Source organism: Iodobacter sp., assembly GCF_025352645.1.
Taxonomy (GTDB): domain Bacteria; phylum Pseudomonadota; class Gammaproteobacteria; order Burkholderiales; family Chitinibacteraceae; genus Iodobacter.
Map to the genome: position 1 here is coordinate 1 of NZ_JANXSO010000038.1, position 46,898 is coordinate 46,898.

Annotated in this window: 36 protein-coding genes, 1 tRNA gene and 1 pseudogene; 19 read left to right on the forward strand and 19 right to left on the reverse strand. The window is 48.8% G+C overall.

Annotation, left to right across the window (positions count from 1 at the left end; all coding sequences use genetic code 11):
* Positions 1–285: 285 nt before the first annotated feature.
* The 4 genes from rng to leuS form a co-directional block, all read right to left on the reverse strand.
* Positions 286–1,740 (reverse strand): ribonuclease G, encoded by a 1,455-nt coding sequence (rng, locus tag Q0R17_RS05040; RefSeq protein ID WP_293932709.1) that lies wholly within the window; start codon positions 1,738–1,740, stop codon positions 286–288.
* 163 nt (positions 1,741–1,903) lie between these two features.
* On the reverse strand, positions 1,904–2,902 hold the full coding sequence (gene holA, locus Q0R17_RS05045) for a DNA polymerase III subunit delta (RefSeq protein ID WP_293932710.1): 999 nt from the start codon (positions 2,900–2,902) through the stop codon (positions 1,904–1,906).
* Positions 2,903–2,925: 23 nt separating this feature from the next.
* Positions 2,926–3,414 (reverse strand): LPS assembly lipoprotein LptE, encoded by a 489-nt coding sequence (lptE, locus tag Q0R17_RS05050; protein WP_293932712.1) that lies wholly within the window; start codon positions 3,412–3,414, stop codon positions 2,926–2,928.
* A 150-nt stretch (positions 3,415–3,564) separates the two neighbouring features.
* Complete coding sequence (gene leuS / locus Q0R17_RS05055) at positions 3,565–6,240, reverse strand: leucine--tRNA ligase (RefSeq protein ID WP_293932714.1); 2,676 nt, start codon at positions 6,238–6,240, stop codon at positions 3,565–3,567.
* A gap of 82 nt (positions 6,241–6,322) precedes the next feature.
* On the opposite strand from leuS, the gene Q0R17_RS05060 reads away from it, so the two are divergent.
* Positions 6,323–7,174 carry a FecR domain-containing protein gene (locus Q0R17_RS05060; protein WP_293932716.1) on the forward strand — a complete coding sequence of 284 codons (852 nt, stop codon included), beginning with the start codon at positions 6,323–6,325 and terminating at the stop codon, positions 7,172–7,174.
* A 323-nt stretch (positions 7,175–7,497) separates the two neighbouring features.
* On the opposite strand, the gene dsbD is transcribed toward Q0R17_RS05060, so the two are convergent.
* From dsbD to Q0R17_RS05095, 7 genes are all read right to left on the reverse strand, one after another.
* Positions 7,498–9,474 carry a protein-disulfide reductase DsbD gene (dsbD, locus tag Q0R17_RS05065; protein WP_293932718.1) on the reverse strand — a complete coding sequence of 659 codons (1,977 nt, stop codon included), beginning with the start codon at positions 9,472–9,474 and terminating at the stop codon, positions 7,498–7,500.
* A gap of 136 nt (positions 9,475–9,610) precedes the next feature.
* Positions 9,611–11,608 (reverse strand): hypothetical protein, encoded by a 1,998-nt coding sequence (locus tag Q0R17_RS05070; protein WP_293932720.1) that lies wholly within the window; start codon positions 11,606–11,608, stop codon positions 9,611–9,613.
* 99 nt (positions 11,609–11,707) lie between these two features.
* Positions 11,708–13,339, reverse strand: coding sequence for a hypothetical protein (locus tag Q0R17_RS05075; protein WP_293932722.1), 1,632 nt, complete (start codon positions 13,337–13,339; stop codon positions 11,708–11,710).
* 315 nt (positions 13,340–13,654) lie between these two features.
* Complete coding sequence (locus Q0R17_RS05080) at positions 13,655–14,515, reverse strand: FAD:protein FMN transferase (protein ID WP_293932724.1); 861 nt, start codon at positions 14,513–14,515, stop codon at positions 13,655–13,657.
* Between the two features lie 161 nt (positions 14,516–14,676).
* A complete protein-coding gene (locus Q0R17_RS05085; protein WP_293932725.1) occupies positions 14,677–15,771 on the reverse strand; it encodes a DUF3570 domain-containing protein in 1,095 nt (364 codons plus the stop codon).
* 3 nt (positions 15,772–15,774) lie between these two features.
* A complete protein-coding gene (locus Q0R17_RS05090; protein WP_293932727.1) occupies positions 15,775–15,978 on the reverse strand; it encodes a DUF4266 domain-containing protein in 204 nt (67 codons plus the stop codon).
* A 1-nt stretch (position 15,979) separates the two neighbouring features.
* Complete coding sequence (locus Q0R17_RS05095; RefSeq protein WP_293932729.1) at positions 15,980–16,450, reverse strand: TlpA disulfide reductase family protein; 471 nt, start codon at positions 16,448–16,450, stop codon at positions 15,980–15,982.
* Between the two features lie 493 nt (positions 16,451–16,943).
* Between Q0R17_RS05095 and Q0R17_RS05100 the strand changes: the two genes are divergently transcribed.
* Complete coding sequence (locus Q0R17_RS05100; protein WP_293932730.1) at positions 16,944–17,498, forward strand: ANTAR domain-containing response regulator; 555 nt, start codon at positions 16,944–16,946, stop codon at positions 17,496–17,498.
* Positions 17,499–17,615: 117 nt separating this feature from the next.
* Here the strand turns inward: Q0R17_RS05100 and purL are convergent, their stop codons facing one another.
* Positions 17,616–21,566 (reverse strand): phosphoribosylformylglycinamidine synthase, encoded by a 3,951-nt coding sequence (purL, locus tag Q0R17_RS05105; RefSeq protein WP_293932732.1) that lies wholly within the window; start codon positions 21,564–21,566, stop codon positions 17,616–17,618.
* A 291-nt stretch (positions 21,567–21,857) separates the two neighbouring features.
* Positions 21,858–24,575, reverse strand: coding sequence for a TonB-dependent siderophore receptor (locus Q0R17_RS05110; RefSeq protein ID WP_293932734.1), 2,718 nt, complete (start codon positions 24,573–24,575; stop codon positions 21,858–21,860).
* Between the two features lie 325 nt (positions 24,576–24,900).
* Between Q0R17_RS05110 and Q0R17_RS05115 the strand changes: the two genes are divergently transcribed.
* Positions 24,901–27,378, forward strand: a complete 2,478-nt coding sequence (locus Q0R17_RS05115) for a family 20 glycosylhydrolase (protein WP_293932735.1) — start codon at positions 24,901–24,903, stop codon at positions 27,376–27,378.
* 78 nt (positions 27,379–27,456) lie between these two features.
* Here the strand turns inward: Q0R17_RS05115 and Q0R17_RS05120 are convergent, their stop codons facing one another.
* Together Q0R17_RS05120 and Q0R17_RS05125 are read right to left on the reverse strand one after the other, a co-directional pair.
* Positions 27,457–28,590 carry a hypothetical protein gene (locus Q0R17_RS05120; protein WP_293932737.1) on the reverse strand — a complete coding sequence of 378 codons (1,134 nt, stop codon included), beginning with the start codon at positions 28,588–28,590 and terminating at the stop codon, positions 27,457–27,459.
* 153 nt (positions 28,591–28,743) lie between these two features.
* Positions 28,744–29,337, reverse strand: coding sequence for a superoxide dismutase (locus Q0R17_RS05125; RefSeq protein WP_293932739.1), 594 nt, complete (start codon positions 29,335–29,337; stop codon positions 28,744–28,746).
* 317 nt (positions 29,338–29,654) lie between these two features.
* Between Q0R17_RS05125 and Q0R17_RS05130 the strand changes: the two genes are divergently transcribed.
* On the forward strand, positions 29,655–30,590 hold the full coding sequence (locus Q0R17_RS05130; RefSeq protein WP_293932741.1) for a CobD/CbiB family protein: 936 nt from the start codon (positions 29,655–29,657) through the stop codon (positions 30,588–30,590).
* Positions 30,591–30,622: 32 nt separating this feature from the next.
* Entirely contained in the window at positions 30,623–31,273 is a 651-nt protein-coding gene (locus Q0R17_RS05135; protein ID WP_293932742.1) for a fumarylacetoacetate hydrolase family protein, read from the forward strand.
* A gap of 147 nt (positions 31,274–31,420) precedes the next feature.
* Here the strand turns inward: Q0R17_RS05135 and tsaD are convergent, their stop codons facing one another.
* Positions 31,421–32,434, reverse strand: coding sequence for a tRNA (adenosine(37)-N6)-threonylcarbamoyltransferase complex transferase subunit TsaD (gene tsaD, locus Q0R17_RS05140; RefSeq protein ID WP_293932767.1), 1,014 nt, complete (start codon positions 32,432–32,434; stop codon positions 31,421–31,423).
* Between the two features lie 224 nt (positions 32,435–32,658).
* Between tsaD and rpsU the strand changes: the two genes are divergently transcribed.
* From rpsU to Q0R17_RS05165, 5 genes are all read left to right on the forward strand, one after another.
* Positions 32,659–32,871 (forward strand): 30S ribosomal protein S21, encoded by a 213-nt coding sequence (gene rpsU / locus Q0R17_RS05145; protein WP_046350429.1) that lies wholly within the window; start codon positions 32,659–32,661, stop codon positions 32,869–32,871.
* A 78-nt stretch (positions 32,872–32,949) separates the two neighbouring features.
* Entirely contained in the window at positions 32,950–33,390 is a 441-nt protein-coding gene (locus Q0R17_RS05150; RefSeq protein ID WP_293932746.1) for a GatB/YqeY domain-containing protein, read from the forward strand.
* Between the two features lie 123 nt (positions 33,391–33,513).
* Positions 33,514–35,430: a DNA primase gene (dnaG, locus tag Q0R17_RS05155; protein ID WP_293932747.1), complete on the forward strand. Its 1,917-nt coding sequence runs from the start codon at positions 33,514–33,516 to the stop codon at positions 35,428–35,430.
* A 213-nt stretch (positions 35,431–35,643) separates the two neighbouring features.
* Positions 35,644–37,596 (forward strand): RNA polymerase sigma factor RpoD, encoded by a 1,953-nt coding sequence (gene rpoD, locus Q0R17_RS05160; RefSeq protein ID WP_293932749.1) that lies wholly within the window; start codon positions 35,644–35,646, stop codon positions 37,594–37,596.
* Positions 37,597–37,639: 43 nt separating this feature from the next.
* Positions 37,640–37,716 (forward strand) — tRNA-Ile (locus Q0R17_RS05165).
* 47 nt (positions 37,717–37,763) lie between these two features.
* On the opposite strand, the gene Q0R17_RS05170 is transcribed toward Q0R17_RS05165, so the two are convergent.
* The gene (locus Q0R17_RS05170; RefSeq protein WP_293932750.1) at positions 37,764–38,765 is read right to left on the reverse strand and encodes a tyrosine-type recombinase/integrase; all 1,002 of its coding nucleotides are present in this window, start codon (positions 38,763–38,765) and stop codon (positions 37,764–37,766) included.
* An 8-nt stretch (positions 38,766–38,773) separates the two neighbouring features.
* Complete coding sequence (locus Q0R17_RS05175) at positions 38,774–39,298, reverse strand: hypothetical protein (RefSeq protein ID WP_293932751.1); 525 nt, start codon at positions 39,296–39,298, stop codon at positions 38,774–38,776.
* A 95-nt stretch (positions 39,299–39,393) separates the two neighbouring features.
* On the opposite strand from Q0R17_RS05175, the gene Q0R17_RS05180 reads away from it, so the two are divergent.
* From Q0R17_RS05180 to Q0R17_RS05220, 9 genes are all read left to right on the forward strand, one after another.
* Entirely contained in the window at positions 39,394–39,642 is a 249-nt protein-coding gene (locus Q0R17_RS05180; RefSeq protein ID WP_293932753.1) for a hypothetical protein, read from the forward strand.
* Between the two features lie 77 nt (positions 39,643–39,719).
* Positions 39,720–40,022, forward strand: a complete 303-nt coding sequence (locus Q0R17_RS05185; RefSeq protein ID WP_293932754.1) for a hypothetical protein — start codon at positions 39,720–39,722, stop codon at positions 40,020–40,022.
* A gap of 8 nt (positions 40,023–40,030) precedes the next feature.
* On the forward strand, positions 40,031–41,905 hold the full coding sequence (locus Q0R17_RS05190; protein ID WP_293932755.1) for a replication endonuclease: 1,875 nt from the start codon (positions 40,031–40,033) through the stop codon (positions 41,903–41,905).
* Positions 41,902–42,192, forward strand: a complete 291-nt coding sequence (locus Q0R17_RS05195) for a hypothetical protein (RefSeq protein WP_293932757.1) — start codon at positions 41,902–41,904, stop codon at positions 42,190–42,192. Before Q0R17_RS05190 ends, Q0R17_RS05195 begins: the two co-directional genes overlap by 4 nt.
* A gap of 51 nt (positions 42,193–42,243) precedes the next feature.
* On the forward strand, positions 42,244–42,462 hold the full coding sequence (locus tag Q0R17_RS05200; protein WP_293932758.1) for a hypothetical protein: 219 nt from the start codon (positions 42,244–42,246) through the stop codon (positions 42,460–42,462).
* A gap of 156 nt (positions 42,463–42,618) precedes the next feature.
* Positions 42,619–44,031 carry a hypothetical protein gene (locus Q0R17_RS05205; RefSeq protein ID WP_293932760.1) on the forward strand — a complete coding sequence of 471 codons (1,413 nt, stop codon included), beginning with the start codon at positions 42,619–42,621 and terminating at the stop codon, positions 44,029–44,031.
* Between the two features lie 4 nt (positions 44,032–44,035).
* Positions 44,036–44,329, forward strand: a complete 294-nt coding sequence (locus tag Q0R17_RS05210; RefSeq protein ID WP_293932762.1) for a DUF2523 family protein — start codon at positions 44,036–44,038, stop codon at positions 44,327–44,329.
* A 3-nt stretch (positions 44,330–44,332) separates the two neighbouring features.
* Entirely contained in the window at positions 44,333–45,394 is a 1,062-nt protein-coding gene (locus Q0R17_RS05215) for a zonular occludens toxin family protein (protein ID WP_293932764.1), read from the forward strand.
* Positions 45,391–46,623 carry a type II secretion system protein GspD gene (locus Q0R17_RS05220; RefSeq protein ID WP_293932766.1) on the forward strand — a complete coding sequence of 411 codons (1,233 nt, stop codon included), beginning with the start codon at positions 45,391–45,393 and terminating at the stop codon, positions 46,621–46,623. The genes Q0R17_RS05215 and Q0R17_RS05220 overlap by 4 nt, the downstream gene beginning before the upstream one ends.
* A 141-nt stretch (positions 46,624–46,764) precedes the next feature.
* Here Q0R17_RS05220 and Q0R17_RS05225 read toward each other — a convergent pair.
* Positions 46,765–46,898, reverse strand: a pseudogene (locus Q0R17_RS05225) (IS1595 family transposase); the annotation flags it as partial.

The window sequence follows — 46,898 nt, forward strand, 5'->3', positions numbered from 1 at the left end:
CAATGCCGAGTAAACACGCGGGGTGCACCCCAATCCTATCAACTTAAGCAATCCGCGATTCGTAGGGCGGGTGTAACCCGCGAGTCATACTGAAAAAAACGCGGGTTGCACCCGCCCTACGATGTTTCAATGCTTGCAATAGATAGATCTAAGTTGATCGCTTAAGATTTAACGATCAGCAAATTTCCCTTAAGTTGATAGGATTGGGTTGCATCCGCCCTAAGGTGATATTTGTCATCAAGAGATGGCTGTCCTAGGTGCTTTTCTAGGGCTAAAGCGGAGTGATTACACTAGCACCACATCAAATAATTCTTGGGTGTAGGCGTTTTCTACCTGTAAATAGATGGGTTTTTGGATGAAATCGGCGAGCTGGGCAAGGTTGGCTGATTCTTCATCAAGAAACATATCGATCACGCTTTGTGAGGCGAGAATGCGATATTCTTTGGCGCTAAATTGCCGCTCTTCACGCAGGATTTCGCGCAGGATTTCGTAGCAGATGGTCTGTGCAGTTTTGATCTCGCCGCGCCCTTGGCAGGTGGGGCAGGTTTGGCAGAGTACGTGCGCTAGCGATTCGCGGGTGCGTTTCCTTGTGATTTCAACTAGGCCAAGGCTGGTAAATGGGCTGATGGTTACCTTGGTTCTGTCGCGACTCATGGCTTTTTTAAGCTCGTCCATCACGGCGAGTTTGTGACCTTCGTTATCCATATCGATAAAATCGACAATAATAATACCGCCCAAATTGCGTAAGCGCAGCTGGCGGGCGATCACTTGGGTGGCTTCTAAGTTGGTTTTGAAGATGGTGTCATCAAATGAGCGGGTGCCCACAAAGCCGCCGGTATTTACATCCACCGTGGTCATGGCTTCGGTTTGATCGATGATTAAATAGCCGCCAAATTTTAGATCAACACGGCGCACCATGGCGTGCTCGATTTCTGCTTCTACGGCGAATAATTCAAACAGCGGGCGCTCGCCCACATAGTGTTTTACCCTGGGCAAAACATCAGAAACAAAGGAGGCGGCAAACTCGGTCATTTTGGCGAAGTTTTCCCGCGAATCCACAAGGACTTCTTCGGTTTCGTTGTTAACCATATCGCGCAGCACGCGCAATTGTAGTGATAAGTCTTGAAATAACAGCGATCTAGCGGGCAGGGTGACCGATTTTTGCTGGATATCGGCCCAGATTTTATCGAGGTAATTGATATCGGCGGTTAGCTCTTCATCTGTGGCGTGCTCGGCCGAGGTGCGGATGATATAGCCTTGATGTTTTGAATCAGCGAGTAGTGATTCCAGCCGCTTACGCAGTTGATTGCGTTCGCCATCTTTGTCGATACGCTGGCTAATGCCAATGTGTTTTTCTTGTGGCAAAAACACCAAAAAGCGCCCTGCGATGCTGATTTGGGTTGAGAGCCTAGCGCCCTTGCTGCCGATCGGGTCTTTGGCGACTTGCACCAGCACCGGCTGGCCTTCATGCACGATGCGCTCGATACGTTGTGGCTCATTGGGGTTTTGGCGCTGCTCGATCACATCGGCAATATGCAAAAAAGCGGCGCGTTCTAAACCAATTTCAATAAAGGCACTTTGCATGCCTGGCAATACGCGTTTGACCACGCCCAAATAAATATTGCCCACCAAGCCACGATGGGCGGATCGCTCAATATGAATATCTTGAACCACGCCATCTTCAACGGTGGCCACGCGAGTTTCTTGTGGGGTGATGTTGACGAGGATTTGCTCTTTCATTGGGAAGGCCCTGTTTTTATTTATTTGAGTATCGGCATGGGTTTTGCGTGTGTTTAATAGCTTTTCGTCTTTGGTATGGCGGTAAGGAGCACAGAGATATTTGTAGGGCGGGTGCAACCTGCGTATTTTTCAGTATCGCTTGCGGCTTGCACCCGCCCTACATTTATTTCTTTAATAGCGGTAAGCACATATTCATTAATTCATCCCAAACTTCGCCTTTGGCCACGCCCTTATTCATTTGATCGATCAGGGCGGCTTGGGCGAGGGCGGCTTTGAGCTGGGCGGCTTTGACTCGGGCAAGCGCGGGCTCGACCAGCTTTTGTTTTTCACCCCAGATGCGTAATTCTTTAAATAATTGTGCGGATGGTGTGCCACGTTGCTTACCGAGGCCAAGGCGATAGAGGGTACGGATTTCTTCCGCCAGCGACCATAGCACTAAATGTGGTGCTTCGCCTTCGGCACGTAGCCCTGCCAGCATGCGGGCAAAGCGGGTGGCGTCGCCTGCCAGTAGTGCCGCACCAAGCTGAAATACATCGTAGCGGGCCACATTGGCTACCGAGCTTTGTAGGTCTGCAAGGCTGATTTCACCTGCTGGGTGTAGCAGGGCGAGTTTTTGTATTTCTTGAAACGCCGCCAGTAAATTGCCCTCAACCCGATCGGCTAAAAATTGCAATGCCTCAGGGGCGAGTTTTTGCTGCTGGCGGGCTAGGCGCTGGGCTATCCAGTCGGGTAGCTGGCGGTGCTCGATATTTTTAGCTTCAAGTACATCGCCCTTGGCAGATAGCGCTTGAAACCATTTGCTGTTTTGGCCGGTTTTGTCCAGCCTTGGGCAGGTGACAATGGTGATGGTGTCGGGCGGTAAATTGCTGCAATAGGCTTCAATAGCCTTGCCCCCATCCGTGCCTGGTTTGCCGGTGAGGATGCGTAGCTCGATTATTTTTTTATCGGAAAAGAGCGAAAAGGAGTTGCCCTGCATTTCGAGTGAAGACCAAGCAAAGCCAGTTTCCACCGTGAGCACTTCACGTTCGATATAGCCTGCTTTTCTGGCGGAATCTCTGATTTGCTGCACGGCCTCTAGTATTAGCAGGTTTTCATCCCCGTGCAGGATATAGAGTGCGGATAGCCCCTTGCTGAGTTGGCGCGGCAAGTCGTCAGGACGCATCTTTCATCCTCAGTGCGTGTGGATCAGGGAACATTCTGTACTTTAGCTAGCGCACTGATACGGCGCAGGATTTGCTGGGCGGCATCTTGCTGCATGTCGGCAACCAGTAAAGAGGCTTCGGCGTCTTTGCCTAGGCTATTGTTTTCGTCATAGCTGTAATCACGGTTGAGCTGCAATTTGCCATTTTCAAGTAGCTTGCGCTCACCTGCTTGTACGCTATACGTAATGCGATAGAACAAGCGATATTCACTGACTCGGCCTGCGTTATTAACGGTAAGCACTTTTTGCTCGGTACTTTCATTGATGACGTTAATGACAACGGCGGGCTTATTTGCGCTGAGCGTTACGCCCGGTAAAGAAGCCAAGCTTTGCTTTAGCTGCAGGGCTACGGCGCTATCGCCTAATACACTGGCCGTCGTATATGGGAAGGTGCCAGGGCCTGTGCCGCGTAAGTGAAAGCCGCATGCGCTAATAAAGCAGATTAATATCAGAGAGCTGAAAGCTTTTAGCATAGGTTTGCCTCATTAGGGTGGGCACTTTGCCCACGCGTGGTGATTACGCTGTAGTTGTTATTACGCATAGGCAAGGCCTGCCCACTCGGTTTCTCTACCAAAGAGCCAGTGGGTGCTTATTTATTGGTAAGCACCCACTGTTGTGGCAACTTAAACCACAATACTCACTAAACGCCCAGGCACGACGATGATTTTCTTCGGTGTGCTGGTTACAAACTTCTGTACGTGCTCATGCGCCAGCGCAAGTGCTTCGATCTCTGCTTTAGGCAGATCTTTAGCCACTAAAATACTGCCGCGCAGCTTGCCGTTTACTTGAATCATTAGCTCAACTTCATCCTGCACCATGGCGGTTTTGTCCGCTACTGGCCAGTTTTGTTTCAGCAGCACGGTGCCAGGCACTAGCTCGCTCCAGATCGATTCGCAAATATGCGGCACGATAGGCGAGAGCATAATGGTGGCGGCTTCGAGTACTTCTTGTGCCAGCGCACGGCCTGTGTCATCGGCCAACTGGCCTTTCACTGCCATGGCGGAGTAAGTATTCAGCAGCTCCATGACCGCAGCAATCACGGTATTAAATTGCTGACGGCGGCTGTAGTCATCGCTCACTTTAGCAATGGCGGTATGCAAGGCAAAGCGTAGGGCTTTTTGCTCCTTAGACAAAACTTGCGCAGTAGGCGCTACTTGTCCCTCTCGCCCTTCGGGAGAGAGTAAGGAGAGAGGGGCGGTTTGCTCTCCCGTGTATTTAGCCACCACGCCCGCACTAACATGGTCAAAAGACAGCTTCCAGAAGCGTTTTAAGAAGCGATACGCGCCTTCTGCACCGGCATCCGACCATTCCAAAGATTGCTCTGGTGGGGAGGCAAACATCATAAATAGGCGGGCGGTGTCTGCGCCAAATTGCTCGATCAGCTCTTGCGGATCAACGCCGTTGTTTTTGGATTTAGACATTTTTTCAACGCCCGCCACCATCACCGGCAGGCCATCGGCCTTGCTGGTGGCAGAGATCATTTTGCCCTTGGCATCGCGCTCGATTTCTACATCAGCAAAGTTAATCCAGTCTTTGCCGCCGTTATCCATATCGCGGTAGAAGGTTTCGCACACCACCATGCCTTGGGTGAGCAGCTTTTTAAATGGCTCATCGCCAGATACCAAGCCTTCATCGCGCATTAGCTTGTGGAAGAAACGTGCGTATAACAAATGCAAAATAGCGTGCTCAATCCCGCCAATATATTGATCAACCGGCAGCCAATGATCCGATGCGGCTTTGTCTACTAGGCCGGTTTCGCATTTTGGTGAAGCGTAGCGCGCGTAGTACCACGACGATTCCACAAAGGTATCCATGGTGTCGGTTTCACGTTTGGCTGCGGCACCGCACTTAGGGCAAGTGGTTTCATAAAAACTTGGCATGCGCGCTAAAGGCGAGCCTGCGCCATCCGGAATCACATCGGTTGGCAGCACGACGGGTAGGTCTTGCTCTGGCACCGGCACATCACCACACGTTTGGCAGTGAATGATAGGAATAGGGCAGCCCCAGTAGCGTTGACGGCTAATACCCCAGTCACGCAGACGGTATTGCGTTTTGGGCGCACCGGCATTTTGCGCTGATAATTTAGCCGCCATTGCATCGTAAGCTTGTTCAAAGTTCAGGCCATCAAATTCGCCAGAATTAAACAAGATGCCGTGCTCGCCGTAGGCATCTTGCCAAGGCGCGGCCACATCACGGCCAGCCGAGGTTTCAATCACGGCGTTAATGGGCAGATTGTATTTGTGGGCAAAGGCAAAATCACGCTCGTCGTGCGCAGGCACGGCCATCACTGCGCCGGTGCCGTAGTTCATCAGCACATAGTTGGCAACCCAAACCGGCAGCAAATCGCCCGTCAGTGGGTGGCGTACTTTATGGCCGGAATCCATGCCTTTCTTTTCCATGGTTGCCATATCGGCTTCGGCCACGGAGCCGCTTTTGCATTCAGCGATAAAGGCTTGCAGAGCGCTATTATTAGCGGCTGCGCTGGCGGCCAGCGGGTGCTCGGCGGCAACGGCTACGTAAGTTGCACCCATTAGGGTATCGGGGCGGGTGGTGTAAACGGTGAGCACATCAATATCGTTGGAAGCCACTGCCAACGGGAAGGTGACATCCATACCGCGCGATTTACCAATCCAATTGCGCTGCATGGTTTTAACTTGCTCTGGCCAGCCATCTAGCTGATCCAAATCTTGCAGCAATTGCTCGGCGTAATCAGTAATTTTAAAGTAATACATCGGGATTTCGCGCTTTTCAACCACAGCGCCCGAGCGCCAGCCGCGCCCATCCACGACTTGCTCATTCGCCAGTACGGTTTGATCGACCGGATCCCAGTTCACCGAGCCATTTTTCTTGTAAATCACGCCTTTTTCAAACAGGCGGGTAAACAGCCATTGTTCCCAGCGATAGTAATCTGGCTTGCAGGTGGCGATTTCTCTGCCCCAATCTACAGCCAAGCCCAGCGATTTAAGCTGGGTCTTCATGTATTCGATATTGGAGTCAGTCCAAATGGCGGGGGCGACGTTGTTTTTCATCGCGGCGTTTTCGGCAGGTAAGCCAAAAGCGTCCCAGCCCATAGGCTGCATTACATTAAAACCATTGAGATGATGGAAGCGTGAGAGTACATCGCCTATGGTGTAGTTACGCACATGACCCATGTGCAGCTTGCCACTTGGGTAAGGGAACATGGATAGGCAGTAGTATTTAGGCTGACCGGCCTTTTCGATGGCCGCAAAAACCTGATTTTTTTCCCACTGCTGCTGGGCTGCAGCTTCGATGGTAGACGGTGTATAGAGCTCGATCATGCCTAAGAATCCAGTTGTACTTTCACAAAGCCGATGATTATATCCCGAATGTTTGTATTTCGGGCTTCATAAGGATGTTGATATGCGCTTAGCGATAATATTTGGCTTACTCCTCAGCTCTTTTGCTTATGCTGAGCCTGCTCGAGTGGAATCGGTGCAATTGCCTGCATGGTTAGAGCGGGCGGGGCAGAAAAAACCGTTGGCTCCCAATATGCTGCTGTTATCGGCGGATAAAATCATGACCGGTGCGGGGGCCAGAGTTTATTTACAGCTTCCTGAAGGCAGCCGAGTAAAGCTTGGTGAGAATGTAAACATGCAAGTCGATCAGATTAATGAGGCGGATGGCAAGAATGGCAGTGTGTTTAAGGCTGCACTAAAAATGGTGGCGGGGGCATTTAGATTTACCACCAATGCCTTAAGTAAAACGGCGCAGCGCGAAGTGAATGTGAGCGTCTCTACCGTGACTGCAGGGATTCGCGGTACGGATTTATGGGGCAAGGCCGATGTGGATAAAAACGTGGTTTGCTTGCTGGAAGGAAAAATAGCGGTAGGGGCAGAGGGCTATCCGCAGGTGGAGTTAAATGAGCCTTTAAGCTTTTACGTGGCGCCACTGCAGGGCGAGCCCTTGCCCGTGGGCGCGGTAGACCCTGAAAAACTTAAGTTATGGTCAGCAGAAACAGAAATCGAGGGGCAAAAAGGGGCGCTGATTGAAAAAGGCGGTTGGCGGATTGTGTGGGGCAAGTACGCCAAGGTGGGGCAGGCTTTAGCCTTGTTTGATCGCTTACAAGCGGCGGGTTATCCGGTGAAGATTCGCAGCGTGCGCGGCCAGCATCGTGTGCAATTAACCGGCCTTGCTACAGCCGCCGATGCACAGGCGGTGGTGAGCAAAGTACATGCAAGCCTAGCCACCCCACTTGCACACATTAGCCACTGATTGCTGCCCACGCGGCAAGGTCGCTGAATTTGCGTGGGTACAAAATTGTGCCCACCTTACTCACTGAGGTTACGCAGCAAAAACCCAAATCTTGAACCACAGAGAACACAGAGTTTCACAGAGAAAAAGGGATTAAATCCCGCCCTACACGCGTGGCTTAGCTTGATAGGATTGAGCGGTGAAAACTGGTTGTTTGCTACTTAATTGGATTTAAAACCCAATGCGTATTAAGCAGAAAATTGACTCAGTATGGCAACAAGCCGCCAGAGATCATCCCTATTTGATTGGTTTTTTCGCGGATAAATAGCCTTTGTGCATATCCCTTACTTAAGCGCTTTATCCAGCACGGCGTTAAAGGCTTCAGCATTTTGAAAGCCTATGCTGGAAAACTGCTCGGCTCCCTTGGCATTAAAGAAAATAATCCCCGGTGGGCCAAACAGTTTGAAGCGTTTTAACAGCGCTTTGTCTGCCTCGGTATTGGCGGTGACATCGGCTTGCAGCAGGCGCATTTTGCCCATTTTTGCTGCGACAGCGGCGTCAGTAAAAGTAAGCTTTTCCATTTCCTTGCACGACACGCACCAGTCGGCGTAGAAATCCAGCATGACGGGTTGATTACTGGCCGCCAGCTTGCTTTCTAAATCGGCTACGGAGCTGACGCGTTCAAACTGGACATGCGCTGTGGCGGCTTGGGCGCTTTGCAAGCCCTGCAGGGGTTGCAGTGGATCACGGCTGCCGCTGAGTGCGCCGATCAGCAAGGCCGATCCAGCCAATAAGGCAATCACGCCAAGGCCTTTACAAAAGCGTGGCCAGCCCGCTGTGTGGGGAGGCAGCGGATCAAGTGCGTGCAAAAATACCGCCGAGATAATCAGCAGCATGGCCCATGCCAGCATGGCAAATAGCGCAGGCAGCACCGGTGACACTAGCCAGATAGCCACAGCCAGCAGCAGCACACCAAATACTTTTTTGATGCCTTCCATCCAGCCGCCCGCACGTGGCAGGGCAGAGGCGGCGCAGCCAACAATAATCAAGGGCACGCCCATGCCTAGCGCCATCACAAACAGCGCCACGCCACCCAAGAGGGCATTGTGTGTTTGGGCAATATAGAGCAGCGCACCCGCTAGCGGAGCAGCAACGCAAGGCCCAACGATCAGGGCAGATAAAGCCCCCATAATCATCACACCGGTTAGCGAGCCGCCTTTTTGTTGATTGGCGCTATTAGATAATTTGCTTTGCAGGCTGGCTGGCAGTTGTAGCTCGTAAAAGCCAAACATAGAAAGCGACAGCAGTACAAACACCATGGCAAAGCTGCCCAGCACCCACGCATTTTGTAAGGCCGCAGAGAGCAGGGAGCCGGATAAGCCGGCCGCCACACCGGCAAGGGCGTAGCTGATGGCCATGCCTAGCACATAGGCGATGGATAAAATAAGCGCCCGTTTTTTACTGATTTTATCGCCGTGGCCCACAATAATGCCGGACAAAATTGGCATCATTGGAAATACGCAGGGGGTGAGCGCCAGCAGCAGGCCAAAGCCAAAAAAGCTGATCAGAATCAGCGCCAAATTCCCGCTGCCTAAGAGGCTATTGATTGAATCGGTATTGCTGGCCGCTGGGGCGGAGGCGGCTTGCGTAGCAAAGGCGGGGGCTTCACTTAGCTCGGCCAGCAGCTTGTTATTTGCTGGTTTGATATCTAGCGCGTCGCTAACTGGAGATGCAGCCGCTGCAACAGCGACGGGTGGGCTGATTGCAATAGCGGCTGGGCTGACTGTGGTGCTGGGCTTGGGGCTTGCAGCCACACTCATGGCTGCAGGTAGCTTGATATTGGCTATTTGGGTAATCGGTGGATAGCAGAGGCCCGCATCGGCGCAGCCTTGCGAGATCACGGTGAGCTTAAATGAGGAGCTAGTGGCATTTTTGATATTAACCGGTAATACCACTTGCTGGCGGTAGGTTTCTACCTTGCCAAAATTTGGGTCATCGTGGCTTAAAGAGGGTGGAAATTCGCCTATGGCTAGCTCTACACCTTGGTCGGCAGAAATCTTGACCTTGTTTTTATATAGATAGTAGCCCTCAGCAATTGCAAAGCGCACTTCCACCGTTTGATGGTCTTTTGCTTTTGCCGTCATTTTTAGCGCTTGTTCCGGCTCTAAAAAGCTGGGCTCTTCAGCAAAAGTAGTGCCTGCAAAGAGTGCGGTGCAGAGTGCCATACCAATAAGATCTGTCGTGCCAAGGCGGCGTAGCTTTTGATAGGCGTGGGCACATACCCATCCGAGCGTTTTTTGAAGATTGGTGGTGCTTAACATAAGGTCTCTTTGTTTACAGTGTAGGGTGGGCACCCGTGCCCACGCGGCGGCGCTTGCTCACGCGTGGGCACAAAAGCGTGCCCACCCTACAATTTCATGGGTGAGCAAGATACTTGATCTTGCCCACGCCGCGTTTTTAACGATATCCCGCTACGCTATAAAGCTTATCCACCACGTATTGCAGTGCGGGGATACCGGTTTCTAGTGCGCGTTTGTTTAAATAACGCTCGCTGACGGTAAAGCCTGCGCCGTAATACTGGCCGGTGATTAAGGCACCATCTTGCACCAAAATAGCTAGGTTGCGAAAGTTTGGCGCAGCTGCTGTTGCAGGATTGAGTGAGAAATCAGCCGCTGCAAAGTGGCCAGGCAGTGCTCGGTTAGGCTGGCCAGCGGTGAGGGGTTTCCATTGCAGCAGGATGATATTTGGATTGGCTGGGGATTTTTTCCAGCTTAATTCTTCGCTAATGTCACTGACATCGGCGGTGGCATAGCTGGCAACGGTGGTGGCGGCCACCCCAATCAGCGTGGCGCTGCCATCGGCTTTTAGTTGCAGCTTAAGCTTACGCGGCGCGCCGCTGGCATCTAGCTTGGCCCACGATTCAATTTGCACGCCTTCTGCTTTGAATAAATCGGCTTGGCTATTCATGGCTAGCGCATTGCAAGTGCTTTGGCCTGCAATGTTTAGGCTTTGGCGATTGGCCGCTGTGCAATCGTTAATGAGTGGATGCGCTAAAGGCCATTTATACAGTGCGTCTTTCAGCGTCAGGTCAAAAAACAAGCTTTTAGCCGCTGGGTCTTGCACCGCTTTAATGCCCCCTTTGGCGGCAATGTATTCATCCATAAAGAAGGCTCGGCAAGCGTTGAACCATTGACTAGGCGTGGTGGCCGTTGCAGGAATCACGCCGCAGGCGGTTGGCTTGGTGCTAAGCAGCGGCAGGCTGGTGTAGGCTTTTTCGCCTAGCTGAGGGCCATACCAATCATGGATTTGATAGTTATTAAACACATCCGCGCTGACTTCCATCTGGTAGCGAACGCCAGAAACTGGCATTTGATAGCTGAGCATATTGCCATCTAGTGCGGTGATGCTGCGGGCCTGTAATGCTTCTTTACCGGCAAAGAGCGCGGTATTGCCCTTGCTATCTAGCGTTAGGCTATCTGCATCTGGGTAGCTGACGCTGCTCCATACGCCTTGATTCCATTGCTCATTGATTTGCCAAAACGCCCCGTTTGCCAGCTTGATCCCACCTGAGGTGAGCTGGGTGATTTGGTTCTTGCTACGAATAAAGCCCGCATTATCGATAATGCCATTACGCAACTCTTCGCTCATTTTGTTTTGCGTATGGAAATAGCGATAGCTGTAGTTATCAAGGCTGGTGGTGATATCGGCGCTTTTTACTTTGGCGATATCCATCACAGGCGTTGTGGTCACGTTATAGCTGTTGTACCAAGCCGCTAGCACGGCTGCGGTATCGATCAGGCTGGCGGGCTTTTTATCGGCAGCGGCACGGGTAGCTAAGTAATCGCTCAGGCTTTTTAGGCGAGTATCTAAGCCCAGCACAGGCGCTGCCACATAGTCAAAATCAGCGGCCACGCTGTAATCGTCGGTTTTACCAGCGCGCAGCAAGACATTGTTTTTGTTGCTTAAGCGATTACGGCCATTACTCATTAAGCGCATATGGTAGGTGCTGCTGAGTAAGCTTAAATTGGCATTCACCTTACTGCTGCCTGCTTCGTATTCCAAAGGCATGGCGAGGGTCCAGCCCTGAGCAAAGAGCGTGTTGCTTGGGTAGCCCGCATCGCTGCTTTTAGCGCTAAGCACGGCCAGCAGGTGGGTGCCGCGTAGATCACTAGGCACTTGCAGGCTGTAGCGGCCTTGAGCGTCGCTGAGGGTTTGTGGCTCCTTGCTATCGCACAGATTATTATCATTGCTATCAAAGCAAACCTGCGCACCGCTTACATAGCCCACATTCAGTACGCGGCCTGATACCTCAATTTGTGCTTGGGTGATCGGTGTGCTGCTGCCCGCATTGATCGCAGTGTTGCTGCTGGTGGCATCGGCTTGATTATCGCCACCACCGCATGCGCTGAGCAGCAGGGTGGATATTGTTAACGCCAGTGAGTGCTGAATTTTCATTGCAAAACCTTTCAATCATTAGGGTGGGCATGTTTTTATGCCCACGCGTGATATATGTGGGCACAAAGACGTGCCCACCCTAAGCGTTTTTAGCGGCAATTATTTAATCGCCATCCCATTGAAAGACAGGCGCTGCAGTCGGTATTTTAGGTCTTGTGCGCCTTGGCTCAGTAGCAGGGCATTGCCTGCTGCGAGCGTTATGCGCTTTACCGATAAACCGGTGGCCAGATCGCTGCTGCCTAAGCTTAGATTGCCTTCAACGCTGCGCCAGTACAGGGTTTTATCGCTGGCGACAGCATAGCTATCGCCATCCATGCTCACGGCTAGGTCACGTAGCTCATCAGTAAATAGCTGGCTGCTGCGTGTGCTGCTTTGCATGGCTTTATCCAGGGCGAGCGTGGTCACTGTTTTACCGCTGGCGATTAAGAGGCGGCGCTGGCCTGCTGCAAAGCTCAGTGCGGCGACATTGCTCCAATCGCCACTTAAATGGCTAAGCACTTGGCCTTTTTGTAAATCCACAATACTGACCTGCCCATAGGCGGCAATGGCGGCAAAGCGGCCAGCTAGCGCAATGGCCTGTGCGCCGCTTAGCTTGAGTGGCAACTGGCGTATGGATTGCAGGGTTTTAGGATCAAGCTGCCATAGCGTATTGGATTGATCATCCCAAGCGACAGTTTGTCCGTCATTGGCGGCAATGAGGCTAAAGCCTTTATGCAGGCAGCGTGGGCTGAGGGCTAAGTTGCGATAGCTGGCACTGCTCAGGGCAGGATCGAGCGATACCTGAAACACGCCTTCGCTACCGCTGGTATCGCAGACACGGCTATTACTGCTTTTTGCCTTACCATTTTTGATAAGCAGCAGCGCTTCCTTGCCATCTTTGAGTAGGGCAACGCCTGCTAAGCCCTTACCTGCGGGCAGGGGCAGTGGTTTTTCTGTGGATGGTGGGCCGGTGACGGTGGACGCTGCAGAAACGGTATCGACCATCAATAGGGTAGCAATCGTTTTTTCTAAAGCGCCTCGAATCCAAGTTTCGGCAGCGCTTAAGCTGGCGTCTAGTGCGGGAATCAGATCGATTTCCTTGCTGCTGCCTGCTAGGGCCGCATCAAATAAATAGACGCGATTGCTATCGGTATTGCTCAGCACAACGCTGCCACGGCTGACTAGTTGGCGGGTTTCATCCACGCCACCTTGCCAGCTCGCTACATCGGCTGTGCTGCTGATGCTGGTTTTAGGCAGCGTTACCACTGGCTGAGCAATGCCTTGCGCCTTAATCGCGAGTGCTTGGTTTTGTAGCGCGGCAAGGGCGAGTGGATAATTGGCGATGGCTTTGGCAAAGGCTGCTTCCAGCTCGCCATTGGCAAGCTTAGCTAGGTTTTCATTCCAGCCATTACCCAGCAGCGTTTTGAGCGTGCTCTGGCCGTTGGCGGTGTTTTTGCCAGCTTCAGAAATCAGTAAGCTGAGGCGTTTGTTTTGCACATCGCGCTCTTCAAACAGCACAAACTGGCGGGTATCGGGTTTAAGCGTGCTGCTATCGGCTGAATATACGATGGCCGAATCGCCCTCATCACATTGCCAGTTTAGATTGCTGTCTAGGCAGCTGACTTGGTAACTCGTATTGATTTGGCCGCTACGGTTGGACGTGTCCCCCGGAGCATCCCCCGAATTGCCGCCCCCGCAAGCGCTTAAAGCCGCAGCAATTAAGGAAGAAAGGAGCGTGGTTTGAAAGCGCATGATTGTTCTCATTTATATATTGTCAGGGGGCTTTGAAACCCAAACCTAGAACCACGGAGTAAAAGGAGGACACAAAGCTTCACGGAGAAAGACAAAAACGAGTGAGCCCAATAAAAGAGGGTTAAAACCCAGTAGTCTTTAATGTTTTTTCCGTGAAACTCCGTGTTCTCTGTGTCCTCCGTGGTTCAATATTTGGGTTTAGTAAGTAGGTTGGGTTGAGTTCACGAAGCCCAACAATGGCGCACCTATGTACCGTTGGGCTTCGCAAGCTCAGCCCAAGCTACGGATATGTCCACAGATTTTTCAGTTTTATACTTAGCCTCCCGTCAGCGAATGCAGCTGTCCTTGCCGGTCTACCACTACGGCATGGGCTCCTGCTGGCAGGCGGGTGTGGCTGTCTACTAATAGCGAAGTGCTGTAAATACCGCTGAGTAAGGCGCTGGCTGAAACCACGCTGGCCGAGATATAAGCCGCATCGCTGGCAGCGTTAACCACATGCGATACATCTCCATCGCTCCATTGATTGCGGCGGGCGTAATGCGCGGAGGTGGTTAAGGCTTGGTTTTCTAAGTCCATACCAAACAGCAGTTGCTCGCTGGCGAGCGGATTGGGGATTGCTGCAATAAAGCGTGATCCATCAGGCTTTTTGCCGATGGCCGCCATATCCCCGCCAAAATTGATCAGCGCAGAGTGCAGCCCCGCTGCCCGTACGAGGCTGGCGGCCTCGTCAACGGCAAATTCTTTAATCACGCCACCTAAATCAAACTGGGTTTGCGGGTGATTAAATTGCAAAGTATTGCCATCAATTTGCCATGCCGTGATTCCCACATAGCTGCTGGCCTCGTGACGGATGGCATCGGCCTCGCTGCGAGATTGGGCTAGCCGCATCGCCTTGCTATAGCTGCCAACGGTGATATCAAATGCACCAGATGCACTGTGTTGTCTGACCAGCTGCAAAATGGCGAGTGATTCTTGGTCTAGCAAGATGCTTTGCTTCTCACGATTATTGATGGTATTGTTAAGCAAAGAGTCATCTGAGTGAAAGTTATAGCGCTGCACCAGCTCCGCTATGCGTGCCTCAATGGCATTCGCCAACTGCTTTGCCTGTGACTCAGAGGCGTCATAAAACATCAGCTCACACTCTGTGGTCATGGCTGCAAAACGATGTTTAATCATGGCGCTCCTCCTCTGAGATGCTTATAAAACGGTGATACATGGCGGATGGAACCCAATTTAGAGGTGTAGGGTGGGCAAGTGCCCACGCTGTGCATCCGGGGCAAAAAACTCACCCATCCTACAAAACACATGTAGGGGCACGCCATGCCGTGCCCTTAAGATCAATAACTGTAAGTTAAGCCCGTAGTCAGCGTGGTGGCTTCAAAGCCGTTGCTTTGCTTATACAGGCTGGCACTGGCATTAAAAGACCAATCGTGCGAGGCGCGGTATTGCACGCCCAGCTGATAAGTTTGGGCATTAAAATTACCCAGTCTTGCATCGTTTGAGCCTAAGCCTGTCGCTGCAAAGGTGTTTTGCGTATCACGATAGCCACGGTAAAAATCAGCGGCAGTTTGGGTGTAGGCACGCAGCCCCAGGTGGGTGCGCCATGCCTCGTTTAGATCGGCATAAACCTTGATTTCGGCGGTGTGGCCGCTGATGCCCCAGTCGTCGCTGTAAAAGCGATACCAAGCATTGCTGGTGAAGGTGGAGTTCCAGTGTTTAACCCAACGCAAAGCCAAGCCGCCGCTGCTGCGCTGATCGGGGCGCAGCTCTGATGTCAGTGTGTGCTGGTTTAATAAATCGCTACGCACAATTTTTAGGTAATGATTGCTTAAGTAGCCACTGTCTTTGCCGGTATACAGGCTTGCTTCTAGCGTACTACTGGCATCTAACACCTGATTAATTCCGACCTGAAAGTTGATAACTTTGCTGTCTTCATCCTGAGCGTTATTGGTATAGGCAGTAGCCACCGAGGTGTTTTGCATCAGCCCAAGGCCAATGGTGTAAGAGCGATTATGCAGCTCGTCGTGCCAGAGCTGGGCCTGGCCGGATAGCTCGTAGCTGCTAAAATCAGGCTCGACTGAGCGGGCAATCCCTAGCGTGTATTCATTACGTGTTTCATCACGAATTACCAAGCTGGCGGATTGCGAGTTTCTGACTTCATCCGTAACGTGGGCCTTGCCCTCTACCCATTCATTGGCATGGCCTGGCTTGGCCACCCACATTGGCGTTGCGCCAGAAATAGCGTCGTAGCCAAAATCCAGTTTCAGTGTGTAATCGGTGCCAAAGTCTTTTTCAATGGCGACTTCAGCCATTTTTACGCCGATACGATCATCTGCTTCTTGGTACTGAGTGGCTTGAAAAGAAACGCTGTTTTCTGCCACGGCCCAAGGAGCGAGCAGGGCTGCGAGTAAGGGGATGGAGTGTTTTTTCATGGATTAATTGCAGCCGCAGCCGCCTCCTCCTACACCCGTTCCGCCCTTGATGGCTTCTTTAGATGTGTAAACGTGGCTATCAATTTTTGCCAGCGCAGGCACAGGGCCGCTCGGCTTCATGGTTTCTTTGGCTAGGCGGGCTTTTTCCCAAGGCTGCACGGTGGTGCAGGCGCTTAGCATGGCGGCAGCTAAAATAATTAGGCGCATCTTAATTCCCCAGTTTTTGCAGATCGGTTTCGATGATCTGGTCAATATCGGGCATTGCACCAAAGTGAATGCTGGCTACCTTGCCGTCTTTCAATAGATAAAGTGCCGGAAAGCCTTTGGGCTTAAACAGGCGTACTAGGCTTTGGTCAATATCGTTGCTTACCCGGAAATTCAGTGCGCCCTTGGCCTGTAATTCTTTTTGAAAAGCGCTTGCGGCGGCGAGAGTATCGTCGGCGTCCACGCCCATGATTTCTACTGCTTTTTTATCGATACGGCTGTTGAGTGCCGAAATCAGCGGGATCTCTTTACGGCATGAGCTGCACCACTCAGCAAAGAAATCCACCACGGTTATTTTGCCGTGGTCTACGCCTAGCTTGTTTAGCACGGTGGGGTCGACTGAATCCCCTACTTTGTAGGCGTGGGTGCTACTGCAAATAAATGCCAGCAGCAACGATGCAAGGGTGCGAGTCATAACGGAATCCTTCCTTTCGAAGGTGAAGAATGATATTTATTCTCATTCTCTATAGCAAGAAAATATTTCATTGGCATGATCAGGTGAAATATTTATTGCAGTGCTACTTATTTAGCATGAGGGGCTTGCTAACGATGGAGGTCTGATATTTATTGGCTTGCTGCGATATTTGTGCACCGTAAACGATCACTTTATTTTGCGGTGCATCATTTTGGCGCTAACTAAAATAGTGAGTCTTTTTTACATCACATTGCGTGAATTGAAGGGTAAACTGCATAAAAAATATAAATATTACTATTTTTGTCAGTAAAAAACGTATTTATTGATTTTTTTTGTAATTATTTTGCAGCGTTTTTTGCTGAAAATAAAAGCGGTGAAAGTTTGCGTTAAGCTAGGCGCTGCTTTACCGTGTGGTGAGATTGATTTTATATCTACAGATTACGGCATGATTATTGCTAATAATTAAAACTCTATCTGCCTCGTTGAGCACATCATGCTGCGCATTCTTCTTATCAACGAAAAGCCCCAGTTTTCCACAGAAATACGCCAAGCCTTGTTGGGTGGGGCTTATCTTTTACTGGAATTAAGTGCTAGCGTGGCTGTGGTTGAGGAAGCGGCTAAGTGGCAGGCAGATTTAATCATTATTGATTGTTTTTCTCCTTCTCAAGCTCTTTTACAGCAGCTAAATCTTATCGATAAAGCAAAATTAATGTTTGCAAGCAGCAAGGATAAGAAAGTAATTAGTCATATTATAAAAATAAATGTAAATAACTATGTAATTAATGGCGCAGAAGAACTAACTGCTCAGATGGCGATAGCGATCGCACATTACACGCAAAATAAAGAATTACAGCAGCGTATCGCCCTACTTGAGCAGCAATTAGCCGATAGAAAAATCATTGATAAGGCCAAAGGTTTACTGATGGTTAAGCGGCAATTAAGTGAGGCCGATGCTTATGACACCCTGCGCCGCCAAGCTATGAAACAAGGCCTTAAGCTGGGCGAGGTGGCAAGGCAAATCCTGCTGATGGCGGATGTGCTGGGTTAGGCTCTGTTGGCGTTTTCCGCCTCAGCGCAATTGTGAATGAAACATCAACAGGCGCTAGGTTATTGGGCGAAAAAAAGCCGACCCTTATCAGGTCGGCTTTTGCTTAAGTCAAAAGTCTTAGCCAACAAACTGACGGGCATTACGGAACATACGCATCCATGCGCCGTCATCCGCCCAATCGCTTGGGTGCCATGAGTTCTGCACGGTGCGGAATACGCGTTCTGGGTGCGGCATCATAATGCTGAAGCGGCCGTCCAAGGTGGTGACACCGGCAATCCCCTGTGGGCTGCCGTTTGGATTAGCTGGGTAAGCTTCGGTGGTTTTACCGTGGCTATCCACATAGCGCATGGCAACCAGTGCCTTACTGATATCGCCTTGCTGGCTAAAGTTGGCAAAACCTTCGCCGTGTGAAATCACCACCGGCATACGGCTGCCAGCCATTTCGCTGAAGAAGAGCGATGGGGATTTAGTCAGCTCAGCCATCACCAAACGTGCTTCAAACTGCTCGCTTTGATTACGGGTGAATTTAGGCCAGTGCTCAGCGCCTGGGATAATGCCGGAGAGATTCGCCATCATTTGGCAGCCATTACACACACCTAAACCAAAGGTATCGCTTCTGCCAAAGAAGGCTTCAAACTGCGCGCGGGCTGCAGCATTAAACAGAATTGATTTAGCCCAACCTTCGCCAGCGCCCAGTACATCGCCGTAGCTAAAGCCACCGCAGGCGGCCAAGCCTTGAAAGTTTGCCAGTTGGACGCGGCCAGAAATGACATCGCTCATATGCACGTCCACGGCGGTAAAGCCAGCGCGGGTAAAGGCGGCGGCCATTTCTACGTGGCCATTTACACCCTGCTCACGCAGTACGGCGATTTTTGGGCGAATGCCGGTGGCAATAAAGGGCGCAGCGATGTCGATGTCTTGATCAAAGCTCAGCTTGGCGAATAAGCCTTTCTCATGCTTGTCGCTAAGGCGGGCGTATTCGGCATCTGCACACTCAGGGTTATCGCGCAGGCGTTGAATGCGCCAGCTGGTTTCCGACCACGCTTTGTGCAGATCAATGCGTGACTCTTCAAGCACTAAGCGGTTACGCGCTTTAATCTTGAGTTTGTCATCGTGGTTGGTATTGCCAATCACATGCAGCTCGGAGCGGATATCCACATTGGCAAAGGCGGCGATCACGCTGGCGGTATCTGAGCGTTTGACCTGCAATACCGCACCCAGCTCTTCATTAAATAACACGCCCATAACGCGTGCGTTGGCATCGCGTACCACGTCTTCCGCAGTGATTTCATCTTGCTGACGTTGACGACGACGACGCTCGATACACAGCTCATCAATTTCTAGAGTCACGCCCACATGGCTGGCAAACATCATTTCGGTGATCGTGGCAAATAGGCCGCCATCAGAACGATCGTGATAGGCCAAGAGCTTGCCTTCCGCGTTCAGCTGTTGCACGGTTTCAAAGAATGATTTGAGGTGCGAAACATTCACAATATCGGGTGCTGAATTGCCGATTTGCTTGTAAACCTGCGCCAGTGCAGAGCCGCCTAGGCGGCACTTGCCATCGCCAAGATCGATCAGAATCAGATCGGTATCTACGCCGGTTTTTAGCTCTGGAGTCAGTGTTTTACGAACATCTGTAACCGGTGCAAAGGCAGAAATCACCAAGGAAAGCGGTGCAACTACTTGCTTTGCCTTGCCCGCTTCATCCCACACGGTTTTCATGGAAAGCGAATCTTTACCTACTGGAATCGATACGCCTAGCTCGCGGCATAGCTCTAAGCCAACCGCTTCTACGGTGTCATAAAGATTAGCGTCTTCACCTGTGTGCCCTGCGGCGGCCATCCAGTTTGCCGAAAGCTTAACGTCGGATAGCTGACGAATTGGCGCAGCGGCGATATTGGTTAAGGCTTCACCCACCGCCATACGGCCAGAGGCGGGGCCAGAAATCAGCGCCAACGGGGTGCGCTCGCCCATAGACATGGCTTCGCCAAGGTAGGAATCGTAAGCCATCGCGGTAACCGCCACGTCGGCCACCGGCACTTGCCAAGGGCCAATCATCTGGTCGCGAGCAGTAAAACCGCCCACGGTGCGATCACCAATATTAATCAGGAAGGATTTATCCGCAACCGATGGCAAGCGCAATACGCGGTAAGCGGCTTCTTTTAGCTCCAAGTCAGAAGCGTCAAAAGCAATCAGCTCAGGCGTAATCCGGCTCACGTCGCGCGTCATTTTTGGTGGCTTGCCGAGTAAGACATTCATCGGCATATCAACAGGCTTGTTGTCAAAATGATCGTCAGCCAGTACCAGTTGCTTTTCGTCGGTTACACGACCAACTACGGCAAAGGGGCAGCGCTCGCGCTCGCAAATCGCTTCAAACGCTAGCAAATCTTTAGGATCAATCGCCAATACATAACGCTCTTGGCTTTCGTTCGACCAGATTTCCTTAGGCGCCATGCCTTTTTCTTCGATATTGACTTTACGCAGATTAAACACCGCGCCTTGGCCCGCATCGTTTACCAGCTCTGGGAAGGCATTAGAAATACCGCCCGCGCCTACGTCGTGAATCGATAATACCGGGTTATTTTTACCCAGCTGCCAGCAGCGATCGATTACTTCTTGGGCACGGCGTTGGATTTCTGGATTGCCGCGTTGTACCGAATCAAAATCTAGATTGGCAGCGTTGTCGCCCGTGGCCATCGAGCTGGCCGCGCTGCCGCCCATCCCAATCAGCATGCCGGGGCCGCCAATTTGGATCAGGAGCGAGCCATCTGGCAAGCCGTTTTTCTTAACGTGTAGGGCGCTGATATTGCCCAAACCACCGGCAATCATAATCGGCTTATGGTAGCCACGGCGCTCGCCGTTTAGGTCTTCTTCAAAGGTGCGGAAATAACCACAGATATTTGGGCGGCCAAATTCATTATTAAATGCCGCCGCGCCAATCGGGCCTTCGATCATGATATCCAGAGCGCTGGCAATGCGATCTGGCTTGCCGTAAGGCTCTGCTTCCCAAGGCTGCTCGGCACCCGGAATATTTAAGTTAGATACGGTAAAGCCAGCCAAGCCCGCCTTAGGCTTAGAGCCACGGCCGGTTGCGCCTTCATCGCGAATCTCACCACCCGAGCCAGTTGCGGCTCCTGCAAATGGGGAAATAGCGGTTGGGTGGTTATGCGTTTCCACCTTCATCAAAATATGGGTTTGTTCGGTGCTGAATGCGTATTCGGCGCTGCCTGCCTGTGGATAAAAGCGGCCGATTTCTGCGCCTTCAATCACCGAGGAGTTATCCGAATAAGCCACCACCGTGCCTGCTGGCGCTGCCTTATGCGTTTCGCGGATCATGCCAAACAGGCTGTAATCTTGCTTTTGGCCGTCGATAATAAAATCGGCGTTAAAAATCTTGTGGCGGCAGTGCTCAGAATTAGCCTGCGCAAACATGGTGAGCTCAACATCGCTTGGGTTACGACCTAGTTTGTTGAAGTTTTCTACCAAGTAATCAATTTCATCGTCGCTCAGTGCCAAGCCAAATTCGCTATTGGCTTTGACCAGTGCGGCTTTGCCACCACCCAAGATATCGACAGTCAGAAAAGGCTTAGGCTCAAAGTGGCGGAATAATTCATTGCCCGCTTCCAAGCTGCTAAAGACTTCTTCAGTCATTCGGTCATGAATAAGCGGCAAGAGCAGATTACGCTCGGCGTTGGATAAAGCTTCACCATTACTCTTGCTGACATAAAACACTATGCCGCGTTCGATGCGGGCAATGTTGGTCAAGCCGCAGTGCTGGGCGATATCGGTGGCTTTAGACGACCAAGGAGAAATTGTCCCCAAGCGTGGCAAGACCATAATCAAGCTGCCAGCAGTTAGCTCTGGCTTGGCTGGTTCGCCATAATGCAGAATTTTGCTGAGGATAGCCTGCTCGCCATCACTGAGCGGCGCACTGAGTTCGCAAAAGTGCCAATACTCAGCATAAATGCGGGCTGTGACGCCATGAGTGGCTAGGGCGGCGGTCAGTTTTTCGACCCGGAAAGATGAAAGCGCGGTACCGCCGCGCAATTTGAGAACGTCAGCCATGTCTTTGATCTTGTCTGGAAAGCCTCGGGAAGTCGTAATGATACCCAAAAACGACCTGATTTGCCTTGAATATCGGCGACTGATTGCTAACTATGTGGAATTTTTAGCAGGGTAGACTGACGAAGTAAAGCATTTATCTTGCTTTTACTTACTGTTAGTTTTTATTAATATTTATATATTCTGAATTAATTAATAGGCGTTAAGGCGCTCTAATCAATGAGTTTGTTTGAAATGTAACAAAGCCCAGCATTGAGACTGGGCTTTGTATATGGGCAAATGTTTGCCGTGGTTTTAGAACTTGTAGCTACCACTCATGTAGAAAGAACGCATCATTGGGTCTGTGTAACGTGGGTCGTAGCCATTTTGGTGGCCATTACCCGTACGCAAGCTCATTGGTGGTTCAGTATTTAAGATGTTTTTAACACCCGCACGAATTTCAAATGCTTTATTGATGTTGTAAGTACCTTGCCAATCCATGGTGGTGTAGCTTGGTACATCCAAGGTAATCAGCTCATTTTTACCAGTGGCTAAATTACGTACAGATGCGGTTGTATCGCCATAGCCTGAGCGGAAGCTGATAGTAAGCGCATTATTGAATGCACCTGTTTTTAGCGCTGTCGTTAGTTTGATGATATTGCGGAACGATACGGCATTGTTTTCACCAGTATGGCCTAGGCTATCTGTCCAATCGTTATCTGTACCTGCACGAGTATAGGATGAATCAATGAGATAAGTCCCGGATAAAGTGCCTGATAAGGTGCCAAAATCAAACTTGTAATTACCGTTGAAATCCCAGTCGATACCTTGAGTATGAGATTGGCCAATATTCATGGACATGCTTTTAAATGCCCAGTACATGTCGCCAGTGCCTGCTTCTGCACTAGGCGTAAATAAGCTGGCGTATTTAGCTGGATCGCTAAAAGCCAGCTCTTGGCTAACTGCCGACACTTGGTTAGTGATGGTTACATCCCAAAGATCTGCACCAAATGAGAAGTTTGATGTTGGTTCAAAGCGGAAACCAATGGTGTATTGCTCTGACTCTTCAGGTTTTAGGCTTTGATTACCGCCTTTAAGCATATCGTATGCAGAGATCGTTGCTGGTTTGCAGTATGGAGTATTAGGAAATGGACAAGTATTTGTTTGAGTTACCCCAAACGCTACCAAAGGCTGTGCAATATCCAGCATATCTGGTGCTTTAAAGCCTGTACCAATCGAGCCACGAATTAGCAAAGATTTAGTTGGCTGATAACGGGCAGACAGTTTATAGGTGCTCGCCGCCATGTCTTCGCCCATGGTGGTGCCGGTAATACCATTATCAATTTTATTGATATTGTCGTAACGCAATGCCGCGCTGACTTCTAAATCTTGCACGATAGGCATAAGTAATTCTGCAGATAGGCCATAGGTAGCACGGTGCATATCGTAAGCTGGGATATCATTAAAGGCATAAATTTTGCCGTTGGCAGATGGGGATTGCTCATAACGATAGTCTCGATAATCCGCTCCAATCCCAATGCTGGCTGCACCTCCTGGTAGAGTAAACACTTCACTAGAGGCTTTGGCATCGATGCCTTTCAGTGTGGTGGATGCGGTGCGAACTGCACCATTAAAAATAGAATTTCTAATCAGCTGCTTAGTCGCGTCAGATTGTGAGCCAATCGGGGCGAATGGATCGAAAGATCCTTTTGCTAACATATCGCGGAATTCAGTATCTTTCATATAGCCGCCAACATAACGCTCTTCCAGCTCATTGCGGGACCAGGTTAAGGCGGTATTCCAGCTCCAGCCTAGTGCTTCTCCCTCAGCACCAGCAACAAAGTGGTTAGAGTCAGTCAGCGTCTGGGTATCACGAGTGCCCCAGTCGTAGGTGCGGTAAGTAACCCCCACTTTTTTTACATCTAGATCTTGTGCTGCATTGAGGTATGGTTTGATAGATTGGGTGTAATAAGGTGATGTTTTGTCAAAATTAATCGATACAGCATTCGGTGCAATACGGGCGGTCAGGTCATAGCGTGATAGAGCTATATCGCCAAAGAACTTGAGGTTATCGTTTACTTTGAACTGAGTATTAGCAAATAAACTGTCTCGTTTTGATTCTGGATAGATTTCAATGGTATTTACAAAGTCAAAACCACATGCATCTTTAGTGGTTAAACTTGGGACGTTTAATTCACCGCAATTGCCATTTTTTTTCAGGCCAGGGTTAAAGGTTTTATTAGGATTAGTTTTTGAATCTTTGAATTGAACCGTTGCATTACCTGGAACAGATGATGGGCTGGTTTTATCAAAAATATAGTTATTACCGTTGTAGCTCACTGGCAAATAAGCGGTTTTAGCAAAGTCACGATCTTTAGCTTTGAGCGGAGTTTGTTCGTCGTGGCGGTAAGAAATCAAAGTGTTAAAGCCATCTTCATCCAGATTGCCAAAGCCGTAGGTGAGCGATGTGTTCCAAGAAGAGCCGCCGCCTGATTGCTGTGGCGCATTGTAGCTAGCATCAACTTGACCACCTTGCAGGTTTTTCTTGGTAATAAAGTTAATTACACCGGCAATCGCATCTGAGCCATAAACTGCCGAAGCGCCATCGGTAAGCACTTCGATGCGCTCAATTGCACTCATTGGGATGGCGTTTAAGTTAACACTGCTGCCCGAGCCTTGTGGGGCGACGCGACGTCCATTGAGTAAAACTAAGGTGTAAGACTGGCCAATATCGTGCAGTGAGGCAAATACGCTACCACCCGAGTTAGTGCCATTTGCCGTTGCTGCAACAGAAAAGCCTTGCATAGCAGGAATGTTTTGCAGCAATTCAGCAACGTTAGTGGCCCCTGATCGAACAATTTCTTCTCTGGATATTTGCTGAACCGGTAAAGCGCCTTCTTTAACGATGCGCTTAATGCTGGAACCCGTTACTTCAACGCGTTGTACTTTATTTGGCGAGTCTTCGGCTACTGCAAAAGATACGTAGCTGATGCTCGCTAGCGCGAGGGCTAAGGCTTTGATTGGGAATTTCATCTCTGATCCTAGGTAACGACTTTGCTTTTTTTGGAGGCGCTTGTAAGTAAGCGATTAACCAGATCGTAACAATTACCTAGTAAATATTCCCGCTTTAAATGAGGTGGCTTGTTATTTGTTGCGTCTTTATGACACTAGGAGCAATGAAATGGCGTGGAGTGCCTGCTATCGAGGGGGTTTGGGTTTGTTGTGTGCTCTATCTGGCCTTAGCAATTCCGCAATACAAGCAAAGTCCTCGCTGTTTTCGCAGGGTGAATGCTTCTAAACTCTTTGTGCGCTGTTGAGCGTGATGTTTTCAAAAAAATCATAGGGACGGGGAGACAAGATGACGCAGCCAGCCGGTGCACAATTGCAGCTAAAGTGGGAATGCCTGACTAATCATTACGAGGGAGACCATTTTTTAGCCGAGCTTACTATTACTAATCTTTCTGATGTGGCGTTAACGGGGCAAGATTGGGCGCTGTATTTTAATAGCTGCCGCAAGATTAAGCCGGAAAGTGTGCAAGGTGGTTTTTGCGTTGAGCATGTAAATGGCGATCTTTCCCGTTTTATACCTTCAGCAGAGTTTGCAGGTTTAGCTGCGGGCGAATCGGTGGTGATTCGCTATCAAGGCCTGTTGTGGGTGATTAATGAAACGGACGCTCCGCTGGGGTTTTATATTGTTTATAAAAACGAAATAGCCGAAGCGATGGGGGATCCAGAGATCGTGCCTTTTAGCCGACCAGAGCAATGTAATCGCAGCCTTAGCGATCAAGTGCCGACCATGACGGCAGCATTACGCTTTGAAGAAAATAAAGCGCTCACCCTGCTCGCAAGTCATACCGTGGGCAAGATTACCCCCACCCCCTTGGAGGCCAGCTGGGCCGCAGGTGAATTCCTGATTACGGCGCGTACTTTGATTGTGCACAGCGAGCCTTTGGCTAAAGAGGCGGCGTTTTTGCGTGCAGCGCTGAGGGATGTCAGTGGGGTAGAGCTGCAAAGAGCCAGCACTGGCGCGGGGATTACCCTAAAAATTGGCGCGATCAGCGTGGCAGAAAGTGGCGCGCCGCTAGAGGCATATCTATTAGAAATTAGCGCGGCGGGCATTGTTATTACCGGCGCTAGCCCAGCAGGGGTGATGAACGGGATTCAATCGCTGCGCCAGTTGCTACCGGTGGATAGCTACCAGAATCCACAAGCCGAGCTGGCGGTGCCATTGGGCCGAGTATTGGACGCGCCACGCTTTGCTTATCGCGGCATGCACTTGGATGTGGGCCGTAATTTTGCGAGCAAAGAAACGGTGCTGCGCTTACTTGATTGCATGGCGCTGTATAAGCTAAATAAATTTCACTTTCACCTCACCGATGACGAGGGCTGGCGCTTAGAGATTCCATCCTTGCCCGAGCTTACTGAGCTTGGCTCCTTGCGTGGCTTTAGCGTGGGCGAAAAAACCAGTTTATTGCCTAGCTTTGGCTCGGGTGCTGAAGTGGCAGGATCAGCGGGGACGGGTTTTTATACTCGGGCCGAGTTTATCGAGATCTTACAATTTGCCACGGCCCGTCATATCGAAGTGATCCCAGAAATCGACGTGCCAGGCCATGCCCGTGCTGCGATTAAGGCGATGGAGCTGCGTTATGAGCGCTTAAAAGCAGCGGGTGATTTGGCGGGGGCAGAGGAATATTTGCTGAGTGATTTCAACGATCAATCCAAGTATGAATCGGTGCAGCTCTGGCGCGACAATGTGATGTGTATTGGTCAGGAATCTTGCTACCGCTTTATTGAAACGGTGCTGGTGGATATGAAGGCGATGTTTGCTGAGGCTGGCGCACCACTCACTACCATGCACACTGGCGGGGATGAAGTGCCGCATGGCGCGTGGGAAGGCTCGCCAATCTGCCAAGCCTTTATGCAAGAGCAGGGTATGGAGTCGATTCAAGCGCTGCAAAATTACTTTTTAGCCCGTTATCGCACTATTTTGCAAAAGCATAATCTGGTGTTTGGCGGCTGGGAAGAAATTGCGCTGTCTAAGCAAGACGGCAAGCATGGCCCCAATCCTGAGTTTATTGAGGCTAAGTTCCAGACCTATATCTGGAACAATATTTGGGGCTGGGGGCAGGAAGATATTGCTTACCAATTAGCTAATGCGGGCTATCAGGTGGTGCTGTCGAACGTGACCAATCTTTACTTTGATTTGTCTTACGCCAAAGATCCGCAAGAGCCAGGCTATTACTGGGGCGGCTTTATTGAAACGCGTGGCGCTTATGAGTTTTGCCCTTTGGATATTTACACTACGGCCACGGTTGATCTATTGGGCAAGCCATTAGATGTGAGCAAAGTGGCGCAAATGCAGCGTTTAACGCCAGCAGGTAAACAAAACGTATTGGGGATTCAAGGCCAACTGTGGGGCGAAAATACCCGCAATCAAACGCGGGTTGAATATTTGGCCATGCCACGGGTGATTGCTTTGGCAGAGCGGGCTTGGGCGGTAGATCCAGCTTGGACTTCGCTTGCAAATAAAGCTGAGCGTGATGCCAAAATGGATGCCGATTGGAACCAGTTTGCCAATCGCTTAGGCCAACGTGAATTGCCCCGCCTAGATGGCTTTTTAGGTGGTTATGGCTACCGTATCCCGCTGCCGGGCGTGCAATGCACAGATGGCTTAGTCGCTTTGAATGTGTCCGCACCAGGCTTGGCTTTGCGTTATACCTTGGATGGCAGCGAGCCAACTGCCACGTCCACGCTATATACCGCCCCATTTTCTGCCAATGGGGTCGTCAAAGCCGCCGCATTTAGCCGTAGTGGGCGTAAGAGTAGAACAGTTTAATGTAGGGTGGGCGAGATTTTTGCCCACGCGTTTTTAGAGCGCGGTATGGGCGGGTTTTAAACCCGCCCTTACACCCGCCTATTTCGCCAGCGCAGCCTTTAGCAGCTCTGCTATTTGCTGAACAATCGCCGCTTCTTTATCCGCGTCATATTGCTTAATGGCTGGGGTATGAATATGGCCAACTGGGATTTTTACTCCAAGCTGATCGCGTAAACGCAGGCTGCGGTAGGAAATCTCATTGGATAAATAGCCGCCGCCCGATCCTTCTACCGACACTTCTTTTGCCAATTCGGCTAAATTCTTTGGGCAAAACTCTTTTTGGCGCAGGCTGCTGATGGTGCAGTTGTCATGCACGCTAAAGGGCTGTTGCACGGCCAACATCGCTTTGGCGGGCAGGCCAAACTCTACAAACTCGGCACCGGCCAAGGTTGATCCCTTGAGCAGGGGTAACACGGGATTTTTTAGCGTGCCGCCGGTTTTAATATTCAAATTATCCGGAAAATCAGCCGAGCGGCGCAGGCCTGGATAGCGCTCTAAATCAAAATCTTTGCGCCCCATGCTGACGGTGACGATCAAATCTACGGGCAATTTAAAATAGGGCGTAAGTAGATCTTCTACAAAACCAGCATCAAAATCGGCAAAGCGTACCGGTGCAATTGCGGTTTCAATTTGCGCCTGCTGGCCATTCACTTCTATAAATTTACCATCGAGCAGCAGCGCGGCTAGGCCAGATGGGTTGCTTTGATTAATGTTTCTATCCAGTAAAAATGGATCAAATCCCGTCAGCAGAATGCGTTTTACTCCATTGGTGTAGCGGATATCTTGAGTGCCACGGCTGCTTTGCTCAAATAGGGCTAACCAGCTATTTCGCTGCGTCGTATCAGCATCAAAGCCAATCTTGCCATCGCGGATTTGCTGAGTCATCGCGAGGCGAGCCCAGTAAAGTGGCCTATCGTCTGTGGTTTGCCGTGCTTGCTGGCGGGCATTACTCCAAAGCGCCTGCCCTGCACTGATTAACAGTGTATCGACTTCTGGGCTATTTTTTGCCGTGGCTAAGTCGCTGCCAAGTTTGCTGATTTGTGTCTCAAAAGGCGCTAGCAAATGTGGCATGGCCGACTGGGCCGCATCTAAGCGTTTTTCTTCCACACTGGCCGCAAGGCTATGGGCGCTAACAATCAGGCTAAGACAGAGGCTGGCCGCTTTTAATCTCATTTAAGTTTATCCGCTAGGGTCACTATTAAGTGCGAAAGCATAAGCTGATCGCTCATTTGATCGATATAAAAAAACGCCTAGGCTCACATACTGTTGTATGTAAGCGCCAGACGTTATTGTAGCGGCACGGCATGCCGTGCCCTTTAATCTCAATTAAGCAGCTAAGCGTGCAGCAACTACATCCCAGTCAACTAGCTTCCAGAAACCTGTTAGGTAGTTAGGGCGGCTATTGCGGTAGTCGATGTAGTAAGCGTGTTCCCACACATCACAGGTCAACAGCGCTGTGTCAGCGCTTGTTAGCGGGGTAGCTGCTGCAGAGGTGTTTACGATAGCGAGGGTGCCATCGGCTTTCTTAACTAGCCATGTCCAGCCAGAGCCAAAGTTGCCAGCAGCAGAAGTATTGAAAGCTTCTTGAAACTTAGCAAATGAGCCCCATACGCTATCAATAGCCGCAGCTAAATCACCAGTAGGAGCGCGGTCAGCAGCGTCGCTATTTGGCTTGAAACCTAGCCAGAAGAAGGTGTGGTTCCAAACTTGCGCTGCATTGTTGAATAAACCACCAGCAGGGGCTTTTTTAACGATTTCTTCAAGCGACAATGATTCGTTATCAGTGCCTTTGATTAAATTGTTTAAATTGGTGATGTAGGTTTGATGATGTTTGCCGTAGTGATAAGACAGCGTTTCTGCTGACATAAATGGAGCAAGAGCATCTTGTGCGTAAGGCAATTCAGGCAGTTTGTGTTCCATCGTGATCTCCGATTGGGTATGTTTTTGGGCGCTAAACAACTTTGATTAAATATCGGGACTATCCCCATTAATTTCAAGTTCTGAGCGGTAGCTTAATTTTTATAATGGCAGTATTTTGCCAGCTTTCTGGCAAATTAAGTCGTTAATCTGTGCTAAATGATTGCACTACCTTTGATGCTTACAGTATGTTTGCAGTTGTTTTGCGCGCAAACTAGCCTATGTGGTAGAAACACTCGGTTTTGGGGCAGGCGGCTGCCTGTGGTATCTTTCGCCGTCTACAAAAAGTTGTCGGCAAGCTCGGCTTCAGGAATTTAAAAATGACTATTCTTGCACTTATTATTGCTCTGGCGCTGGAGCAGTTCCGGCCTTTATCTAATCGTAATTTATTCACTTTGGCTTTTGTGCGCCTTGCTAATCAATTGGAGCGTGGCCTTAATGCTGGCGAATATCGAAATGGCGTAGGCGCATGGCTGGTGTTGGTGTTGCCTTTGCTCGCCATTTCGTTTGCGGTGTATACCTTGTTGTGCCGCATCAATGTGGGCTTTGCTCTGTTTTGGAGCGTGGCGATACTTTACCTCACCATGGGGTTTCGCCAGTTTAGCCATGCGTTTTCAGGTATTTCCAAGGCCTTGCAGGCGGATGATTTAGACGCTGCACGCGCTTTGCTCTCGGATTGGAATGGCCAGCATGCATCAGAAATGAGCGCCGATGAAGTGTCTAAAGTGGCCATCGAGCAAGGCTTGGCTGATTCTTATCGTTATGTGTTTGGTACGCTGTTTTGGTTTGTGGTGCTGGCGTGGTTGGTGGGGCCAGCAGGTGCGCTGCTCTACCGCGCGGCTAGTTTGTTGGCACAAAAATGGGGCCGCAGTTCAGGTCCATTTGGGCAGTTTGCCGTGACCGCGCTTGAAATTCTCGATTACTTGCCGGTACGTTTAACCGCCGCCAGCTTTGCCATTATGGGTAATTTTGAAGATGCCGTTTATTGCTGGCGCACCCAAGCTCAATCTTGGGCGGATTATATTGACGGCGTTTTATTATCGAGCGGAGCAGGGGCGATTGGTGTGCGTTTGGGCGACACTTTGCATCAAGATCACACGGTTAAATTTCGCCCTGAGCTAGGCGTTGGCGATGCCGCTACTCCCGATTACTTAGCCAGTGCCGTGGGCTTGATCTGGCGCACGGCTATTCTGTGGATTGCTATCGTACTGCTATTTAGCCTGGGGTCTTGGCTAGGAGCTGTTGCAGTTTTGTAAGCTTAGCTTGAGTTTATTCATAGGAGTCTTAAATGCCAAGCATTCAGATTGATCAAGCTGTCATAAATGTGAACAATATTTTTTGTGTGGCCCGTAATTATGTTGCGCATGCAGCGGAAATGGGCGCGAGTATTGGTACGGAGCCAGTGGTGTTTATCAAGCCTAATTCTGCCGTACGGCAATCTGGTGAAGCGCTACAACTGCCTGCTTGGTCTAAAGACGTGCACCATGAGGCCGAGCTGGTGGTGGCAATTGGCTGTGGCGGCAAGAATATTGCTGCTGAAGACGCACTACAGCATATCGCTGGTTATGCCCTAGGATTAGATTTAACCGCCCGTGATGTGCAAGCTAAGGCTAAACAAAATGGCATGCCGTGGACTTTATCTAAAGGCTTTGATGGCGCAGCCGTGCTGACTAAATTTGTACCCGCCAGCGCTATCAGCAATCCATCTGCGGTGACGTTTTCTTTTGAAATTAATGATGAGATCAAGCAAGAGGCCGACACAAAGCTGATGGTTTTTGATGTTGCTACCTTGATTGCTTGGATTTCTAGCCGGTTTACCTTGCAAGTCGGCGATTTAATTTACACCGGCACGCCAGAAGGCGTCGGCCAAATCCAATCGGGAGATCGCTTAAGACTCAGCTTGGGTGAGCTAATCGATGAGACTTTTGTGGTGGCTTGATTGACCAATATCTTGTAGGGGTGCTGCTTGCTGCGCCCTATCCAGCGAGGGCGCAGCAAGCAGCGCCCCTACAAGTTAGCTCTATTCACGTTGATCATCTCAGATAAACAACAAAAAAATGAGCAAGAAACATCATCAGGTAGATTTTTAAACCGCATCTAGGCTGGATAGATCCCAGCGTGGCTTCACTGCATAGCTTCCCGCCGCCGTTGCAAATTTCAGGCGCTGTGCGCCTGCAAATGCGATCATTGCGCCGTTGTCGGTACATAATTCGAGTGGCGGATAAAACACTTCAAAGCGGCGTTTTTTAGCGGCGGCATCTAAGCCCGCACGTAGCTGCTTATTGGCCCCAACTCCCCCCGCAATCACCAAGCGATTCATGCCGGTTTGCTTAAGCGCGGCTAAGCATTTTTTGCTAAGTACTTCCACCACCGCCTCTTGAAACGCCGCGCAAATATCGGCTTGCGTTTGCGGGTCTAGCTCGGCTTGCTTTTGAGCCAGTTGCAGTACGGCCGTTTTTAGCCCGCTAAAGCTAAAATCTAGATTACCTGAATGCAGCATGGGGCGCGGCAGGGTGAAGCGTTTTGCATCCCCTTGCTCGGCCAACTTAGATAGCGCTGGGCCACCGGGGTAGCCAAGGCCTAATAATTTAGCCGATTTATCAAAAGCCTCTCCGGCAGCATCGTCAACAGTTTCTCCTAGGATTTCGTACTGACCAATTCCACGTACGGCCATGAGCTGGGTGTGGCCACCCGACACCAATAGAGCAACAAAAGGAAACTCAGGCGCGGGCTTGGCTAGGAGCGGAGAAAGCAAATGCCCTTCTAGGTGGTGTACGGCGACTACAGGCTTGCCTAGAGAGAACGCCAGTGCATTGGCAACCGAAGCGCCTACCAGTAGCGCACCGGATAGCCCAGGCCCCGCGGTATAGGCAACGGCATCGATATCGGCCAGCGTTTTTCCTGATTCAGCCAAACAAGCCGAGGTGAGCGGCAGGGCGCGGCGAATATGATCGCGTGAGGCCAGCTCGGGCACCACGCCGCCGTATTCGGTATGCATGGCAATTTGTGAGTGGATTTGATGCGCCAGCAGCCCGCCATCGGTGTCGTAGAGCGCAATGCCGGTTTCGTCGCAGGAAGATTCAATGCCTAATACCAGCATGCCAGCGTACTCAAAAAGTGATGTAATCCGCCATCTTAACGGCCTGATGCAATTATATAAAGTGCCATTTTTAAACGCAGCCATTGGGCATCGCAGTAGGTTTACGATGGCCTGTTGATGATTGGGCTTTGACATGTGGCTCTAGTTTATGGATAATGCTACGCCTTGATTGATGTAAACGATTCTGGTCTTTTTTTGAGATCATCGTAAAACAGGATTGCTCGATGCCTAACGTACGCGTAAAAGAAAATGAACCGTTTGAAGTTGCGATGCGTCGCTTCAAGCGTGCTGTTGAAAAAACTGGTTTGTTGACAGACCTTCGCTCGCGCGAATTCTACGAAAAGCCAACGGCTGAACGTAAACGCAAGCAAGCTGCTGCTGTAAAGCGTCAGCACAAGCGCCTGCGTAGCCAAACACTGCCACCAAAGCTCTACTAAGAGTTTTACAGCAGCGCATGCCGAAAGGTCGCCTAGAGCGGCCTTTTAGCATTTCTATTTCATTCACGGAGTGAATCTATGAGCCTAAGACTGCAAATCCAGAACGATATGAAAACCGCGATGAAAGCAAAAGAAGCTGATCGCCTTGGTACAATTCGTTTGTTGCTGGCCGCCATTAAACAGCGTGAAGTGGATGAGCGTATTGAGCTGGATGATTCGGCGGTGACCGCTGTGATTGAAAAAATGCTCAAGCAGCGCAAAGACAGTATTGGGCAGTTTGAAGCGGCAAATCGCCAAGATTTGGCGGATAAAGAAAAGCAAGAAGTGGTGGTGTTGATTGAATATATGCCGCAGCAGTGTTCCACAGAAGAAATCGCAGCAGCAGTGGCGAGCGCAGTGGCTAACCATGGTAAAACCCCAGCAGCAATGGGCAAAATTATGGCGGAGCTAAAAGCTGCACTGGCAGGACGCGCCGATATGAGCGAAGTCTCTAAGCTGGTTAAAGTGGCAATGGCTTAATTGATTGGCTCTGATCTGTGCATCAGAGGTTAGAAAATCTGCATTTAATTCTTAGGCTTAGATGTAGATTTTTGGTTGGCTTTTTGTTTCTAAATGGTCCATCAGGGTTGGAAAAACAACAAGATGGCAAAAATACCTGACGATTTTATCCAAGATTTACTGAATCGCGTCGATATTGTGGACGTGGTTGAGCGTTATTTGCCGCTGAAAAAAACCGGCCAGAATTACAGCGCCTGCTGCCCTTTTCATAAAGAAAAATCACCCTCGTTTACGGTGAGCCAAACTAAGCAGTTTTATCATTGCTTTGGTTGTGGCGCGCACGGTTCGGCGGTGGGCTTTGTGATGGAGCATCAGGGTATGAGTTTTCCAGATGCAGTGCGGATGCTGGCTGAATCAGTAGGCATGCAAGTGCCAGTGAGCGACGCGCCCATCAGCGAAAAAGCCAAGGCCGCACCTGGTATTTATGACGTGCTTAAAACCGCCATGAATTATTATCGTGCCCAGCTTAAAACGGCACCGGCGGCCATTGAGTATTTGAAAAGCCGCGGGGTGGAAGGACGTATTGCTGCCCGCTTTGGGCTGGGATTTGCGCCAAGTAATGGGCAATCGCTTAAAGCCGTGTTTGCAGATTATGAGCATAATGCGGTCATTAAAGATGCAGGCTTGGTGGCGGAAGAAGAAAATACTCTGCGTCGCTATGATCGATTTCGCTCGCGGGTGTTGTTCCCAATTTTAAACCAGCGTAGCCAAGTGATTGGTTTTGGCGGCCGTATTATGGGTAATGGTGCGCCCAAGTACTTGAATTCGCCCGAAACGCCCGTATTTGAGAAGGGTAAGGAACTATATGGTTTGCCACAGGCCAGAGCTGCGATCCGTGATCGTGGCCGTGTGTTGGTGGTAGAAGGCTATATGGATGTGGTGATGCTTAATCAGCATGGTGTGGAATACGCGGTGGCCTCCCTAGGCACGGCATGCACACCAGAACATATTCGTAAGCTATTAAAGCTGGCCGATGAGGTCTATTTTTGCTTTGATGGCGATAAAGCAGGCAAGAAAGCCGCGTGGCGGGCACTAGAAAATAGTTTAGAGCAACTGGTAGACGGTAAAAAACTGGCGTTCCTATTTTTGCCAGCCGAGCACGATCCTGATTCTTACGTACAAGAATTTGGTCAACAGCGCTTTGAAGCGGCGTTATTGCAAGATTCTGTGCCACTAGCACAGTTTTTACTGAAAGAATTATCTAGTCAAGTTCAGCTGGAAAGCGAAGAAGGGCGGGCTAAATTGATAGCTTTAGCCGCGCCAATGCTCGCTCAAGTAAAAGCACCAGCCTTTGGAATGATGATTCGCAAACGCTTGGCAGAGTTATCCCGCTTAGAAATGAGCGAATTAAGCACCGTTTTGGATGGTGGCCCTGTAAGATCTGTGCCGGAATATTTGCCAACTGAAAGTTATCAAGGCGAATCGGCATCTGAGCCTTACGGGCAGCCTTGGGCGCAGCAAGTTGCTCAGCCAGAAAAACGCACTTGGCAAGCCAATTGGCAGCCTAAAAGTAAGTGGAAAGGGCGGGCGGGTGAAAAAATCCCCGCTCACCAAATGCCAAGGCCTGCACCCAGAGCCGCGCCGACTGGGCCGGTACATAAGTTGATTCAACTGGTATTGGCGCATCCAGATTTAGCACGGCGCAGTGAGCCAGTATGGCAAACATGGCCAGAAACCGAAGCGGTAGGCTTAGCACAAGAGTTGCTTGATAAAATTTGTAATTATCCATTATTGGGTAGTTTGCAACTCGTAGAGTCATGGCAAGGAATGTTTGACTACGATGTACTACATCGTTTGCGTATTTCTGGCGGGGAGTACTTTGACAAGGCTTCTGAGGCCGAGCTTGAAGAGCAGCTGGCAGCAACGCTAAAAGCGGTAGAAGTCAGTGTGATTCGCCCGATGATGCAAGAGCGCTTTTATGCTCTGACCTATAAGCAAGCGAATGGTGGACTAACAGAGGGAGAAAAACTGGAGTTTGCAGCACTCGTATCTCACCGATAAACAGCCATTGAAAACGAACGATTGTTTGCTGCGCATACAAAGCGAACCCTAGCATTACCATGGGTAATAAGGGTTCTGGGCAGATAGCCATACGCAGTACAAACAACTTGGCGTTTTGCAATAGCAGTAAGGTGGATGCACTTATGCCGAAGAGTTGTCATCAGTTTGTGATACAATCTACGGCTTTCCCGAACATACCTGAACTCGAGAGTCATGGCGGCAGATCAAGAAATCGACAAAGACGACCAAACGCAAGCTGATTTGCGTGAGGCCAATCGGCCCTCCGAGGAGAAGGCCGACCCCGAGCAACGTAAAGCGAAGTTTAAAACGCTGATCGTGCTCGGTAAAGAGCGCGGCTATCTAACCTACGCCGAGATCAACGACCACCTGCCAGATGACATGCTGGATGCCGAACAAATCGAAGGCATCATCAGCATGATCAGCAATATGGGCATTCAGGTTTACGACGAAGCGCCGGACGTTGAAGATATGCTCATGTCCGACGCGGCGCCGTCTGTGCCCGATGAAGACGCTGCTGAAGAAGCAGAAGCAGCGCTATCTTCCGTTGACGCAGAGTTTGGTCGTACTACTGACCCAGTGCGCATGTATATGCGTGAAATGGGTACGGTAGAGCTCTTAACCCGTGAAGGCGAAATTGAAATTGCCAAACGGATTGAGGACGGTCTTAAGCACATGATCCAAGCGATCTCGGCTTGCCCTACTACTGTTGCCTATATCTTAGGCTTGGTAGAAAAAGGCTTGGCTGATGAGATCCGCATTGATGATGTGATCGACGGCTTTATTGATCCTAACGCAGACGAAAACACCCCACCGCCAATCGAAGTGATTGAAGCGGAAGCCGAGGATGCTGACGAAGCGGCAGAGATCGAAGAAGAAGGCGAGGAAGACGACGGTAGCGCAGCCGCTAAAGCCAATCTTGAGCTATTAAAAACTCAAGTGCGCGAGCATTTTGACATCGTGCGTGAGCACTTCGACAAAATGATCAAAGCGCTGGCTAAAGAAGGCGCGCACGGCAAAACTTATCTGGAGCATCAGCAAGCAATTGCTGGGATCTTCCTGATTACACGCTTTGGCGCTCGCCAAGTTGAATCGCTTTGCGATCAACTACGTGGCATGGTGGATGAAATCCGCAGCTGCGAACGTGAAATCATGGATATCTGTACCGTTCGGGTAAAAATGCCGCGTGATCACTTTATCAAAACCTTCCCAGGTCGTGAAACAGATACGACATGGGTAGTGGATGAGATCAACTACGGGCATAAATACTCCGCTATTTTGGCGCGCTATCAGCACGCCATTATGGAAAAGCAACAAACTCTGGCTCAGCTGCAAGTTAATGCAATGATCCAGATTAAAGACTTAAAAGAAATCAACCGTCAGATGTCGACGGGTGAGGCTAAAGCTCGCCGTGCTAAGCGCGAAATGATTGAAGCCAACTTGCGACTGGTTATCTCGATTGCTAAGAAATACACCAATCGTGGTTTACAGTTCCTTGACTTGATTCAGGAAGGCAATATCGGCCTGATGAAAGCGGTAGATAAGTTTGAATATCGCCGTGGTTACAAATTTTCGACTTACGCAACATGGTGGATTCGCCAAGCAATTACACGCTCGATTGCCGATCAAGCCCGTACTATCCGTATTCCGGTACACATGATCGAAACAATCAACAAGATGAACCGCATCCAGCGGCAAATCTTGCAGGAAACCGGTATTGAGCCGACTCCTGATGAGCTAGCTGAACGGATGGAAATGCCGGAAGATAAAATCCGCAAAATCCTCAAGATCGCTAAAGAACCGATCTCGATGGAAACGCCGATTGGTGACGACGATGATTCCCATTTGGGCGACTTTATTGAAGACGCAAACAATCTGGCTCCTGCTGAAGCCGCTATTTACGCAGGCTTGCGTGAAGCGACTAAGGAAGTGTTAGATACACTTACACCACGTGAAGCAAAAGTTCTGCGTATGCGCTTTGGTATTGATATGAATACCGATCACACGCTGGAAGAAGTGGGTAAGCAGTTTGATGTAACGCGTGAGCGTATCCGTCAGATCGAAGCTAAGGCCTTGCGTAAGCTTCGCCACCCGACTCGTTCAGAAAGACTGAAAAGTTTTGTTGAAAGTCAGGCAAGCGAAGGTTAGAATAGCGCCTCTTTTCGAGCCCGCTCGAAAATAAAAGAATGACGGGCCTGTAGCTCAGTTGGTTAGAGCAGAGGACTCATAATCCTTTGGTCGTCGGTTCAAGTCCGACCGGGCCCACCAAAAATCAAGGACTTAGCTTCGGCTGAGTCCTTTTTTTTTGCCTACTGTCAACCAAGTGTCAACCGCGCCAGAGGATTCAGGCTGCGAACCTCTTGCAAATGCTCTGGTGACAGGTGGGCGTAGCGCATCGTCATCTTCAAATCACTGTGTCCCAGCACTCTTTGCAGCGTCAAAATGTTTCCCCCATTCATCATGAAGTGGCTCGCGAAAGTGTGCCGCAGTACGTGCGTGAGTTGCCCAGCGGGAAGAGTAAGCCCGGATCGGTCTACGGCTTCTCTAAATGCGGAATAACAGTTCACAAATAGCCGTGCTCGCCCATCCTTGGCGAGCTGCTGAAGTTCGGCCTCTAGTTCAGCTGAAATCGGGATAGTGCGGTTTCTTCCACTCTTTGTTACTGCGTATTCAATTGCCCCTTGTCGAAGCTGCGTAGGCTTGAGCCCTTCTGCTTCACTCCAACGCGCACCGGTTGCGAGGCAAATTTGACTGACTAGTAAAGTGTCGGGGTTGCTGCTTTCGGACAGAGCAGCAAAAAGCAGCTTTATCTGGTCATTAGTCAAAAATGTTAATTCTTTCTCAACAATTTTAAAGCTGCGAATTTCGGAAAGTGGATTTTCCCCACTCCAGTGATTGAGGCGCTTAAGTTCGTTGAACATGGCTCGCAAGTAGGCATGTTCACGATTGATAGCATTTGCAGATATGCCAGCTTCAAGTCGCTTTGCTCGGTAGGCAGCAAAATCATCTGCGGAAAATTGATCTGCTGTTGGGTTGCCAATGGCATTGATGAGCAAAAGTAAGCGAGATTGGGTGTTCTTACCAGCTCTTAGCTGCTGGCCATGGTTGATCCACCAAACGTCTAATAATTCCGAAAGCCTACGCGTATCGCGTTTTTTGGGCTGCCAATCGGGCTCTTGCTGGAGCTGCCCTTTCAGCCATGTTTCCCACTCTAGGGCTTCGCGTTTTGTGCCAAATGTCTTGCGGTAGCGCTTGAAGCCTCTTCCTCCGGGCTGAATATCAACGATCCAGCCGGATTCAGTTTTTTTAATAGTCATTGGTGTTCTTATTGTTCTTCGGAATCATGTTCAGTTGCGAAATTAGACTGATCCACCGTGAATTTAGATCTGCGAAGTAGGCGTGGGTCGAACCTGCTTTTTAGTTTGTCATCCTCTTCTTCTCTTTTTTCCATAAGGGAAAAAATCTCACGGCTTTCATTGTCTAAAAGCTCACTCCTCTCTTCCATAAACATCGTTTCTAAAATTTCAACTTTTCGACGTAAATATGCGTTTGCACTTTTTCGCGCAGGGTCTTGCCGAAGGTTTATTTCAAATTCGTATCCTTCGGCTGGGGAGATGTGCCCATGTTGACTATCGGTGATGCCCGTTGCTAGCCAAAGTGCAAATTGTGGCCATTGTCGTGCTATGGCTTGGATCATATCTGCGGTCGGCTGTTGTTTACCGGCCAACATGTTTTTCCACCGTTCTGAACTGATTGAAGTGCTCTCTTCGAGCAGCTTTAGGCGGCGGTGCGAAGTCGTGCAGGTGTGGATGATCTGCAACAGTCTTTCCTTTATTTCACGAGAAGACATTATTAAACCCCCTTTAGTGGTTGACATACACTATTGGTGCATGATGTACTGTGTGCACTAGTCGTGTATTTTAACCACTTTTCAAGGCTGTACATATGTCGTGCAATGATATTTCTCCTCTGGTTACGCGCCAACGCTTCTCAGAACTTTGCGGTGTCACTTTAGATACGGTGAATAAGTGGGTGGATCGCGGGTATTTACCGGTCGTTGCTATGGGACGTTGGTCATTGGTCAACATTGCTTTGATTAATGCACGCTGTTTAGAAAAAGAGTTTCAACCACTCAATGACAACATTGTAAGCCTTGATGCGCAACGTCCAGCAAGTCATGCCCGCAGCGCGTGAGCGCGAGGACATGATTTGCTGCTCGCTGCGCGGTTACGGGGACTTTGTACACATTCAAATTTAATAGGAAACAAATCATGAGCACGCCAGAAAAAACCATCGTGAATCGCACGCTCCTTGCTGGGCGGGTTAATGCAGTTCGAAAATCTGAGGATGTTGTATTCACAGAGCTGACATTGCCATCGCCTGATGCATATTCGCAACCAGCGACAGTTGAGATTCGTAGCCGAAAACGGCTTGGACAGGTTGGTGAAACAGTTGAAGTCTCTGTTGTTTGTGGCGGCTATCGTGGCAAGTCATTTTCATATCAGGACAAAGACACAGGGGAACGTTTTACACGTCGTCCCGTTATTAATTCGTTCTCGTCAATCGAGGACTAGGACTAGAAATGGCCTCGTCTTCTGATTTCTTTCACCCTGAAAAAGTTCAGCAGCGACAAGCGGCTAGTAAAGCTGCTTTTGTTGACGGTGTACTGCAAAAAGTTCACTCATCGCTGCATCCATATCTGCGCAATAAATGGCAAGAGCTGCACGATACAGTCAATGAACCAGCAGCAAACCTTTGGCTTCGACAATTTCGTGATTCGCTTAGCAGTATTCCATTTTCGCCGGATCTGGCGGCAGATGATGCTGAGTTGAAAGCGTTGGCAAAAAAGCGTGCAAATGAGATGAAAGAGATCTACGCACGTAATCGTTTGGGTTTTGCGGGTGGGGAAATCAGCGTTAGTGCAGCGCAAGGGGACATGAAGTTTTTGGCTGGGATTTGTGGAGTAAATGAGGATGAAAAATTATTTATTCGTTTAAATCCAGTCGGTCAAAACTCTGAAGAAGTAGCTGCAGAAAAAACAATTAAGTATGCATTAGATAAATATCTTGCGCCGGTTGACAGTGAAGCATTGGAGGGCGCGATTCTGCGGCTAATGGACTCTGCGTGGTGGATAAGAAAACTACGCGTTCATCAAAAGCAAGCGCTTGAGCATGAGCGAATTAAATTCGGATTTGTCGGGAAATCACAGTCGCCTTATGTTTCTTACGATGAATTAATTAGATTCGTTGCTCAACGCACCAAGAGTAAAAATACACTCGAAAATATAATTGTTGTAAACGATCTCGGCGAGGAATTTACGCTTGCTGATTTTGTTGCTCTTTCAGTTTCTAATCCAGAAATAAGGATGGCTGAATTAATGACGCGTATTGCTGGTATTGAGTCAATCGCTCAGGAATTGGGTCATTGCGGTTTGTTTATTACAGTTACATGCCCGTCGAAATTCCATGCACAGAAATTAGATTATTCTGGTACGCACTCAATTAGAAATGATAAGTATCAGGAATACACCCCTAAGCAAGCTAATGAATACTTATGTAACGTTTGGGGCCTACTCCGAACTGCATTATCAGATCACGGTATTAAGCTGTACGGCATACGGGTTGCAGAGCCGCATCATAATGGATGCCCACATTGGCATATGTTGATGTTTGTCGAACCAAAATATCGTGCGACGGTCGTGCGATTATTCCGTCGATATTTTCAGGCTATGGATAAAGATGAGCCGATGGCATGGAAGTATCGATTCAATGTAAAAGATATTGATTGGAAGCGTGGGAGCGCAGCGGGGTATTTAATCAAATATCTCTGCAAGAATATCGATGGTACAGGAATGATTGATGCCCAAGGCTTTTTAGCTGCTGATTTTGATTCTGATTTAGATGTAATTCATGCCGCAGAACGCGTGAATGCTTGGGCTAGTTGCTGGGGCATTCGTCAATTCCAGTTTATTGGTACTCCACCTGTAGGAATATGGCGTGAATTGCGCCGGATTGATGGCGAAGTTAGCGAAGAATTTACAGCGGCAGCTGATGCTGCAGATCGTGGGGATTGGGCAGAATTTACAAGAATTATGCAGGTTGATCGCAAGGTTTTACTAAAGAAAGACAATGGTCTTAATAAATATCGTGAGCCCACGGAAAAGATTAAAGGGCTTATTGATGTAGCAACAGGTGATTCAATCATTACGCGTGAACGTGAGTGGGAATTGATTTTTGTCGGTGGTTCTGTTTTTGATTTTCCTCGGACTAGTGACAATAACTATAGAAACGATCAACCCATTGAATTTAATAAGAAAAAAACTGAATCCGAAGTTGGTAGAACACATAAATTGGCAGTTGCCAATATATTAGAATTTGATCAGACGAGTTTAAAGCGCAGAAGTCGTTTAAAGCCAACTATCAATTCGATAAATCAGCAAATGGCAGGTGTCACATGAGCGCAGGCATCGTTGCAAATGTGCTGGTGTGTGCTCCCGTTGCTGTTGCACCTACACAAGTTCAGCAGCAAATTTGCCCAAAAATTGGCAGTCAGTTTTATCAGCCACGTCAAACGCAGGCGTATCTATTGGATACATCACAACAAAACAATTTTGAAGCTGCTGTCGCTCAATTTGATTATGCATATGCGTCGGGTATTTGGGCTATGTCATTTTCGACAGTCGTAAGTTTGTATTTTGTTAGTCACGGAATCGGTTTAGTTCTCGGCATAATCCGCCGTGGCTAATCGTTGTAACGAGCTGAGCGTTTTCTCAGTATTTAAATAAGGGATATAAAAATGAAATTACTTAAAAAAGCAGGATTATTAGTAATTGCCGCTGTTTTAGCTCCAATTACGTTTGCTGCTGGAACCGGTCCAGATTTGACTGCTTTAACCAGTGCTGTTGATTTCGGCACCGTTATTACCGCTTTGCTGGCAATTGCTGGAATGTTGGCGGGCGTATATATCACAATTAAAGGTGCAAAAATTGTGATTGGTATGATTAAGGGTGGTTAATACTCGTTGATATTAAAAATTGGTGCGGCGAAAGTCGCATCAATTATTTGGAGTGCTTTAAATGACAATTAATCAGCTGTGGTATTTGTTCATTTTTGCATGGGGGATTGTGTGCGCTTGGGCTGTAATCTCTGGCTTTAAAAAGGATGTTTAAAAGTGCATAAATTCCTGATTGTGTTGTTTGTCATATTTGTCTCAAAAAATGTTTTAGCAGGTCAGGCTCTTCCAGTCAGTCCAATGCAGCGGGTATTTTCTGCGGGTGTGCAAATCAAGGCAGCAAAACGGGGGTTCGCAGTCAATGATCCGAGGTACGGGGCTACTCTTAATTCTATGTCTCTTGGTGCAGCCAGTGTTGCTGGAACAACTGCTGCGGCTGTCGTGGCAGGAGCTATTACAGCCCCAGCTTGGGCTACAGTTGCGATTGCTGCTGGTGTTGGAGCTGTGGTTACTTTTGGAATTAACTTGGCGATTAATGGAGCCATAGAGTGGATTTTTTCACCCAATGAAAATGATCCGACACCAATTACGCAGAAAAGAAAGCCAAAACCAACGCCCCCTACAACTGGCGGTTTAGTTGAAGGCGGAGAATATTGGAAAACGAATAATTACATGGCTAGTGATGCCATGAGCACGATTCAGGCCGCGTTTGCTGATGCTTACAACTCAACATACTCAAAATTCAAAGATTATAATTTTTATCTGGATGGTTGCGCCGCTGATTCACCAACAACATTTAATTGCATAGTAAAACGTGTTGCGATATCTAATGGAGCAACAACTAATTATTCTAATTTTCGAGCGGGGTTTTTTTCTAGTGGCGCTCCACGAAATTGTCCGCAAGGCCAGGTATCAAATTCAACAGGCTGCATTACACCTATGAAGTTGCCTGAGAATGTTCCAAATTTACCGAATGTCCCTCCTGAAGCTATTAAATTAACTGTTCCACAAGCAATTAATAATTTATCCCCAGCAGAGTTGGAAGAAGATCTTTCACCAGAGATTATTATCCCAATTTTTGAAAAACTGTGGCGTGATGCAGCCGCTAAGCCCGGGTACGCTGGTTTGCCTTACCTTCCAAATGACCCCCTTACCGTTCCAGAACTTGTCGAGTGGAAGAATAATAATGCGGCCGACTGGCCGCAGGTACATCATTTTGTTGATCCTCAGCCAGCAGTTAATAAGCCTTGGAGCTTGCCCCCTGTTCCGTCTTCGTCTTCTTCTGCCAAAGACCCCAATACAAACCCACCTTCTTCAACAAACACCAACCCTGCTGCCGAAAATCCATTACAAAATATTGGGCCTGATCCCAATATTGGGGCACCTCGCCTGGAAGATACGCCGACTGCTCAGCAGATTTTGCAACCGCTATTTAATTTATTCCCTGATTTTCGATCTTTTGTCATGCCTTCTCATCAATCGGTATGCCCAAAGCCATCCTTTGATGCATTTGGCTCAACATATGTACTTGAGTCACATTGCAAAATTGCAGAGGAACAACGCTCAATTCTTTTGTCAGTGATGGGCGCCGTTTGGTTATTGGCTGCGGCAATAATTATTTTGAGGGCTTAATTTCATGTATGGTATTTTATTATCGGCGTTAAATACAATACTTGGCTTTGTTGTAAGATCAATTATTGTTAAGTTCGTATTATTCTTTTCTTTATTTTTTATCGTTACAGAGTTTATACAAGTTTTAATTGGGTCTGGTTTGTTGCCACATGCGAATTCAATTTCTTCTGCGCTTGGGGCCATTCCTGCATCAGTCTGGTATTTTTTGGACTTGTTCAATGTGTCGTCTGGAATACCATTAATTCTTTCTGCATACGTTACTCGCTTTATAATTCGAAGAATCCCGGTGATAGGTTGATATATGGCAATTAATGTTTATGCTGGACTGCAGGGATCTGGGAAATCATTTGAAGTTGTTTCGTCTGTGATTTTAGAAGCCATTTTAAAAGGTCGTCGAGTAGTTACTAATGTGGCAGGAATTAATGAAGATAAAATTCATGAGCATTTAGTTAATAATAAAAATGCAGAGCCAGATGAGTTGGGTAATATCATTCATGTGACTAATGAAAGAATATCTCAGCCGTGTTTTTTCCCAGATGAAGAAAAGACGGATTTAGAGTCCGTTGTTAGAGGCGGTGATTTAGTCGCAGTTGATGAAGCTTGGCGATTTTGGGGGACGGATAATGGCAAGCTAAGTCATGAACACATGCAGTTTTTTAGAATGCACCGCCATTATGTGCATGAGAAAACTGCAGTTGCATGTGATGTTGTATTGATGACCCAGGATGTTACTGGTTTACATCGGAGCGTTAAAAATGTAATTGAATTTACTTTTAGGATGCAGAAACATAAGAGTCTAGGTTTTTCAAAACGATATCGTGTTGATATTCACGAAGGATGGAAATTAAATAGCAAAACACGTATTGATAGCCGACAAAAAAGCTACGACATTAAAATATTTCCCCTTTATCAATCTTATAGCGGAGGTGCAGGGCAAGAAACGGTAATTGATAAACGCCAGAATATTTTCGGCAATAAAACGCTATGGGCATATGCGGTGTTTGTGATAATTTTTATTTCTGTATCTGGAATTTTAGCGTGGCGTTTTTTTCATCCCTCATCATCAGCAAAACCTAGTTCGCTTAATCCCCCGCTTGCTACATCCATATCTCAAGTTCCTTCTGCTGTCCCAGTTAAGGAAAAGCAGCTTTTCTCTGAAAATTGGCGCGTTGTTGGGGTATTTGAGTCTAATGGTGAACGCTGGTCTGTAGTGTCAGATAATTCAGGCCGGTTGCGGGTTGAATCACCAAGTACATTTTATTCAACTGGTATTTCTATGGTCGGTGAAATTGACGGTGAACATGTTACGCGTTTTTCTGGCGTCCCTTTAAAGGCAGCTATTCAGACCGAGGCGACAAAATGAAAAAAGTGTTTTTAATCATAATCCTGTTTTTATCGTCGGCAGTAAATTCAGCTCAATTAAAGCCTGTTAAATTCGATTTTCAACAGGTCAGTGTGGCTCAAGTCGTTGGACTCGTATATTTGCAAGCATTACATCAGCCGTATGTTATTTCGCCAGATGTGCTGCGTGATGAACGTGTTGTTTCATTTCGGTTTGAATCAGAGAAAGGGGATCTTCGCCAATTTTGGCGAGCTTTTCTTGATTCGCTGGGTATTGTCATAGAAACACGTAACGGCATTGATTTTGTATCTATTAAAAAACCAGAAACTTTATTAGTAAATCATGATGTCTTTGTTTATCGGCCAAAGTATCGGTCACTGCCATATCTCGTTGATTTGCTAAGTTCTGTTTTTCGCAACGGGGCTTTTTCTGTTCAGCGGGTTGTAAAAACACAGCTTGGTGAGCAAACACCGTCTAATCCACCACCTGCATCTGCTGCTGGCATGATTCAGAACCAGCAGTCTGACGTGCTTGTTTTTGATGGTTCGCCCGATGAAATACTGAAGTTAAAGCGGTTATTGGTAGAGGTCGATGTTGCTTCTGGTGAAGTTATGGTGAGTGGCATCATTTATGAAGTATCGACCACGAAAACAGATGGTTCTGCATTTTCATTGGCACTAAAGCTTTTGGGTGGGAAATTTTCGCTCAATTTGGGTGTAAAAACGCTTGAAAACTCGATCCAGTTTAGTAATGCCACAATTGATGCTGTTGCCTCTGCACTATCAACAGATACGCGATTTAAAATTGTCACTTCGCCAAGGCTGCGCGTCAGGTCAGGTGCAAGCTCCCGGTTAATGGTAGGGCAAGAAGTCCCTATTCTTGGAACCGTTAGTTATCCCCAAGGGAGTTCAACACCTGTTCGTTCTGTTGAATATCGAAGTTCAGGGGTGATTTTCGACTTAAATCCAACGGTACGGGAAAGCGTTATTGATCTGGATATTGCCCAGCAATTGTCTAACTTTGTAAAAACGGATAATGGTGTCAATGATAGCCCCACACTGATTAAAAGGGAGTTGCGAACATCTGTCAGCGTTCAGGATGGAGAGGTGATAGTGCTCGGTGGTTTGAGTGAGGACAAAGAAACGACGGGACAGAGTGGGCTTTCATTTTTGCCTATATTTCCGTTGTCTAAATCTGGGGATAAAGGACAGACTGAGTTTCTGCTTATTTTGAAACTTCAGAGATTGTGATATTCAGAACGCCATTATGATTTAGTGTCATTTTCTAGTTCATATATGTACGTATATCGTTCTGATTCGTATCTATAAAAATAGACCACAATTGTGGTCTATTTTTTTGCATTCTATTATCAGAGTAAATTAACTACCTGATTATGTCTCTTGCTCAGTTAATCTCCCACGCGGGCAAGGCTTAGCTATGAGTAATGCATGTAGCATTCGTGGAATTAGGGCGCACAAATCAAAACGCCGATTAAATCGATACTGCATTTCTGCCAAATAGCGAC

Excerpts from the sequence above, each read along its gene's own strand:
- Q0R17_RS05085 (WP_293932725.1), bottom strand. The coding sequence starts at position 15,771 with ATGAAAAAACACTCCATCCCCTTACTCGCAGCCCTGCTCGCTCCTTGG.
- Q0R17_RS05215 (WP_293932764.1), top strand. The coding sequence starts at position 44,333 with ATGGCAATTAATGTTTATGCTGGACTGCAGGGATCTGGGAAATCATTT.
- leuS (WP_293932714.1), bottom strand. The coding sequence starts at position 6,240 with ATGATCGAGCTCTATACACCGTCTACCATCGAAGCTGCAGCCCAGCAG.
- Q0R17_RS05150 (WP_293932746.1), top strand. The coding sequence starts at position 32,950 with ATGAGCCTAAGACTGCAAATCCAGAACGATATGAAAACCGCGATGAAA.
- Q0R17_RS05170 (WP_293932750.1), bottom strand. The coding sequence starts at position 38,765 with ATGACTATTAAAAAAACTGAATCCGGCTGGATCGTTGATATTCAGCCC.
- lptE (WP_293932712.1), bottom strand. The coding sequence starts at position 3,414 with ATGCTAAAAGCTTTCAGCTCTCTGATATTAATCTGCTTTATTAGCGCA.
- Q0R17_RS05185 (WP_293932754.1), top strand. The coding sequence starts at position 39,720 with ATGAGCACGCCAGAAAAAACCATCGTGAATCGCACGCTCCTTGCTGGG.
- Q0R17_RS05080 (WP_293932724.1), bottom strand. The coding sequence starts at position 14,515 with ATGATTAAACATCGTTTTGCAGCCATGACCACAGAGTGTGAGCTGATG.
- Q0R17_RS05190 (WP_293932755.1), top strand. The coding sequence starts at position 40,031 with ATGGCCTCGTCTTCTGATTTCTTTCACCCTGAAAAAGTTCAGCAGCGA.
- rpoD (WP_293932749.1), top strand. The coding sequence starts at position 35,644 with ATGGCGGCAGATCAAGAAATCGACAAAGACGACCAAACGCAAGCTGAT.
- purL (WP_293932732.1), bottom strand. The coding sequence starts at position 21,566 with ATGGCTGACGTTCTCAAATTGCGCGGCGGTACCGCGCTTTCATCTTTC.
- Q0R17_RS05200 (WP_293932758.1), top strand. The coding sequence starts at position 42,244 with ATGAAATTACTTAAAAAAGCAGGATTATTAGTAATTGCCGCTGTTTTA.
- Q0R17_RS05060 (WP_293932716.1), top strand. The coding sequence starts at position 6,323 with ATGCGCTTAGCGATAATATTTGGCTTACTCCTCAGCTCTTTTGCTTAT.
- dnaG (WP_293932747.1), top strand. The coding sequence starts at position 33,514 with ATGGCAAAAATACCTGACGATTTTATCCAAGATTTACTGAATCGCGTC.
- Q0R17_RS05135 (WP_293932742.1), top strand. The coding sequence starts at position 30,623 with ATGCCAAGCATTCAGATTGATCAAGCTGTCATAAATGTGAACAATATT.
- rng (WP_293932709.1), bottom strand. The coding sequence starts at position 1,740 with ATGAAAGAGCAAATCCTCGTCAACATCACCCCACAAGAAACTCGCGTG.
- Q0R17_RS05220 (WP_293932766.1), top strand. The coding sequence starts at position 45,391 with ATGAAAAAAGTGTTTTTAATCATAATCCTGTTTTTATCGTCGGCAGTA.
- Q0R17_RS05120 (WP_293932737.1), bottom strand. The coding sequence starts at position 28,590 with ATGAGATTAAAAGCGGCCAGCCTCTGTCTTAGCCTGATTGTTAGCGCC.
- Q0R17_RS05210 (WP_293932762.1), top strand. The coding sequence starts at position 44,036 with ATGTATGGTATTTTATTATCGGCGTTAAATACAATACTTGGCTTTGTT.
- dsbD (WP_293932718.1), bottom strand. The coding sequence starts at position 9,474 with ATGTTAAGCACCACCAATCTTCAAAAAACGCTCGGATGGGTATGTGCC.
- tsaD (WP_293932767.1), bottom strand. The coding sequence starts at position 32,434 with ATGCTGGTATTAGGCATTGAATCTTCCTGCGACGAAACCGGCATTGCG.
- Q0R17_RS05115 (WP_293932735.1), top strand. The coding sequence starts at position 24,901 with ATGACGCAGCCAGCCGGTGCACAATTGCAGCTAAAGTGGGAATGCCTG.
- Q0R17_RS05110 (WP_293932734.1), bottom strand. The coding sequence starts at position 24,575 with ATGAAATTCCCAATCAAAGCCTTAGCCCTCGCGCTAGCGAGCATCAGC.
- Q0R17_RS05095 (WP_293932729.1), bottom strand. The coding sequence starts at position 16,450 with ATGACTCGCACCCTTGCATCGTTGCTGCTGGCATTTATTTGCAGTAGC.
- Q0R17_RS05195 (WP_293932757.1), top strand. The coding sequence starts at position 41,902 with ATGAGCGCAGGCATCGTTGCAAATGTGCTGGTGTGTGCTCCCGTTGCT.
- rpsU (WP_046350429.1), top strand. The coding sequence starts at position 32,659 with ATGCCTAACGTACGCGTAAAAGAAAATGAACCGTTTGAAGTTGCGATG.
- Q0R17_RS05125 (WP_293932739.1), bottom strand. The coding sequence starts at position 29,337 with ATGGAACACAAACTGCCTGAATTGCCTTACGCACAAGATGCTCTTGCT.
- holA (WP_293932710.1), bottom strand. The coding sequence starts at position 2,902 with ATGCGTCCTGACGACTTGCCGCGCCAACTCAGCAAGGGGCTATCCGCA.
- Q0R17_RS05090 (WP_293932727.1), bottom strand. The coding sequence starts at position 15,978 with ATGCGCCTAATTATTTTAGCTGCCGCCATGCTAAGCGCCTGCACCACC.
- Q0R17_RS05070 (WP_293932720.1), bottom strand. The coding sequence starts at position 11,608 with ATGAAAATTCAGCACTCACTGGCGTTAACAATATCCACCCTGCTGCTC.
- Q0R17_RS05075 (WP_293932722.1), bottom strand. The coding sequence starts at position 13,339 with ATGCGCTTTCAAACCACGCTCCTTTCTTCCTTAATTGCTGCGGCTTTA.
- Q0R17_RS05130 (WP_293932741.1), top strand. The coding sequence starts at position 29,655 with ATGACTATTCTTGCACTTATTATTGCTCTGGCGCTGGAGCAGTTCCGG.
- Q0R17_RS05100 (WP_293932730.1), top strand. The coding sequence starts at position 16,944 with ATGCTGCGCATTCTTCTTATCAACGAAAAGCCCCAGTTTTCCACAGAA.
- Q0R17_RS05180 (WP_293932753.1), top strand. The coding sequence starts at position 39,394 with ATGTCGTGCAATGATATTTCTCCTCTGGTTACGCGCCAACGCTTCTCA.
- Q0R17_RS05175 (WP_293932751.1), bottom strand. The coding sequence starts at position 39,298 with ATGTCTTCTCGTGAAATAAAGGAAAGACTGTTGCAGATCATCCACACC.